Annotated in this window: 57 protein-coding genes (2 of these 57 only partly in view); 28 read left to right on the top strand and 29 right to left on the bottom strand. The window is 64.4% G+C overall.

Going from position 1 to position 55468, the window contains the following annotated elements; genetic code table 11:
* The 6 genes from AC07UX_RS13590 to AC07UX_RS13565 form a co-directional block, all read right to left on the bottom strand.
* Positions 1 to 688: the 5' portion of a sugar-transfer associated ATP-grasp domain-containing protein gene (locus AC07UX_RS13590; RefSeq protein ID WP_495192646.1), read on the bottom strand. It extends 389 nt beyond the left edge of the window; the window shows 688 of its 1077 coding nt (coding positions 1-688); the start codon lies at positions 686 to 688; its stop codon lies off the left edge, out of view.
* A 15-nt stretch (positions 689 to 703) separates the two neighbouring features.
* Positions 704 to 1513, bottom strand: coding sequence for a nucleotidyltransferase family protein (locus tag AC07UX_RS13585; protein ID WP_495192531.1), 810 nt, complete (start codon positions 1511 to 1513; stop codon positions 704 to 706).
* Positions 1510 to 2541 carry a D-alanine--D-alanine ligase family protein gene (locus AC07UX_RS13580; protein WP_495192530.1) on the bottom strand — a complete coding sequence of 344 codons (1032 nt, stop codon included), beginning with the start codon at positions 2539 to 2541 and terminating at the stop codon, positions 1510 to 1512. Before AC07UX_RS13580 ends, AC07UX_RS13585 begins: the two co-directional genes overlap by 4 nt.
* 126 nt (positions 2542 to 2667) lie before the next feature.
* Positions 2668 to 4986, bottom strand: coding sequence for a TonB-dependent receptor (locus tag AC07UX_RS13575; protein ID WP_495192529.1), 2319 nt, complete (start codon positions 4984 to 4986; stop codon positions 2668 to 2670).
* A gap of 156 nt (positions 4987 to 5142) precedes the next feature.
* Positions 5143 to 5775, bottom strand: a complete 633-nt coding sequence (locus AC07UX_RS13570) for a DUF4198 domain-containing protein (protein ID WP_495192528.1) — start codon at positions 5773 to 5775, stop codon at positions 5143 to 5145.
* 23 nt (positions 5776 to 5798) lie between these two features.
* Positions 5799 to 7865 (bottom strand): TonB-dependent siderophore receptor, encoded by a 2067-nt coding sequence (locus tag AC07UX_RS13565; RefSeq protein WP_495192527.1) that lies wholly within the window; start codon positions 7863 to 7865, stop codon positions 5799 to 5801.
* 197 nt (positions 7866 to 8062) lie between these two features.
* Here AC07UX_RS13565 and AC07UX_RS13560 point away from each other — a divergent pair, with 197 nt between their 5' ends.
* Positions 8063 to 8362 (top strand): hypothetical protein, encoded by a 300-nt coding sequence (locus tag AC07UX_RS13560; protein WP_495192526.1) that lies wholly within the window; start codon positions 8063 to 8065, stop codon positions 8360 to 8362.
* A 13-nt stretch (positions 8363 to 8375) separates the two neighbouring features.
* Here the strand turns inward: AC07UX_RS13560 and AC07UX_RS13555 are convergent, their stop codons facing one another.
* The 4 genes from AC07UX_RS13555 to prfB form a co-directional block, all read right to left on the bottom strand.
* On the bottom strand, positions 8376 to 9425 hold the full coding sequence (locus AC07UX_RS13555; protein ID WP_495192525.1) for an NADP(H)-dependent aldo-keto reductase: 1050 nt from the start codon (positions 9423 to 9425) through the stop codon (positions 8376 to 8378).
* A gap of 102 nt (positions 9426 to 9527) precedes the next feature.
* Positions 9528 to 9779: a hypothetical protein gene (locus AC07UX_RS13550; RefSeq protein ID WP_495192645.1), complete on the bottom strand. Its 252-nt coding sequence runs from the start codon at positions 9777 to 9779 to the stop codon at positions 9528 to 9530.
* A 37-nt stretch (positions 9780 to 9816) separates the two neighbouring features.
* A complete protein-coding gene (locus tag AC07UX_RS13545; RefSeq protein ID WP_495192524.1) occupies positions 9817 to 10548 on the bottom strand; it encodes a class I SAM-dependent methyltransferase in 732 nt (243 codons plus the stop codon).
* The gene (prfB, locus tag AC07UX_RS13540; RefSeq protein WP_495192523.1) at positions 10548 to 11675 is read right to left on the bottom strand and encodes a peptide chain release factor 2; all 1128 of its coding nucleotides are present in this window, start codon (positions 11673 to 11675) and stop codon (positions 10548 to 10550) included. The genes AC07UX_RS13545 and prfB overlap by 1 nt, the downstream gene beginning before the upstream one ends.
* On the opposite strand from prfB, the gene AC07UX_RS13535 reads away from it, so the two are divergent.
* The gene (locus tag AC07UX_RS13535) at positions 11655 to 12038 is read left to right on the top strand and encodes a BrnA antitoxin family protein (RefSeq protein WP_495192522.1); all 384 of its coding nucleotides are present in this window, start codon (positions 11655 to 11657) and stop codon (positions 12036 to 12038) included. The genes prfB and AC07UX_RS13535 overlap by 21 nt on opposite strands.
* A gap of 12 nt (positions 12039 to 12050) precedes the next feature.
* On the opposite strand, the gene AC07UX_RS13530 is transcribed toward AC07UX_RS13535, so the two are convergent.
* Together AC07UX_RS13530 and AC07UX_RS13525 are read right to left on the bottom strand one after the other, a co-directional pair.
* Positions 12051 to 14594 carry a penicillin-binding protein 1A gene (locus AC07UX_RS13530; RefSeq protein ID WP_495192521.1) on the bottom strand — a complete coding sequence of 848 codons (2544 nt, stop codon included), beginning with the start codon at positions 14592 to 14594 and terminating at the stop codon, positions 12051 to 12053.
* Between the two features lie 205 nt (positions 14595 to 14799).
* Positions 14800 to 16080, bottom strand: coding sequence for an N-acetylmuramoyl-L-alanine amidase (locus AC07UX_RS13525; protein WP_495192520.1), 1281 nt, complete (start codon positions 16078 to 16080; stop codon positions 14800 to 14802).
* 548 nt (positions 16081 to 16628) lie between these two features.
* Here AC07UX_RS13525 and AC07UX_RS13520 point away from each other — a divergent pair.
* From AC07UX_RS13520 to AC07UX_RS13480, 9 genes are all read left to right on the top strand, one after another.
* On the top strand, positions 16629 to 19337 hold the full coding sequence (locus tag AC07UX_RS13520; RefSeq protein WP_495192644.1) for an Rne/Rng family ribonuclease: 2709 nt from the start codon (positions 16629 to 16631) through the stop codon (positions 19335 to 19337).
* A 126-nt stretch (positions 19338 to 19463) separates the two neighbouring features.
* On the top strand, positions 19464 to 20813 hold the full coding sequence (locus tag AC07UX_RS13515; protein ID WP_495192519.1) for a M48 family metalloprotease: 1350 nt from the start codon (positions 19464 to 19466) through the stop codon (positions 20811 to 20813).
* A gap of 2 nt (positions 20814 to 20815) precedes the next feature.
* Positions 20816 to 21580 carry a DsbA family protein gene (locus AC07UX_RS13510; protein ID WP_495192518.1) on the top strand — a complete coding sequence of 255 codons (765 nt, stop codon included), beginning with the start codon at positions 20816 to 20818 and terminating at the stop codon, positions 21578 to 21580.
* 210 nt (positions 21581 to 21790) lie between these two features.
* A complete protein-coding gene (gene rpmH / locus AC07UX_RS13505; RefSeq protein WP_021317369.1) occupies positions 21791 to 21925 on the top strand; it encodes a 50S ribosomal protein L34 in 135 nt (44 codons plus the stop codon).
* Positions 21926 to 21960: 35 nt separating this feature from the next.
* The gene (rnpA, locus tag AC07UX_RS13500; RefSeq protein ID WP_495192643.1) at positions 21961 to 22389 is read left to right on the top strand and encodes a ribonuclease P protein component; all 429 of its coding nucleotides are present in this window, start codon (positions 21961 to 21963) and stop codon (positions 22387 to 22389) included.
* Positions 22386 to 22598 carry a membrane protein insertion efficiency factor YidD gene (gene yidD, locus AC07UX_RS13495; protein WP_120251642.1) on the top strand — a complete coding sequence of 71 codons (213 nt, stop codon included), beginning with the start codon at positions 22386 to 22388 and terminating at the stop codon, positions 22596 to 22598. Before rnpA ends, yidD begins: the two co-directional genes overlap by 4 nt.
* A gap of 33 nt (positions 22599 to 22631) precedes the next feature.
* A complete protein-coding gene (gene yidC, locus AC07UX_RS13490) occupies positions 22632 to 24332 on the top strand; it encodes a membrane protein insertase YidC (RefSeq protein WP_495192517.1) in 1701 nt (566 codons plus the stop codon).
* A gap of 87 nt (positions 24333 to 24419) precedes the next feature.
* On the top strand, positions 24420 to 25067 hold the full coding sequence (gene yihA / locus AC07UX_RS13485) for a ribosome biogenesis GTP-binding protein YihA/YsxC (protein WP_495192516.1): 648 nt from the start codon (positions 24420 to 24422) through the stop codon (positions 25065 to 25067).
* Positions 25068 to 25073: 6 nt separating this feature from the next.
* Positions 25074 to 25376, top strand: coding sequence for an alkylphosphonate utilization protein (locus AC07UX_RS13480; protein WP_495192515.1), 303 nt, complete (start codon positions 25074 to 25076; stop codon positions 25374 to 25376).
* Positions 25377 to 25564: 188 nt separating this feature from the next.
* On the opposite strand, the gene AC07UX_RS13475 is transcribed toward AC07UX_RS13480, so the two are convergent.
* Positions 25565 to 26116 carry a 2'-5' RNA ligase family protein gene (locus AC07UX_RS13475; RefSeq protein ID WP_495192514.1) on the bottom strand — a complete coding sequence of 184 codons (552 nt, stop codon included), beginning with the start codon at positions 26114 to 26116 and terminating at the stop codon, positions 25565 to 25567.
* A 127-nt stretch (positions 26117 to 26243) separates the two neighbouring features.
* Between AC07UX_RS13475 and AC07UX_RS13470 the strand changes: the two genes are divergently transcribed.
* A complete protein-coding gene (locus AC07UX_RS13470) occupies positions 26244 to 26687 on the top strand; it encodes a pyridoxamine 5'-phosphate oxidase family protein (RefSeq protein ID WP_495192513.1) in 444 nt (147 codons plus the stop codon).
* On the top strand, positions 26687 to 27088 hold the full coding sequence (locus AC07UX_RS13465; RefSeq protein WP_495192512.1) for a DoxX family protein: 402 nt from the start codon (positions 26687 to 26689) through the stop codon (positions 27086 to 27088). Before AC07UX_RS13470 ends, AC07UX_RS13465 begins: the two co-directional genes overlap by 1 nt.
* Here AC07UX_RS13465 and AC07UX_RS13460 read toward each other — a convergent pair.
* Together AC07UX_RS13460 and AC07UX_RS13455 are read right to left on the bottom strand one after the other, a co-directional pair.
* A complete protein-coding gene (locus tag AC07UX_RS13460; protein WP_495192511.1) occupies positions 27085 to 27816 on the bottom strand; it encodes a metallophosphoesterase family protein in 732 nt (243 codons plus the stop codon). The two genes, AC07UX_RS13465 and AC07UX_RS13460, sit on opposite strands and share 4 nt — an antisense overlap.
* Positions 27800 to 28573 (bottom strand): nucleotidyltransferase family protein, encoded by a 774-nt coding sequence (locus AC07UX_RS13455; protein ID WP_495192510.1) that lies wholly within the window; start codon positions 28571 to 28573, stop codon positions 27800 to 27802. Before AC07UX_RS13455 ends, AC07UX_RS13460 begins: the two co-directional genes overlap by 17 nt.
* A gap of 160 nt (positions 28574 to 28733) precedes the next feature.
* Between AC07UX_RS13455 and AC07UX_RS13450 the strand changes: the two genes are divergently transcribed.
* Together AC07UX_RS13450 and AC07UX_RS13445 are read left to right on the top strand one after the other, a co-directional pair.
* Positions 28734 to 30782, top strand: coding sequence for a carbon starvation CstA family protein (locus AC07UX_RS13450; protein WP_495192509.1), 2049 nt, complete (start codon positions 28734 to 28736; stop codon positions 30780 to 30782).
* Positions 30779 to 30964, top strand: coding sequence for a YbdD/YjiX family protein (locus tag AC07UX_RS13445; protein ID WP_495192508.1), 186 nt, complete (start codon positions 30779 to 30781; stop codon positions 30962 to 30964). Before AC07UX_RS13450 ends, AC07UX_RS13445 begins: the two co-directional genes overlap by 4 nt.
* A 237-nt stretch (positions 30965 to 31201) precedes the next feature.
* Here AC07UX_RS13445 and AC07UX_RS13440 read toward each other — a convergent pair whose 3' ends face one another.
* Both AC07UX_RS13440 and AC07UX_RS13435 read right to left on the bottom strand, forming a co-directional pair.
* A complete protein-coding gene (locus AC07UX_RS13440; RefSeq protein ID WP_495192507.1) occupies positions 31202 to 32119 on the bottom strand; it encodes an XdhC family protein in 918 nt (305 codons plus the stop codon).
* Positions 32120 to 32200: 81 nt separating this feature from the next.
* Positions 32201 to 32881, bottom strand: coding sequence for a S24 family peptidase (locus AC07UX_RS13435; RefSeq protein ID WP_495192506.1), 681 nt, complete (start codon positions 32879 to 32881; stop codon positions 32201 to 32203).
* A gap of 115 nt (positions 32882 to 32996) precedes the next feature.
* Here AC07UX_RS13435 and AC07UX_RS13430 point away from each other — a divergent pair, with 115 nt between their 5' ends.
* The gene (locus tag AC07UX_RS13430) at positions 32997 to 33182 is read left to right on the top strand and encodes a hypothetical protein (protein WP_495192505.1); all 186 of its coding nucleotides are present in this window, start codon (positions 32997 to 32999) and stop codon (positions 33180 to 33182) included.
* 74 nt (positions 33183 to 33256) lie between these two features.
* Positions 33257 to 33550 (top strand): hypothetical protein, encoded by a 294-nt coding sequence (locus tag AC07UX_RS13425; protein ID WP_495192504.1) that lies wholly within the window; start codon positions 33257 to 33259, stop codon positions 33548 to 33550.
* Between the two features lie 4 nt (positions 33551 to 33554).
* Here the strand turns inward: AC07UX_RS13425 and AC07UX_RS13420 are convergent, their stop codons facing one another.
* Positions 33555 to 34499, bottom strand: a complete 945-nt coding sequence (locus tag AC07UX_RS13420) for a hypothetical protein (RefSeq protein WP_495192642.1) — start codon at positions 34497 to 34499, stop codon at positions 33555 to 33557.
* A gap of 100 nt (positions 34500 to 34599) precedes the next feature.
* Positions 34600 to 35826: a TIGR04063 family PEP-CTERM/XrtA system glycosyltransferase gene (locus AC07UX_RS13415; RefSeq protein WP_495192503.1), complete on the bottom strand. Its 1227-nt coding sequence runs from the start codon at positions 35824 to 35826 to the stop codon at positions 34600 to 34602.
* Between the two features lie 91 nt (positions 35827 to 35917).
* On the opposite strand from AC07UX_RS13415, the gene AC07UX_RS13410 reads away from it, so the two are divergent.
* From AC07UX_RS13410 to AC07UX_RS13400, 3 genes are read left to right on the top strand one after another with little or no spacing between them, the layout of a single operon-like run.
* Positions 35918 to 36055, top strand: a complete 138-nt coding sequence (locus AC07UX_RS13410) for a hypothetical protein (protein ID WP_495192502.1) — start codon at positions 35918 to 35920, stop codon at positions 36053 to 36055.
* Entirely contained in the window at positions 36048 to 37427 is a 1380-nt protein-coding gene (locus AC07UX_RS13405; RefSeq protein WP_495192501.1) for a DUF5935 domain-containing protein, read from the top strand. Before AC07UX_RS13410 ends, AC07UX_RS13405 begins: the two co-directional genes overlap by 8 nt.
* Positions 37424 to 38131 (top strand): hypothetical protein, encoded by a 708-nt coding sequence (locus AC07UX_RS13400; protein ID WP_495192500.1) that lies wholly within the window; start codon positions 37424 to 37426, stop codon positions 38129 to 38131. Before AC07UX_RS13405 ends, AC07UX_RS13400 begins: the two co-directional genes overlap by 4 nt.
* Here the strand turns inward: AC07UX_RS13400 and AC07UX_RS13395 are convergent.
* Positions 38091 to 38645 (bottom strand): type 1 glutamine amidotransferase domain-containing protein, encoded by a 555-nt coding sequence (locus tag AC07UX_RS13395; protein ID WP_495192499.1) that lies wholly within the window; start codon positions 38643 to 38645, stop codon positions 38091 to 38093. The two genes, AC07UX_RS13400 and AC07UX_RS13395, sit on opposite strands and share 41 nt — an antisense overlap.
* 91 nt (positions 38646 to 38736) lie before the next feature.
* Here AC07UX_RS13395 and AC07UX_RS13390 point away from each other — a divergent pair, with 91 nt between their 5' ends.
* From AC07UX_RS13390 to AC07UX_RS13370, 5 genes are all read left to right on the top strand, one after another.
* Complete coding sequence (locus AC07UX_RS13390; protein WP_495192498.1) at positions 38737 to 39738, top strand: DNA topoisomerase IB; 1002 nt, start codon at positions 38737 to 38739, stop codon at positions 39736 to 39738.
* Between the two features lie 30 nt (positions 39739 to 39768).
* Entirely contained in the window at positions 39769 to 40926 is a 1158-nt protein-coding gene (locus AC07UX_RS13385) for a mechanosensitive ion channel family protein (RefSeq protein ID WP_495192497.1), read from the top strand.
* 397 nt (positions 40927 to 41323) lie between these two features.
* A complete protein-coding gene (locus AC07UX_RS13380; RefSeq protein ID WP_495192496.1) occupies positions 41324 to 41719 on the top strand; it encodes a hypothetical protein in 396 nt (131 codons plus the stop codon).
* A gap of 200 nt (positions 41720 to 41919) precedes the next feature.
* Complete coding sequence (locus AC07UX_RS13375; RefSeq protein WP_495192495.1) at positions 41920 to 43212, top strand: class I SAM-dependent methyltransferase; 1293 nt, start codon at positions 41920 to 41922, stop codon at positions 43210 to 43212.
* A 118-nt stretch (positions 43213 to 43330) separates the two neighbouring features.
* Entirely contained in the window at positions 43331 to 45118 is a 1788-nt protein-coding gene (locus AC07UX_RS13370) for an ABC transporter transmembrane domain-containing protein (protein WP_495192494.1), read from the top strand.
* Positions 45119 to 45342: 224 nt separating this feature from the next.
* Here AC07UX_RS13370 and AC07UX_RS13365 read toward each other — a convergent pair whose 3' ends face one another.
* The 5 genes from AC07UX_RS13365 to AC07UX_RS13345 all read right to left on the bottom strand — a co-directional run bounded on the left by AC07UX_RS13365 (position 45343) and on the right by AC07UX_RS13345 (position 48439).
* A complete protein-coding gene (locus tag AC07UX_RS13365; RefSeq protein WP_495192493.1) occupies positions 45343 to 45672 on the bottom strand; it encodes a PilZ domain-containing protein in 330 nt (109 codons plus the stop codon).
* 229 nt (positions 45673 to 45901) lie between these two features.
* A complete protein-coding gene (locus AC07UX_RS13360) occupies positions 45902 to 46324 on the bottom strand; it encodes an ExbD/TolR family protein (protein WP_495192492.1) in 423 nt (140 codons plus the stop codon).
* 24 nt (positions 46325 to 46348) lie between these two features.
* Complete coding sequence (locus AC07UX_RS13355; RefSeq protein WP_495192491.1) at positions 46349 to 46837, bottom strand: ExbD/TolR family protein; 489 nt, start codon at positions 46835 to 46837, stop codon at positions 46349 to 46351.
* Between the two features lie 114 nt (positions 46838 to 46951).
* Positions 46952 to 47704, bottom strand: a complete 753-nt coding sequence (locus tag AC07UX_RS13350; protein ID WP_495192490.1) for a MotA/TolQ/ExbB proton channel family protein — start codon at positions 47702 to 47704, stop codon at positions 46952 to 46954.
* Positions 47705 to 47776: 72 nt separating this feature from the next.
* Positions 47777 to 48439 (bottom strand): energy transducer TonB, encoded by a 663-nt coding sequence (locus AC07UX_RS13345; protein ID WP_495192489.1) that lies wholly within the window; start codon positions 48437 to 48439, stop codon positions 47777 to 47779.
* A 248-nt stretch (positions 48440 to 48687) separates the two neighbouring features.
* Between AC07UX_RS13345 and AC07UX_RS13340 the strand changes: the two genes are divergently transcribed.
* Both AC07UX_RS13340 and AC07UX_RS13335 read left to right on the top strand, forming a co-directional pair.
* A complete protein-coding gene (locus AC07UX_RS13340; protein WP_495192488.1) occupies positions 48688 to 49566 on the top strand; it encodes a hypothetical protein in 879 nt (292 codons plus the stop codon).
* Between the two features lie 108 nt (positions 49567 to 49674).
* Positions 49675 to 50979 (top strand): homoserine dehydrogenase, encoded by a 1305-nt coding sequence (locus AC07UX_RS13335; RefSeq protein ID WP_495192487.1) that lies wholly within the window; start codon positions 49675 to 49677, stop codon positions 50977 to 50979.
* A gap of 6 nt (positions 50980 to 50985) precedes the next feature.
* On the opposite strand, the gene AC07UX_RS13330 is transcribed toward AC07UX_RS13335, so the two are convergent.
* Complete coding sequence (locus AC07UX_RS13330; RefSeq protein WP_495192486.1) at positions 50986 to 51420, bottom strand: hypothetical protein; 435 nt, start codon at positions 51418 to 51420, stop codon at positions 50986 to 50988.
* A gap of 143 nt (positions 51421 to 51563) precedes the next feature.
* On the opposite strand from AC07UX_RS13330, the gene glpX reads away from it, so the two are divergent.
* Positions 51564 to 52550, top strand: a complete 987-nt coding sequence (glpX, locus tag AC07UX_RS13325) for a class II fructose-bisphosphatase (protein ID WP_495192485.1) — start codon at positions 51564 to 51566, stop codon at positions 52548 to 52550.
* Between the two features lie 38 nt (positions 52551 to 52588).
* Here the strand turns inward: glpX and AC07UX_RS13320 are convergent, their stop codons facing one another.
* The 3 genes from AC07UX_RS13320 to AC07UX_RS13310 all read right to left on the bottom strand — a co-directional run.
* Positions 52589 to 52966 carry a MerC domain-containing protein gene (locus tag AC07UX_RS13320; RefSeq protein ID WP_495192484.1) on the bottom strand — a complete coding sequence of 126 codons (378 nt, stop codon included), beginning with the start codon at positions 52964 to 52966 and terminating at the stop codon, positions 52589 to 52591.
* 89 nt (positions 52967 to 53055) lie between these two features.
* Positions 53056 to 54837: a sensor domain-containing diguanylate cyclase gene (locus tag AC07UX_RS13315; protein ID WP_495192483.1), complete on the bottom strand. Its 1782-nt coding sequence runs from the start codon at positions 54835 to 54837 to the stop codon at positions 53056 to 53058.
* Between the two features lie 69 nt (positions 54838 to 54906).
* On the bottom strand, positions 54907 to 55468 hold the final stretch of the coding sequence (locus AC07UX_RS13310) for a glycerol kinase (protein WP_495192482.1). Its footprint extends 905 nt past the window's final position; the window shows 562 of its 1467 coding nt (coding positions 906-1467); the start codon falls outside the window, past its right edge; it ends in the stop codon at positions 54907 to 54909.

Below are 55468 nucleotides of genomic sequence, written 5' to 3'. Positions count from 1 at the left end.
CCAGGTTCCCGGCGTTGAAATTATCCACAGGGCGCGGACCGCCGGCCGACAGCCGTAGCGCCATGTCGCAAATCTCCGGTTCGCCCTGTTCATCGAGGCAGGTGACGACGCGCAATGTCGGCAGCGCGCCGGGCGACAGGTCGGCCAGCGCCTGATGGGTAGGCAGGCGTTGCTGGATCACCCCGCCCTGCCGCCACACGCGGCGGAGATGGGTGGCAAGCTGGGCAGCGTCCGTCGCCCGATCGCCACCGCGCCAGCCAGTGCCTTCGCGAACGAAACGCTCGACCCCCTGCCCCTTCGACCGGTAGCTGGGCTTGGCTATGACATCGTCCTGCCCGGTGAGCCATGCGTCCAAATCCTGCCGATCGGGATCGCAGGCGCCCGGCAACGGCAGGCCCGATGCGGCCTGCGCGAACAATTGCTTGTTCTTGAGCGGATTGGCCGCCAGCGGGAAGGCGTCGGGATTGAGCAGCCGGTGCAGCCCCTTGCGGTCGCGCATGCTCAGCCCCTGCCCGCGCACCGCCTCGCCCAGATAGAGACGCTCGGCTGGCGTCCAGCCGCCCCGCCCCGCTATGGCGAGCAGATGGCCGGCAAGGCGCTGTGCCGGCGACCAGTGCCGGACCAGCCCGTCATGATAGGCGCGCAGCAGGGCATTGCCGCCCCGGTCCCGCAGCGACAGCGCACGCACGGTCAGCAAGGCGCGCTACTCCGCCGCCTGCGCCAGGGACATGCGCTGGTCGAGCAAAGTCGTGGCGACGCCGTGCGACCGGGCGTTATCGACGTCGATCGCCACCGCGCCGTCGGTCAGGATCACGGGGCTGATGGTCATGCGGAAGCGGCGCGAGAAGCGGGCGAAAGCCTGGTCCAGCGTACCGATGCCGAAGCGGAAGCGGATGAGGTTGATGAGGCCAAAGGCACCGATGATGCGGCCGGGATGCTTGACGAACTGGCCGCCCGAACGGAAGGTTTCTGCGGCCTTGAGCGCCTTGCGATCGCGCAACCAATAGGTGTTGCAGTTGGAATAGCCATCATCGGCAAAGCTGTAGAATTTGCGCTGCCCTTCCGGATGGGCGGCCAGCACCGATGCACGGCGGGTAAAGGCGACGGCTGCGTCCGCACCCTGCGTGGCGCAGCCGTCGAGCATCTCGTCGATCGCATCCGGGGTCAGCATCACATTGTCGGCAGTAGTAATGAGCAGCGGGAATTCCGCGCCATCCGCCCCCGCCAGCACGCTATCGACCAGATTGGGCTGCGCCGCCACGCCGACCAGCCGCCCATTGTGCAACAGGCCGCGCAGCGCCGGGATGGTCGCGAGCAGCGCGGGGTCTTCGATCACCACGCGCACCGTGCCGATCCGGCGATTGGCGACCAGCGCGTCGACGACATGGAGCAGCATCGGCTGGCCGGCGACCGGCACCAGACATTTATGGCTGACGCCATGGGCGAGCGCCAGCGGATCGGTCGCGCCGTCGCGGCGGCCGGCGAGCAGGATCGCGGTAGTCCGGCCACTCATGCCGCCACCTGCACGATCGCTTCGTCCAGCAGGCCCTGCCGCGCCAGGCTATGACCGACGATGGTTTCGACCAAAGCGGCATGGTCGATGCCGATCGACGCGGCGGAGCGCGAGATCGTCTTCTTCGACCAGAGGTTGCAGGACAGGTTCACCTCCATGAACAGCAATTGCCCGCTGGCCGGATCATAGCGAAATTCGAAGCGACCATAGTCGAACGGCCAGAATTCGGGCAGCAGAGCCGCGGTCATCGCCTCCAGCCGGCCGCGCAGCTCGGCATCCTCGACCAGGATCAGCGGATCGTCGCCCGCGTCGATCAAACCGCGCTTCTCCTCATAGCTGCGCTCGCGATGCGGGTCGGCCGGCACATACATCATCGGCGGCAGGATCCAGGGCTGGCCGGCGGCGCCGCCGATCACCGGCACCGCGACGTCCAGCAGTGGCGCCCATTGTTCCACCAGCACATCATGGCCGAGCGCGAACAGGCTGTCGGCATGGTCCCGCGCCTGCGCCCATGTATCGACCATCTTTACGCCCCAGGAGGCGGAGGATGCGTTGGGCTTTACCACCAGCCGCTCCGCGTCGAAGGCCGGCGCCTCGAACAGGCCGCCCCGGCGGAAAAGCTGCGCCGCCATGGTCGGCACACCGCGCGCGCGGGCGATCATCTTGCTCAGATATTTGTCGTCGGACAGGCCACGCACGATCGGGCTGGCACCCAGATAGGGCATATCGCGCCGGCCGAGCAGCAAGGGGGCCAGCATCTCGCTATTCTGGAAACCGCCCCGGTTGAGCAGGGTGACGACGAAGTCGGCATCGGGCCGCTGGTAAAGCGCGTCATAGCTGTCGGCGACATCCACATTGAGGCCGATCGCCTCCAGCGTGGTGCGCATTTCATGATGATAGACGGCGTGATTGCCATCCTGCGCGTCCGGCCGGCCGTCGGCGCACGCATGCTTGGCAAGGAAGAGAAGGCGCAGCCGCGCCTTGTCGGCGGCGGGGATGCGGATCTGGCGGGGATGTGTCGCGATCATGTCGCCGGATTACAGGCGGCGCGTGACAGGGTGCCTACATTGGCGTTGCAGCGCGATAACTGCACCCGGTCAAAATGATGACGGTTCGGTCACGCATTTGTGACCGAACCGTCCGTCGTTACGCGGTTAGAAACCGGCCTTCAGCGTCGCGAAGAATTGCTGCGGCGCGCCGACCAGCAGGGTCTGCGCGTCGCCGCTGTTGCCAAAGCCGCCCGACCCGATCGTGCTGACATATTTCTTGTCGAACAGGTTGCTGGCGTTCAGTTGCACTTCGATCTTGTCGGTCAGGCGATAGCCGATCGAGGCGTCCACGATCACGCGGCTGGGGACCGACGCATCGTTGGTGTAGCTGTAGAAGCGCTTGGACATATAGTTGGCGCCGATGCGGGCGAAGAGCGGACCCTGATCATAATTCAGTTCGCCACGCAGCATATGCTTGGGGCTGTCCACGACCGTCTTGCCCTTGATCGCGGCGACCAGCGAGCCGTCCGAGCTGTTGAGCACATCGTCGCGATAGGTGGCGTCGGTATAGCTGTAGCTGGCATAGACGCCAAAGCCCTGGCCCAGTTTCAGGTCGCCGGCCGCTTCGAAGCCGAGCGCGCGGACGCCGCCGACATTCTGCAAGGCGGAGGCAAGACCCTGGATCGGGCTGCCCACCTGCACCGCCAGCAAGCGGTTGCGGAAGTTGACCAGATAGGCGCCCAACGTGCCGTTGAAGACGGGGTTATGGTAGCGCAGGCCCAGTTCATAGGTGTCCGACGATTCCGGCTTCAGATCGTCCTTGATCTGGTCGAAGCCGGCCTGGTTGGTCGAGAACGGGCCGGTGGTGGTCGCCGACGCGAAAGCGCGCGTCACTTGCGTGAAGCCGCCAAAGACTTCCATTTCCGGGTTCAGTTCCACCGCGAAGCCGGCATGGGGCTGGAACCAGTCCTGCGCCTTGATCTTGCCTTCGGGGAAGGTGGAGGCGACGATCGCGTCCGCCTTGTTGGTGACGCTGAAGCCCTTCCAGCCCAGGTTGATCGTCACCGTGCCGAGGTCGATCTTGTCCTGCACATGGTACTGGAAGGTGTCGGTGGTGAAATCGAACTCCCATTGGGTGGCGAAGGGGTTCTTGGGATAGTCGCGGAAGCTCAGGCCCGGATCGGTGCGGCTGGCAAAGGCATAGAAGCGGCGGGCCTGATGGAATTTGTTGTTTTCGTACCAGGCGCCGGCGCTGAGCGTCTGGATGCCGATCGTGTAATCGACGCTGCCGAACGCGCCGATGCGGTCCATGTCATATTCGGTGGTGCGGATCGACATGGGCACGCCGTTAGGGCTGGGCGTATAGGGCGTGGCCCACAGGCCCATGCCGCTATTATTATGATAATAGCCCTTGATCTTGAAATTGGCGTTTTCGCCCAGCGGCGTCGTCAGGCCGATCGACCCCAGCCAGTCCTTGCGCAGGCCGGCGGCGTCATAATAGGCGTCGTCGGCGCTGGTGACGTTGCCCGGATAGACCTGGCCGCCGGCGACCGGCGCGCCGCTATAGTCGTAGCGGCCATCGGGGAAGGGCGAACCGCCGCTGTTGCTGACGCGGTCGACATCGTTCAGGCGATCGGCATAGTCGATCGCGCGGGCGTAATCGGGATAGGTGTTGTCCCATTTCCAGCCGAGGCGGCGGATCATGCCCATCGACATGTCCTGATAATCCTGCTCGCGGCGGTCCGAATAGCTGAGCCAGCCGTCGATCTTCGCGTCGCCCACGGGGATCACGACCTTGGCATTGCCCATATGCTGGTCCTGCGTGCCCTGCCCCTTCCACTTGTCGGTGGAGCCATAGCCATAGGAGATATAGCCGCGAATGCCCTCGCGCGTGCCGAGCGCGATGCGGCCGAAGGCGCGCCAGGTTTCGTCGCTGCCATAGGTCAGGTTGCCCTGCGCACCCAAAGAACTGCCGCTCAGATAATCGGCCGGGTCGGCAGAGAAGGTTTCGACCGTTCCGCCAAGGTTGCCGGTCGCCTGCGTGCCGAGCGAACCGGCGCCCTGCGACACGCGCACGCTACCGATATTCTCGCTGCTGATCGCGCGGGTGATGTGCAGGCCATTATGGTTGCCATAGCTCATGTCGCCCAGCGGAATGCCGTCGAAGGTGAAGCCGAGCTGGTTCTGGTTGAAGCTGCGGATGGTGACGCGCTGCGACCATTCATAATTGCCGAACGGGTCGGAAGACTGGAAATTCACGCTGGGCAGCTTTTCGATGGCTTTCAGCGCATTGGTGCCGGGCGTCAGCGTGATGATGTCTTTGCTGGTGATTTCCTGCACCTGGCGGGTTTCGCCGCGGCCGAAAACGATGATGTCCGCGCCGGCATCGGCAGCGGCGGCATCGACGGGCGCCACATCCTGGGCGTAGGCAGGCATGGCGACGATGGCGGTCGACGCCATCAGCAGAGCGGTGGTGATACGCATGGACTTATAATCCCCCTTTGGACCCTTGGTCGGGGGCGGCCTAGCGGCGCGATATTGCAGAGCAATGTGCTATGGTTGACGGCACGAAGTCACTCGCGTGACAGGCCTGTCACAAACAAGGCGGGGAGAGCCAGCGCCCTCCCCGCTCTTTAGCCGTCAGTCGTTCACGAAGGTCAGCGTCGCGATATGATAAAGGGTCGCGACCTTCTGGTTGGCAAGGGCGAGGTCGCCTTTTTCCTCCTGCGTGGCCGTGACGATGAAGCGGCCCTTGGCCTTAATTGGCAGCGTGACCCGGCCGTGCGCGTCGGTGACCATTGCCTTGGTCCATTTGTCCGGCGAAATGACGGTCAGCTTGGCGGCGGGTACCGGCTTGCCGTCGCGCAGCAGCGTGAAGCTGTCGGCATTGGCGGCCGTCGGCACGATTTCCAGTGGCAGGCCCGCCTTGGCTTCGGTGCGACCGGCGCGGGCATAATAGATGACGCCCTCTTTCTTGCCGTCCTCCCCCCAGGGCGCGAACACGCCGTCGTCGATCAGGCGGACGTCGCCGGCAGGCACCGCCACCTCGATATAGCCGGCCTTGCGAATCTGGGCTGCCTTGGACGCGGGCACGAGCTTGGGTGCTTTCAGCTTCTCAAACTCCGGATCGCCGCCCTGCGGCAAGACGTCCGCTGGTTCGCCCAGATAGATGCGCGCGGGACCGGTCCCGTCCCGCTCCACCCACACTTCATGCGCCTGCGCCACGGAGGTCAGGCCGGCCAGCGCCAGCAAGGCCATGGATATCGTCTTCATCGTCTCTCTCCCTTCACCGTCTTTTAGAAGCGGAAACCGACCGTGCCCATCACGTTGCGCGGCGCGCCCATGAAACAGTCGCCGCGTGCCAGGCAGGATGCGTAGAATTTGTTGTTGAGCAGGTTGGTCGCGTTGACCGCGAAGCGCCAGTTGTTCCAGTTGACCTCCGCAAGGCCATCGACAGTGGTGCGCGATGGCGTGACGATCGACCAGATCGAACTGGTCGAGACGCTCTTGCCGCTATAGACGACGCCGCCGCCCAGACGCAGTTGCGCCTCGCCGGGCAGGCCGAACGTCTTGGTCGACCAGATCGACGCCGTGTGGCGCGGCATATAGTCCAGGTTCGTGTTGCTCTCCGACTTCAGCTTCGAATAGCCGTAATTGGCCAGCAGCTCGAAATTGCCGGGCAGCGTGTGGCTCGCCTCGATCTCGAACCCCTTGGTGTTGAGTTCGCCCGACTGGGTGGTGCCGCCGGCGGCAAGATAGAGGACGCGATTGCGCTCCTTGATCTTGAACGCCGTGGCCGTGACCAGCGTGTTGACGGTGGGCTGCCATTTCACGCCCGCTTCATATTGCGTGCCGGTCTGCGGCCTGTAGGGATCGCCATAGGTGCCGTCGCCATTGTCGATGCGCCCTGCGACCGGGAGGAAGCTTTCGGTATAGCTGAAGAAGGGCGAGATGCCGGCGCCGATTTCGCCGATGATGCCGGCGCGGAAGGTGGTGGCGTTATCCTTCTGGCCCGACGATCCGGTCACGCGGTCGCGACGGGCGCCCAGCACGACCGAGACGCGGTCGTAGAAGCGGATCTGGTCCTGCACATAGACGCCCAGTTGCTTCTGCGATTCCGTGGTGAAGGCACCGGTCGGGTCATAGGTCTTGAGCGAGCCATAATCGATGTCGTAGAGATCGACCAGTTCGTTGCCGCCATCATAGCGCTTGCCGACCTTGTTCCAGCTATAGTCGATGCCGACCAGCAGCTTGTGCTCGATGTTGGCGCCGGTGTTGAAATTGAACTGCGCATTATTGTCGGTCGAAAAGACGTTCATCCGCGCATCGCTGGCATCGGCCGTCAGCGCGATGGTCCGACCATCGGTGCCATAGACCGAGAAGGGATCCTGCGGGTTGGTATAGCTGTCGGCATAATGGGTGTTATAGGAAAGGTCGCTGTCGATATAGCGGGCCTTCAGGCTGATCTTGACCGCGTCGGAGAAGCGGTGAGTGATGGAGCCGCCCCCCTGTAGCGATCGGCCGTCATACCGGTCCCAGCCCGCCTTGCCGACGAAGGTGTAGCGATCGAGCTGCTCGCCCGCGACGGTGTTGGGGCGGAAGGTGCCGACGATCGGCAGGAATTGCGACGTCGAGCCGGTGTCGTCTTCCTGGTAGAGGCCGTTCAGCACGATGTCGGTGTCGGGCGTGGGCTGCCAGCGGATCGAGGGCGCGAACATCACGCGGTCGTCGGGCACATGATCGACATAGGTGTCGGCATCGCGCACGCGGGCCACGACGCGCACCGCCAGATTGTCGGCCAGCGCGACATTGACGTCGCCCATCGCTTCCTTGCGATCATAGCTGCCATAGACGAGGTTCAGCTCGCCACCGGTCTTGAACTCCGGCGTCTTGCTGACGAGGTTGACGAGGCCGCCGATCGAACCCTGGCCGAACAGCACGGATGCCGGGCCGCGCACGATTTCCACGCGCGAGAAATTATAGGGGTCCGACGTGATGCTGGCATAGTAGCTGAAGATGTCGCGCATGCCGTCGCGGAACTGGAGCGCGTCCAGGCCACGCACGTTGAAGCCGTCCACGCGGGTATCGCGACCATAGGGATTGGCCAGCACGCCGGCGGCATATTTTACCGTGTCGCTGATGCTGATCGCCCCTTGCGACAAATATTGTTCGGCGCTGATGACCTTGATCGGCTGCGGCAGTTCGACCAGCGCGGTGTCCGTCTTGGTACCGGTCGTCGCAGCGGTGACGATGATGCTGTCCTGCGACTGATCGGCATCGGCGGCCTCATCCGCGGCATAGGCCGCCGTGTGGCACAATGCCATGACTGCTGCGCTGCCCAGCGCGATCCATTTCACATTCATTCTAACGCCCCTCTTTATCTTAGGATTGGGAGGCGTCCTACATATATTGCGATAGATTCGCAATTGCGTTGTGAAATTAATAATGATCCGCTTTCGCGATGACCACCGCGAAGCCTTGCGCAACAATCCTGCGATAAGAGCGTAAGCCGTAATGAACTCAAAGGCTTGTGAAGCGTTGGGGACGTATGGAGGATGCGATGGCGATTGATGTGCGATATCCCGATGGCAGCTGGCGATCGGTTCCCAGCGAATTACGCCCCATCGACCCTGTGCATAACGGGGTACAGGCGCGCTTTCATCATCGCCCGGTCAACAGCGATCCGCTGTGGCGCTTCTACCATGACGGCAAGGCCTGGAATGCCAGGCCTCGCCATGGTGCCCTGTCCATCCTAGTCCCGCCCGTCGATGACTGGTGGCAAGGGATCGGCGCCATGGCGGACAGCCCGGCTCTTGCCGATATGCCCGATCATAAGTCCCGATCGCACCGGGCCGCCTGACCAGCCTTCCGCTTCAGGGACAGGGATCGGGAATGACGCGATGGATATCCTCGATCGCGGCCAGTTGCTCCGGCGTCAGATGGATGTCCACGCTGGCGATGTTGGTCCGCAACTGCTCCAGGCTGGTGGCGCCGATGATATTCGCGGTGACGAATGGCTGTGCATTGACGAAGGCCAGCGCCATCTGTGCCGGATCCAGTCCGAAGGCATGGGCGATCGCGACATAGCGGGCGCTGGCGACCGCCTGATTGGGCAGGTCATAGCGCACAAACTGGCGTGACACGTCCCGGCGCGATCCGGCGGGAATGACGCCGCCCAGATATTTGCCGGTCAGGTTGCCGCCCGCCAAAGGCGAATAAGCGAGCAGCCCGACATCCTCGCGCAGCGCAAATTCGGACAGGCCAACCTCGAACAGGCGATTGAGAAGATTATAGGCATTCTGGATCGATGCCGGGCGCGGCAGGCCCTTGTCGCGCGACAGGCGCAGATATTCGCTGACACCCCAGGGCGTTTCGTTGGACAGGCCGAAATGCCGGATCTTGCCGGCCTGCACCAATTCGGCCAGCGCACCCAGCGTTTCTTCGATCGACACGGTTTCATCCCCATCCTCGATCGCCGCGATCCCGCGCCGGCCAAAGGATGGCACCGGACGGTCGGGCCAATGGACCTGGTACAGATCGATATAGTCGGTCTTCAGCCGGGCCAGGCTGTCGTCCACCGCCGCCAATATATTGCGCCGATCAAGCCGATTATCGCCGCCGCGAAATGTGCGGATCGGATCGCGCGTCGGCCCGGCTACCTTGGTCGCCAGCACGATATCGTCGCGCCGGCCGCGCTGCGCGATCCAGTTGCCGATATAGGTTTCGGTCAGGAACTGCGTATCGGCGCTGACCGGCGTGACGGGATAGGCCTCGGCCGTGTCGATGAAATTGACGCCCTGCCCGATCGCATAGTCGAGCTGTTCATGCGCCTGCGCTTCACTATTCTGCGAGCCCCAGGTCATGGTGCCAAGGCAGATCTGGCTGACCTTGACGTCCGTGCGGCCGAGCGTGCGATAATCCATCCGATCCTCCGGAAATGTTGCGATGGCGTCTTACCCGTCGTTGGACGGAAGGAAAGAGGAGGACGGAGCCTTCATCAAAACTCATCGATCGATGCGCAGCGATCAAGCCTCGTCTGTCATGTCCATGAAATTGCGCGCAGCCTCCCGGTCCGCTTCCTCTTCAAAGGCGACGTCCAGATCGGGTGCGCCGCCCAGCAGATGGAGCAGCGACCAGAGCGCAAACCGTCGCCCGCGATCCTGCTCCAGGCCCAGATCGACGCGCATGCGGTCGATCCCGGCCTCGATCGTCGCGGACGGCAATGTATCGATGTCGGCCGTGCCGAAATACCGCTGAAGCTGATCGTCGAAGTGCATCGCCATGCCCTACAGCAAGGGCCGCAGCCTGGGCAAGTTAGCCCTGCAACGCGCAAGGCACGATGCTGGCGGGATCGGGCCGCGCGGCAATGCGGCGAAAGCGGGCGAGGTAACCGCCGGCGGTCGGCTTGGCGATCACCTGCTCCATGCGAAAGCCCATGGCGGCCATTTCGCAAGCCAGCAGCCGCGGCGGCGTGCCATGCTGGTCGGTCGGCCGGTCGGCATCGACCACGATCAGCTCGCCATCCCTCTTGAGCGCGGGGCTGAGATGCCAGAGGAAGGCATAAGGCTCTGCAATCTCATGATACATATGGACCATCAGGATTCGGTCGAAACTGTTTTGCGGCAGGCGGGGATCTTCCGGAGCGCCCAGCTTCACGCTGACATTGTCCCATTTTTCCCGCGTGATGCGGCGCGAAAGTGCCTCGATCACTTCGGGCATGATATCTTCGGCCAGGACGCGGCCCCTGGCGCCCACCCGCCTGGCGAGGCGCACCGTATAATAGCCCTCCCCAGCGCCGATATCGGCCACGGTCATCCCCGGACGGATGCCCGCCCGGTTCATGATATCCTCCGCCTCATTCACCCGGTCGCGCGCTTCCTCGCTCGACCAGCGGGTCGACACGATCGGCGCGACCGGCCGGTCGGCCCGCGGGAAAGGTTCGGCAGCGGCGGAACGCTGCGTGCCCTTGCCGCCGCCCATCCGGTCGCAGGCAGCCAGCGGGGCGGCCAGCAGGACAAGTGCGCCCGCCAAAACCGCCCGGTTCATCAGTCGACATCCTCCACATCGACCGATTCGCCCGTCACCTTCTGCGACAAAGCGGCGGCCATGAAGGGATCGAGCGCCCCGTCCAGTACATCGTCCGGCGCGCTAGAGGTGACGCCGGTGCGCAGGTCCTTCACCAGCTGATAGGGCTGGAGCACATAGGAGCGGATCTGGTGGCCCCAGCCGATTTCGGTCTTGGCCTGATAATCGGTGTTGGCCGCTTCCTCCCGCTTGCGCAGCTCGGCTTCGTACAAACGGGCCTTGAGCATGTTCATCGCGGTAGCGCGGTTCTTGTGCTGCGACCGGTCATTCTGCGACGCGACGATGATGCCCGAAGGAACGTGGGTGATGCGGACGGCGGAGTCGGTGGTGTTGACGTGCTGCCCGCCCGCGCCCGATGCGCGATAGGTGTCGATCTTGAGGTCGCTTTCCTTGACCTCGATATCGATATTATCGTCGATCACCGGATAGACCCACACCGACGAGAAGCTGGTGTGGCGGCGCGCCGCGCTGTCATAGGGGCTGATGCGGACCAGGCGGTGAACGCCGCTTTCGGTCTTGGCATAGCCATAGGCGTTTTCGCCCTTGATCAGGAAGGTCGCGGACTTGATGCCGGCGGTTTCACCCGCCTGATAATCGACCAGCTCCACCTTGTAGCCGCGCCGTTCCGCCCAGCGGCGATACATGCGCGACAGGATTTCGGCCCAGTCCTGGCTTTCGGTGCCGCCCGCCCCGGCATGGATTTCCAGATAGGTGTCGCTGCCGTCGGCCTCGCCGGACAACAACGCCTTGATCTTGTCCTCATCCGCGCGGTCGGCCAGCGCCTTCAGGGACGCGATGGCTTCGCTCACCATATCCTCGTCACCCTCGGCCTCGGCCATCTCGATGAGTTCGGCAGTATCGCTCTTGTCCGTCCCGATCGCGCGGGTTGCGCCGATCGCGCTGTCGAGGCGCGTGCGCTCGCGCATCACCTCCTGCGCCAGCTTGGCGTTGTCCCACAGGGTCGGGTCTTCCACGCGCGCATTCAGTTCGTCCAGGCGGCGCAGGGCGCGATCCCAGTCCAGCGATTGGCGCAGCAGGGCCAGCGCGGCGTCGATACGATCGATATATTGCTGCGCTTCGGCGCGCATGGGGAGTCTCCAAAACTGTCGTGGCGCTTCAACGCATCAAGCGTCCGCCCCTATCCGAGGGCAGCGGATTTGGGAAGGGCGAGGATTTATCTGCTACATTTGCAGATGATGAAGAACGCGAAATCTACTGGCGCGAACTGGAGCGATCCGGATGATGCTCCTGGGCTGACGCAGGCATGGGCCGATGGCGCGGATGCGTATCACGGGAATAGGCTGGTACGGCGCGGTCGCCCGAAGCTGGAGCAGACGAAGCAGCATGTTTCACTGCGCCTGGACCCGGAGGTGATAGAAAGTTTCAAGGCTGGCGGCCCAGGCTGGCAGGCCCGTATCAATGAAGCGCTCAGAAAGGCGGCAGGCCTGTAACGGCCCGCCCCCTCAATAAATTCCGCCCTGCCCTTCCAGGAAGTCGGCGTCGGTGCGGCGACGGCCGCCCGACACGGCACGGTCGGCGCGGGCTGCGGCGACCTTGGCCTGTTCCTCGGCCTCCTCCTTGCGGATGGTGCGGCGCGGTTCGGATTCGGGCTTGAACGCTTCCCAGATGATGGCGGGCTTGGCGTCGGTGCCGGGCCATGCGCCATAGACGCGCTTGCCCGAACGGCGGTCGATCGCGACCATGCGGATGCCGGCCGGCGCGACGAAGGGCGTCTTGGGCATGGTTTCCAGCAAAGGCGTCATCGCCGCCTTCCAGATCGGGGCGGCGATGCGGCCGCCCTGCGCCCAGCCGCCCAGACTGCGCGGCTGGTCATAGCCGATATAGACGCCCGCGACGATATCGGGCGATCCGCCCACGAACCAGACGTTGGTCGGGCCGTTGGTCGTGCCGGTCTTGCCGAACAGGGGGCGCTTCAGGTCCGCCAGCGCCGTGGCGGTGCCGCGCTGGATCACGCCTTCGGTGATATGGACGACCTGATAGGCGGTCATCGGGTTCATGACCTGCTTACCCTCCATGCCGAAACGCGGCATGGGCTTGCCGTCCCAATTGGCCATGTTGCAGCCATCGCACGGGCGCCAGCGTTCCGGCCAGATCACCTTGCCGCGACGATCCTGGACATAGTCCATCACCTTGGACGGGAATTGCTTGCCCTGATTGGCGAGCGTCGCATAGGCGTTGACCATCCGCTCCACCGTCGTCTCACCCGCGCCCAGCGCGAAGGAGAGATAGGGCTGATAGTCGCCGATCCCCATATTCTTGATGGTGCGCACGACGCGATCCATGCCGGTCTGGCTGGCGGCGCGCACGGTCATCAGGTTGCGCGACTGCTCCACGCCCCAGCGCATCGTCTGCGGCCCGGCGCTGCCGCCGGAGAAGTTGCGGAAGCATTTCTGCCCCAAGCCCGCACCCTGATAGACGCAAAGCGGCCCATCGACGATGATCGAGGCGGGCGTCATGCCATTGTCTAGCGCGGCGGCATAGACGAAGGGCTTGATGGTCGATCCCGGCTGGCGCAGCGCCTGCGTCGCACGGTTGTAGCTGGACAGGCGCGAATCGAAGCCGCCCTGCATCGCGCGGATACGGCCCGAATGGACCTCCTGCGCGACCATGCCGCCCGATACTTCGGGAATGTTGCGCAACGCCCAGCTGGCGCCGTTGCGCGCCACGACGATCAGGTCGCCCGGCTTCATCGCGGAGAAGGCCGGGCCACCGGTCTTGCGATAGGGCGTATTGGCGGCGCCCGCCGGCAGCGTGCCGGTCGATCCGTCGGCAAAGCCGATCTGCGCATCGCTCGACGAACGGCTGATGACGACGGCAACGCGCCATTGCGCATAATCGACGTCGATATAGCTGGCGGCCAGCTCCCTCTCCCAGCCATTATCGACATTGATATGGCCGATCGGGCCTGACCAGCCGCGCCCCGCATCAAAGCGCAGCAGGCCGTTGCGCAATGCGGTCGCCACATGATCCTGCAATACCGGGTCATAGGGGCTGCGCACCCACAGGCCGCCGGCATAGACGCTGTTGGGGCCGTCCTCCGCCTTTTCGCCGAAACGCTGGATCAGGCGACGGCGCACCTCTTCCATATAATAGCCGCCGGCGCGCGCGTCGAAGCTGGAACCGTGCGCGGCGACGGTGCCAAGGGGCTGGGCACGGGCGGCATCGCGCTGGGCGGCGGTGATCCAGCCATTTTTCTCCATTTCGCCCAGCGACCAGTTACGGCGGTCGAGCGCGCGGGCATGGCCAGTTTCGCTTTCGGGGCGATAATTGGCCGGCCCCTTGGGCAGGATCGACAGATAGGCCATCTCGTGCAGTTGCAGGTCGGCGACGTCCTTGTCGAAATAGGCGCGCGCGGCAGCCTGCACGCCATAGGCGTTGCGACCGAGGAATATCTGGTTGAGGTAGAGTTCGAGTATCTGCTGCTTGCTCAGCACATTTTCCATACGGTAGGCGAGGATCATCTCCTTCACCTTGCGCGTGGGCGAATATTCATCGCCGATCAGCAGATTCTTGGCCACCTGCTGCGTGATGGTGGAGCCACCGCGGGCGCGCTGGCCCGACCCGAGCTTGCTAACATAGTCGAACACCGCGCCGGCGAAACCGGGGATATCGACGCCATGATGTTCGAAGAAGGTCTTGTCCTCCGCCGCCAGATAGGCGTGGATCAACTGCGGCGGATAATCGCTAAATTGCAGCTGCACGCGCCGTTCGCGGGCATAGCTGTGGACCGGCTGGCCATTGATGTCGCGCACGATGGTCGGCAGCGGCGGCTCATATTCCAGCAGCGTCGCCGCGTCCGGCAGGCCGCGCGCAAAGATCAGCCAGAACAGGCCCATACCCAGCAGCAGTCCGCCCAGCGCGATGATCGCCCAGCGGAACAGGCGCCGCGACCATAGCGGCGCCAGGCGACTGAAAAAGCCCCCGGCGTCACGGCGCAAGCGATAGGCGAAAGACGATGGGGCGGTATCGGAACGGGCCTCTTCCATGGGAAAGAGGCTCTAGGGTCAAATTGCGGTCAAGGCCAGTGGGGATGATGCGATCCGCCGCATCATCCGGTCACCCCTGCCCCGGCACCAGGCACCCCTGTCCTTAACTTCGCACATTTCCCGCACATTCGGACATTTTATTGCGCGCGCACGATCCTATCGAAAAGTGGCGCCATGATAGCGCACGACCCGCCGATAGGACAGTTTATCCGCCTGCCGTGCCGTCCCGCATGGCAAGCTTGCGGGCGAAATGCACCTCGATCGCGCGAGCGACGCCACGAGCGATCTTGCCCTGCCCCTCGCGCGAGGCGAGGAAGGCGCTGTCGGCTTCATTGCTGATATAGCCGGTTTCGAACAGGATCGACGGCGTGTCGGGCGCCTTCAACACCATCAGCGACGCGAAGCGGTGATAGGCGCTGCGGAAGGGCACATAGGGCGCGGCTTCCCGCTGGAGCAGGCGCGCGAAACTGGCCGATATATTCATCGATTCGCGCTGCGTCAGGTCGATCAGGATCGAGGACACGTCGCCCGACTGGCCACCAAGGTTCACGCCGTTGATGATGTCGGCCTTGTTCTCCCGCGCCGCCAGCCGCGCCGCCTCGCGGTCGGACGCGGTTTCGGACAGGGTATAGACGGTGGCGCCATGCGCCTCTGTATTCTCCGCCGCGTCGGCATGGATCGAAATGAACAGGTCCGCGCCCATCTTGCGCGCAATGCCATAGCGTTCCTGCAACACCAGAAACTTGTCGTCGTCGCGCGTCAGCGCCACGCGCACCCGGCCGGATTTGACCAGCTGGTCGCGAATCGCCTGGGCGATCGCCAGCGTGACGTCCTTTTCGCGCCTGCCATTTTCCCTGTTGATGGCGCCCGGATCATGGCCACCATGACCCGCGTCGATGACCACCAGCGGGCGGGCGCCGTCATGCGCGCCCTCGACCGCCGGCAAGGCCACGCCACGCGCGGCGGCCGGGATCGGCACGGTGATGGAATGGATGCGCTTTTGCGGACGGGCGGCCATATCGACTGGCGCGTCGAACCGGGTGCGCCCCTTGCCCAATTCGCTGCGAAAGCGCGTGTCGCTGACGCCCTGGAGCGAGAAGCTGAGCGATTTGCCATCCTGCGCCAGCCTGGGATTGCCAAGCGTCGCGGGTGCCGACAGGTCCAGCACCACGCGCGCCGTGCCGTCGCTCAGCTGCCCCTGACGTACCGAGGCGATATGGCCCCTGCCCGGCGCGAATTGAAAACGGCCCATCTGCGCGCCGTCGATATCGAGCGCGATGCGGCGCGGCGCATCCAGCAGGAACGCCGACGCGCCATCCACCCGGCCATCGAATCGCACGACGACATCGTCGTCCCGCACTTCGACGCCGGCGATGCCGCCCGCGCTTCCGGGTGCAGCCGCAATAATCATGCCTGCCAGGGCAAGGCTCTGGAACATGCGCTGCTTGTGCAACGCACGGCCTTTGGCCGTCCAGCCAATTTTCATGACGATGTTCCGTCTTGAGCGTCCCCACGCTGAATTCCGGATTAAGCATCAGCGGTGTGAGTCGCGTAAAATGAGACGGTTAACGACCGCTTCAGCATGAAAAGTCGGGCCCGCGACAATGGCTGCGCAAAATGTGGCAAGAGCGTCACAATATTTCAGGCAGGCGTTGCTCCATGGATGTTTGACTGCTACCCATCCATATTCCTGACAGGTCCGCCCTTAACAGAGGGCCTTTTGGGGCAATGAGATAAGCATCGGCGGTCGCGGGATCGCACCCCCGTCGATGATATGAACAGGTTGACGCTGCATGAGGCAAGATTTCCATTCCACGCTCACCCCGGCAACGGGCGTAGCGGCGTGGATGGTCCGGCCCGGCACATTGTCCGGCCCTGCCGACGCAGCAGACGCGCACTTTTCCTTTGAAACCTGGACGACACCGACATCCGCGCCCTCAACGGAGCGCGCCCGGCCGTCCCTACACTATCGCGTGGCGTCGCGGCCCAGCGTCGCGACCCGCCCACGCCGGAGACTATTACATGACAATGCGTATGCTGATCGATGCGCGCCACCGGGAAGAAACCCGTGTCGCGGTCGTCAAGGGTAACCGGATCGAGGAGTTCGACTTCGAATCCGCTGAGCACAAGCAGCTCAAGGGCAATATCTATCTGGCCAAAGTGACCCGCGTGGAGCCTTCGCTCCAGGCGGCCTTCGTCGATTATGGCGGCAATCGCCACGGCTTCCTGGCCTTCAGCGAAATCCACCCGGATTATTACCAGATCCCGCGTGAGGACCGCGAGGCGCTGTTGCGCGAAGAACGCGCCCATGCGGAAGAAGAAGCCGCGCTGCGCGCCGATTATGACGATGACGACGACGACCATGATCATCCCGATCATGTCGCGCCCGAAGGCGGCGTCGAATATGTCGAGGCCAGCCATCATCATGACGATGAGGAAGAGGGCGAGCCGGCCGAAGGCGGCGAAACCAGCGAAGCGAGCCCCGATCGTGGCGGCCGCCGCGGCGGTGGACGCGGTCGTGGCCGGGGTGGCGACGAAGCCGCAGACGAACTGCGCCGCAAGCGCATGGCGCTGCGTCGCCGCTACAAGATCCAGGACGTCATCAAGCGCCGCCAGGTGCTGCTGGTCCAGGTCGTCAAGGAAGAGCGCGGAAACAAGGGCGCGGCCCTGACCACCTATTTGTCGCTGGCAGGTCGCTATTGCGTACTGATGCCCAACACCAGCCATGGCGGCGGCATTTCGCGCAAGATTTCGAACGCGGCGGACCGCAAGCGGTTGAAGACCATCATCGCCGAAATGGCGCTGCCATCGTCGATGGGCTGCATCGTGCGCACCGCCGGCCTCCAGCGCACCAAGCCAGAGATCAAGCGCGACTTCGACTATCTCGCCCGCCTGTGGGACGAGATTCGCGAAAAGACGCTGAGCGCCGCCGCGCCTGAGCTGATCCACAACGACAGCGACCTCATCAAGCGGGCGATCCGCGATATCTACAACAAGGATATCGAGGAAGTGATCGTCGAGGGCGAGCATGGCTACAAGGCCGCCAAGGACTTCATGCGCCTGCTGATGCCCAGCCATGCCCGGCGGGTGAAGCAATATGCCGATCCGGTGTCGCTGTTCCAGCGCGCCAGCGTCGAGGAGCAGCTGGCGGCGATGTACAATCCCGTCGTACAGCTCAAGTCCGGTGGCTATCTGGTCATCAACCCGACCGAAGCGCTGGTATCGATCGACATCAACTCCGGCCGGTCGACCCGCGAACATGGCATCGAACAGACCGCCGTCGCGACCAACCTGGAAGCCGCGCGCGAAATCGCGCGTCAGCTGCGCCTGCGCGACATGGCTGGACTGGTCGTCATCGACTTTATCGACATGGAGGTGAACTCCAACATCCGTAAGGTCGAGAAGGCGATGAAGGAGGCGCTGAAGGACGATCGCGCCCGTATTCAGGTCGGCCGCATTTCGGGCTTTGGCCTGATGGAAATGAGCCGCCAGCGCCTGCGCACCGGCGTGCTGGAAGCATCGACGCGCCAGTGCCCGCATTGCGAAGGCACCGGCCTGGTCCGCACCGCATCGTCGGCGGGCCTGGGCGCGCTGCGCATGCTGGAGGAAGAAGCGGCCCGTGGTCGCGGCAGCCTCATCACCCTGCGCGCCAGCCAGGAAGCGGCCTTCTACGTCCTCAACAACAAGCGCGCCGAACTGGACGAGATCGAGCAGCGCTATGGCGTGCGGATCGAAGTCCTGCCCGATGGCGAAGTCGAGGGCGCCCGCATGTCGGTGGAGGCCAGCGGCCCCCGCCCCGAGCGCGTCGTGACCTATGCGCCGCTGCCCGAAGAGGATGACGATTTCGACGTCATCGAGGAGGAAGAAGAGGAAGAGGTCGAGGAGGCCGAAGCCGAAGCGGAATCCGAGCGTGAGGACCGCAGTCCGCGTGGCGATCGTGGTGACGAGGATCGCGATGGCGGCCGCCGTCGTCGGCGTCGGCGTCGCCGTCGTGGCGGTCAGCGCGACGATCAGCATGGCGAAGGCGGCGAGGAAGCCGCCGAGCAGGGCGATGGCGAAGCCGATGACGCCGAGCCTGTCGACGAAGCGACCCAAGCCCCCGTCGAGGCCGCTGCCGCCGGTGACGAGGAAGAAGGTGGCGCTCGCCGTCGCGGTCGTCGCGGTCGTCGTGGTGGCCGTCGCCGTCGCGAAGGGGGCGAGGATGCCGTATCGACCGAAGCGGAAGCCGCCGAGGCCGAATCGGTGGAGGCCGAGCCGGTCGCAGAGGTCGCCGAGCCCGTGGTCGAGGTCGCACCCGAAGCCCCGGCCGAGGAAGCGCCCAAGACCCGTCGTCGTCCGCGCGCCCGCAAGAAGGTAGAGGCTGAACCCGCCGTGGCCGAGGCCGAAGCGCCGGCCGCACCGGTCGAGGCCCCTGCCGAAGCCCCGGTCGAAGTCGCCGCCGAGGAAGCGCCGGCCAAGCCCAAGCGGACCCGCCGCAAGAAGGCGGATGTGGCTGCCCAGGCGCCCGCAGTCGAGGCGGCGCCGGTCGTGGAAGAGGCCGCCGCCGACGAGGCACCGGCCAAGCCCAAGCGGACGCGCCGCAAGAAGGTGGTCGCGGCCGAGGTCGAGGCGGAAGCCGCGCCGGCCGTCGTCGACGCCGCGCCGGATGCGCCTGTCGCTGAAACCGCCGCTGCCGGCGAAGAAGGCGAAGGCGATAATGGCGAGCCGCGCCGTGGCTGGTGGCAGCGCACCTTCGGCCAGTAAGCCCGGACACCAAGCGTCATGAACGAGCGCCGCTGCCCTTCCGGTCTCCACCGGTGCGCAGCGGCGCTTTTCATTTCGCCGCGCTTCACGGCAGGTTCAGGGCGCGCTTGGCATCGCCTGCGCCCGATGACCCGTCTTTTTCAGCTCATCGCCGTCCTGCTGGCATCGCTCGCGTTGATGGCGCGCCCGGCGATGGCGCAGCAGATATTGCGCGACGCCGAAACCGAATCCTTCATGGCCGACATGTCGGGCCAGCTGGTGAAGGCGGCCGGCATGGAGCCGAAAAACGTCCAGGTCATGGTCATCAACGACCCGGAGATCAACGCCTTCGTCGCGGGCGGCCAATATGTCTGGGTGCATAGCGGGCTGATCGCCCAGGCCGACAATGTGAACCAGTTGCAGGGCGTCGTGGCGCACGAACTGGGCCATATCGAGGGCGGCCATGTCATCCGGTCGGGCGAAGGCATCAAGGAAGCCACCAGCGTCACCATATTGAGCCTGGTGCTGGGCGCGGCGGCGATCGCGGCAGGCGGGGCGGAAGCGGGCATGGGCCTGATGGGACTGGGCCAGCAGGTCGGCATGGCGAAATATCTGGCCTTTTCGCGCGGGCAGGAAAGCTCCGCCGATCTGGCCGGCGCACGCTATCTGTCGAAGGCGGGGGTGAGCGGCAAGGGCAGCCTGGAATTTTTCAAGAAGCTGCAAAATCAGGAATATCGCCTCGCGATCCCGCAGGACAATAGTTACGGTCGCACCCACCCGCTGTCGGGCGAGCGCATCAATGTGCTGCGTGAAGTCTATACGGTCGATCCCGCCTGGGACCGGCCGCCCGACAAGGCGCTGGAGGCGCGGTTCGAGCGGATCAAGGCTAAGCTGATCGGCTTCGTATCCGAACCGACCCAGACATTGCAGAAATATCCCGAAAGCGACCAGTCGCTGCCCGCCCATTATGCCAGGGCCTATGCCTGGCATAAGAGCGCCTATCCGCAAAAGGCGTTGGAGGAGGCCGATGCGCTGCTCGCCGCCGCGCCGCACGACCCCTATTTTCTGGAGCTGAAGGGCCAGATATTGCTGGAAAGCGGTCGGCCCAGGGATGCCGTCGCGCCACTGCGCGAGGCGGTGAAGATCACCAACCAGCCCCTTATATCCGTGTTGCTTTCCCACGCGCTGATCGCGACGGAGGATGAAAGCAATTTCGCCGAGGCCGAACAGGTATTGCGCCTGGCCGTCCAGCGCGACCGGGAAAATCCCTTTGCCTGGTATCAGCTGGGTGTCGTCTATGAACGGCGCGGCGACACGCCGCGCGCCGCACTGGCGACGGCGGAACGCTATGCGATGATGGGCCAGCATCCCATGGCGTTGCGCAGCGCGGACGCGGCGATGCAGGGATTGCAGGCCGGCACGGTTGACTATCTGCGGGCGCAGGATATCGCGATGACTTCCCGCGCCGCGATCGAACAGCAGCGCAAGAAAAGATAGATATGACAGATCAGACCCGGCCCAGCTTTCGCGCGGCCCTTTCCAACAGGACCATACAGATGACCCTTGGCGCCCTCGCCCTGACCGCCATTGCCGGCGTCGCGCTGGCCGCGCAGGCGCCCGCCAGCGTCAACGCCACCGACAAGGCGGCGATCGAGAAGATCGTGCACGACTATATATTGGAGCATCCCGAAATCATCCCGCAGGCGGTGGAGAAGTTGCAGGCCAAGCGCATGTCGAGCACCATCGACGCCAGCCGCAGCACGCTCGAAACCCCCTATGCGGGCGCGTGGGAAGGTGCGGCCAATGCCGACGTCACCGTGGTCGAATTTTTCGACTATGCCTGCGGCTATTGCCGCGCCTCGCTCCCCGATCTGGCCAGGCTGGTCGGTTCGGACGCGAAGGTGAAGATCGTCTATCGCGAACTGCCGATCCTGTCGGAAGCCAGCAGCGACGCGGCCAAGGTGTCGCTGCTCGCTGCCGAGCGTGGGCAATATATGCCCTATCACCGGGCGCTCTATGGCGCGGGCAAGGTGTCGCGTGAGACGATCCTGGCGGCGGCCGCCAAGGCGGGCCTGACCAAGTCGGAAGCCGAATCGGCGATCGCTTCGACAAAATATGATTCGGAAATCCAGTCCAACATCGCGCTTGCCCAGAAATTGCAGGCCAGCGGCACCCCGACCTTCGTGATCGGTGGCCAGGTGCTGAACGGCGCAGTGGGCTATGACGCGCTCAAGGACGGCGTAGCGAGCGCGCGGGGCAAGTAATCCACGCCCGTTCGCTTCGGGCGCGTCGAGAAGCGGGAAGCGCGGTGCCGGCGTTTCTCGACTTCGATCGAAACGAACGGACTCTTGCCGCCCGGCCCATTGACTTACCCCCCCCTTTTGCCTATCGGACGCCCCCTGAACATGCGGCCGCTGATTTGGCGGCCCTTTTTTGTCACGCCTGATTCTCTATTTGTCTTTGAGGAATGAACGATGAAGCGCACTTTTCAGCCGAGCAATCTGGTTCGGAAGCGCCGTCACGGTTTTCGCGCCCGCATGGCGACCCCCGGTGGCCGCAATGTGATTCGCGCGCGCCGTTCGCGCGGCCGCAAGAGCCTGAGCGCCTGATTTCAACGCCCGAAAATGCTGCTGCGCCGGCCATGATGGTCCGGCGCGCGGATTTTCTGGCGGCGAATCGCGGACGCCGCGCACCGATGCCGGGCTTTGTCCTGCTGGTGCGTGAGCGTGGCGACGGCGATCCGGCGATGCGTTATGGCATCACGGTGACCAAGAAAGTAGGCGGCGCTGTCATTCGCAACAGGATGAAGCGCCGTTTTCGCGTGCTGGCGCGCGAATTGCTGCCGCTGCACGGCATCGCCGGGGCGGATCATGTGCTGATCGGCCGGGATGGCGGCATAGAGCGCGATTTCAGCCTGCTGCATGCCGAACTGGGCAAGGCGCTGGGCAAGATCATGGCCCGCCCGATCGACCCGCCGCGCGATCCGTGGCGCGCGGGCGGCAAGGCCAGGGGCCGGGGCCGGCCGTCCCGCGACAAGCAGACGCAGACCGCCAGGCAGGACAATGGGGCGTGATCGCCCGCCTGCTGATCCTGATCGCGCGCTTCTGGCAGGTCGGCCCTTCCCGCATCCTGCCCCCCACCTGCCGTTACGCCCCATCCTGTTCGGAATATACGATTCAGGCGATCCGCAAATATGGCGCGATCAAGGGTAGCTGGCTGGGGTTCAAGCGGCTAATGCGATGCCACCCATGGGGCGGATCGGGCTACGATCCGGTTCCCTGACATAACAGACATAAGACGGCGGAGCGCAAAAGCGTGGACGACAAGAAGAATATCATTCTGGCGGTGCTGCTGACCGCAGCGATCCTGTTCGGCTGGCCCTATGTCTCGCATTATGTGTTCCCGGCGGCCAATCCGCCCGTAACGAAGATCGAAGGCGGCAAGACGACCCCGGTCGCCGCCCCCGGCACCGACACGGCCGACGGCTCGGCCGTGATTCGCGATCGCGCGATCGTGCTGAAGGAAAGCCCGCGCGTGCCGATCCGCACGCCCAAGCTGACCGGCTCCATCAACCTGAAGGGCGCACGCATCGACGATATCGTGCTGCCGACCTACAGCGAGACGATCGCCAAGGATTCGCCCGCCGTCCGCCTTTACAGCCCCAGCGGCACGGCCGACGCCTATTTCGCCGGCTTCGGCTGGCAGGGCGAAGGCCTCAGGACGCCGACGAAGGACACGGTCTGGACCGCGCAGGGCAGCGTCCTTACGCCGACCAGCCCCGTTACCCTGACCTGGAACAACGGCGCTGGCCAGACCTTCGAAATCCGCCTGTCGGTGGATGAAAACTACATGATCTCCGCCGCGCAGAAGGTGTCGAACACCGGCGCGGGCGCGGTCGGCGTGAAGCCCTACAGCTATATCAGCCGCAACGGCATCCCCAAGGACCCCGACACCTGGACCATCCATGTCGGCCCCATGGGCGTGTTCAACGGCGCCGCCAATTATGACGTGAATTACAAGGATCTGGACAAGGGGCCGTCGACCCAGAGCTTCCAGTCCAAGGGCGGCTGGATCGGCTTCACCGACAAATATTGGCTGTCCGCGCTGGTCCCGGCCACCGACGCCGACTTCGCCGGTCAGTTCCGCAAGGGCGCTGGCACGCAATATCAGGCCGACGCCGCGCTGGGCTCCACCATGCTCGCGCCCGGCAAGGCCGCGACCCAGTCCATCCGCCTGTTCGTGGGCGCCAAGGAAGTCAAGACGCTGCAAGCCTATGAGCGTGCCGGCGTGCCTTTGTTCGACCGGGCGATCGACTGGGGCTGGTTCTACTGGTTCGAACAGCCGATCTTCGCGCTACTCCACTGGCTGTTCGAAACGCTCGGCAATTTCGGCGTCGCGATCATCTGCCTGACCTTCTGCGTGCGCGCACTCATGTTCCCGGTCGCCCAGCGCCAGTTCGCCAGCATGGCGGCGATGCGCGCGGTGCAACCCAAGATGAAGCTGCTCCAGGAAAAATATAAGGACGACAAGCAGCAGCTTCAGATGAAGATGATGGAGCTGTACAAGCAGGAGAAGGTGAACCCGCTCGCCGGCTGCCTGCCCATCTTCATCCAGATTCCGATCTTCTTCGCACTGTACAAGGTGTTGCAGCTGACGATCGAAATGCGTCACCAGCCCTTCGTGCTGTGGATCAAGGATCTGTCCGCGCCCGACCCGCTGCATATCCTCAACCTGTTCGGCCTGCTGCCCTTCACTCCGCCCTCCTTCCTGGCGATCGGTGTGCTGGCGCTGCTGCTGGGCATCAGCATGTACTTCCAGTTCAAGCTGAACCCGGCCCAGATGGACCCGATGCAGCAGCAGATCTTCTCGATCATGCCGTGGATGATGATGTTCATCATGGCACCGTTCGCGGCCGGCCTGCTGGTGTACTGGATTACCAACAACTGCCTGTCGATGGCGCAGCAATGGTGGCTTTATCGCAAGCACCCGGTCCCTGCCCCCGCGACGGCGAAGTAAATCGCGGCACCACGCCCGTTCGTTTCGAGCTTGTCGAGAAACGGGTGCCAACGGTTCTCGACAAGCTCGAACCGAACGGAGTGTGGAATGACAGAAGAAGAAAACACCGCCCTGATCGAGGAAGCCCGCAAGGTCTTTTCCGGCCCCATCGCCTTCCTCAAATCCGCCCCGACGCTGGATTTCCTGCCGGACATGGCGGTGAATGAAGTCGCCTTTGCCGGCCGGTCCAATGTGGGCAAATCGTCGCTGCTGAACGCACTGACCAACCGCAATGGCCTGGCCCGCACATCCAACACGCCGGGCCGCACGCAGGAACTGAACTTCTTCGACGTGGGCGAACCGCTGCGCTGCCGCCTGGTCGACATGCCCGGCTACGGCTATGCCAAGGCACCCAAGGACATCGTGCGCAAATGGAAGTTCCTGGTGAACGACTATCTGCGCGGGCGCGCGGCATTGAAGCGCGCGCTGGTGCTGATCGACAGCCGCCACGGCATCAAGGATGTCGATACCGACATGCTCGACATGCTGGATGGTGCGGCGGTGAGCTATCGCATCATCCTGACCAAGAGCGACAAGATCAAGGCCAGCGAACTGGCCGCCGTGACGCAGCAGACCGCCGACGCGATCCGCAAGCGCCCGGCCGCCCATCCCGACATCATCGCGACGTCGAGCGAAAAGGGCATGGGCATCCCCGAACTGCGCGCTGCGGTTCTGGAAAGCGTGAGCCAGGGATAAGCCGCCATGGCCGACGACGATTATATTTATGACGAAGCTAGCGGCGAATGGATCAGCGCCGCCGACGCCGCCGCGCGGCCGGATGCGTCAGAGGCCGTGGAGGTGCGCGATTCGGTCGGCAACCTGCTGGCTGACGGCGATCAGGTGGCGCTGATCAAGGATCTGACCGTCAAGGGCGCGGGCCAGACATTGAAGCGCGGCACGCTCATCAAATCCATTCGCCTGACCGGCGACTCGCAGGAGATCGACTGCCGCTATGACGGGATCAAGGGCCTCGTCCTGCGCGCGGAGTTCGTGCGCAAGCGGTGAGTGTGGGTTGGGTCGGGCAAAAGCGGGCATCCAACATCCTTTTAGGCTGAGCCTGTCGAAGCCCCGGTTGAGCATAGCCTGGTCCAGTGCTTCGCCTCCGCTCAGCACTGCCTATAGACGTCGCTCAGGGCGAACGGACGTTGGGAATGTGGGAGATACCGGCGGAGGCCCTTTCTCGCTCCCGCCCTTCAAAACAACCTATATTGCGCGTCGCCATGTAGCTTCCATGTGCCGACCGTCTCATGCCGGGTGCGGCCGACATGGCTGCACACCAGCACCAGTTCCTCCACGCGCCAGCCAAAACCGTCGATGCGGCGCTGACCGGGCGGACCGTCGCGATAGAAAAGCGTCTGATGCGGACTGAACGTCCAGCCGTCCCGCGCGGGGGTCGCCGATCGTTTCAGCGCATCGGCCACCTGCCGCTGCAACCGCGCCAAGCCTAAATTGCTGCGTGACGGTCGCAGCGCCGCCGACTGCTGACCATAGCTCAACCGGTCGAGCAGCAGGTCGAACGGATCGGCCATGATCCGCGATGCCACGCTGCCCAGCCTGTCGATCAATCCCTGGGGATAAGCCGGCACATCGGCGGATATGCCCAGCGTCACATGCTGATGGTCGGGCAATATGCGCGCCTGCCCGCCCGCCAATATCTCCGCATAATGGTCGATCTGGCGCGCGACCACCGGCGGCGGTTTTACCGCGAAGAACAGGCGATAGGCAGGTGCGACCCGGCGTCCCATGATGATGCTTCCCGAATCATGTCGATTTTGTTCCTTATATGTTCCTATCCTGCCCGTGTCGATCCATCCGGGAACCTAAATCGCCCCATGCTGCGTTGGGACTCCATCGAGGAAAGGAGTGAGGCCCATGCAGCACACCATAGCCAGTCTGGCCGAGAAGATGCAGCATATCGATTTCGCGATGCTGTCGACCCATACGGAGGACGGCCATATCGGCGCCCGGCCGATGAGCAATAACCAGGATGTCGCCCATGGCGGCGACAGTTTCTACTTCACCACCGAAGATACGCTGATGGTGCGCGATATCGAGCGCGATCCGCGCGTCAGCCTGTCCTTCCACGGCAAGAGCGGCCTGTTCGGCCAGCGCCCTCTGTTCATCGCGCTGGAGGGTCGCGCGGATCTGGTTCGCGACCGCAATCTGTTTGCCGACCATTGGAGCCCGGATCTGGAACTATGGTTCGCAGATGGCGTCGATACCCCCGGCCTGGTGATGATCCATGTCCATGCCGAGCGCGCCCATTATTGGGACGGGCAGGATGAAGGCGAGCTGGAAATCGACGTGATGCATTGATGGCGTCGCACGGACGGACGATCGCCCGCTGCCTGCTGGCCGCGGCCTATCTGGTGGCGGGCATCGCCCATCTGACGCGACCGGCCGGCTTCCTGGCGATCACGCCGCATTGGGTGCCAGCGCCCGACATGGTCGTGGCGCTGACCGGAGTTGCGGAACTGGCCGGCGCGACCGGGCTGATGATCCCGCGTCTGCGACATGCGGCCGGCATCGGGCTGGCGCTTTACGCGCTGTGCGTGTGGCCGGCGAACATCAACCATGCGCTGAACGACATCCCCTTGGGCGGTACGCATCTGAGCTGGTGGTATCATGGCCCGCGTCTGGCGTTGCAGCCGGTCATCATCTGGTGGGCGCTATGGGCCAGCGGCGTTACCGACTGGCCGTTTCGCCGACGTCCCTAGACAGCGATCAGCGCATAGGGGCGGTCGAACTTTTGCGACACCACGAACTGCGCGCAATTATAGACGGGCACGCCGCGCGGTGTCTTGCCTTCGAACGCGCCGCGATGGGCATGGCCGTGGACGGCGAAGCGCACATTGTCGAACCGATCGATCGCGTCTGCCAGTCGGGATGAACCCAGGAACGGGAAAATCTCGGGCGGTTCGCCCATCACCGTCTCCTGAATCGGTGCATAATGCAGCACCGCGACGACCCGGTCGGTGCGTAGCGATCGCAGGGCATTTTCCAGCTTGCGCGCCTCGTTGATCGATTCCTCGACGAAGCCCTTGATCGCGCTTTCGCCGAACGCGCCCAGTTCGCCCCGGCCAAAGCCACCGACGAAGCCCTTCACGCCCGCAAAGCCGACGCCCTTTATCTCCACCGCCTGTTCGTCCAGCACGGTGACGCCCGCGCCGTGCAGAATACGGGCGACCTCTTCGGGCTGGCCACATTCATGATCGTGATTGCCCAGCACCGCGACGACCGGAATGGTGCAGGCGTGCAGATCCTCGGCCAGTATCTCGGCCTCGCGCGTCTTGCCGAAATTAGTGAGGTCGCCGCACAGCGCCAGCACGTCGGCCTTCTGCGAAATCTCGGCAAACATATCGCGATATTTATGCTCCGACTGGTCGGTCACGTGCAGGTCGCCGATCGCGGCGATCGTCAGGCTGCCTTCATTTGTTGCGGTCATGGCTTTCCTCCAGTCCCTTGCCCACGACATCGGCGAAACCCCATTCGGTGATGTCGACCAGATAGTCGCGCGGCGACAGCAGCCGCCCCCGGCAGACGCGAATCTTGGGCACGGGCAATTCGGCGCGCGTCTGCAAGCGCCCCAATAATTCCTCGAACAGCCAGAGCGGGATGCAGTGGCGTTCGGTCGGATAGATGAAGCGGAAATTGAGCAGCGCGATCAGCAGCAATTCCCAATGCAATTCCATCGCATCCAGCAGCCGCTGCCAATCGATCGCCTCATATTGTTTCAGGATCATGTGCGCGACGTCCGCGCCATCATAGCGATAGCGATCCTGGATGAAGAGTTTCGACAGGATGAATTCTGTCGGCGGGGTGATGCGCACGCGGGTGCCATAGACGTCGGCATGGGCGCTATCGCGAAACCATTCCTCCGTCACCGGCAGGCTGGCCGACGAGATATTGTAGATGACGTCGAAGAAATGGCCGTCTTTCCAGACCTTGCCGATCCAGCGTTCGTCCTCGAACTCCACCTCATGGCCCAGATGCTTGAAATGGGCGAGGATACGGGGTGCGTCGCCCGCCTTGCAGAAGACGTCCAGATCCTTGGTCGGCCTCACGATGCCGGTCAGGCAAGCCAGCGCATAGGTGCCCGACAGCATGAAGGGGATGTCCGAAGCGACCAGCTCGGCCAGGCTGTCGGCGTAGAATTGCTTGGCTTCGGGCGGCGGGTCGAAGGTGGCGGGGTCGAGCGTCATCGGGGCAAGCTTCTCTCCATGGGAGCAGGGGGAACGGGCGGCGACGCGCTTCCGTTCCCGCCCCCTGCCTTCCCCCAAAGGTAGGCGGTTGTCTTTCGGAGCCAGCGGCTTAGGGTGCGCGTCCATCCCGGAACAAACAATCTATCATTGGCGAGGCGGCATGACCCGGCACATTCCTTGGATTTTGACGGCGATCATCGGCGCGGTGGCGCTGACCGTCGTGGCGGTGTCGCGCGGTGAGGCCGTCAATGCGCTATGGATCGTGGTCGCGGCGGTCAGCTGCTTCCTGGTCGCCTACCGCTATTATGCGCTCTACATCGCCCGCCATGTGATGCGGCTCGACCCCGCGCGCCCCACCCCGGCGATCCGCCGCGCCGACGGCCTCGATTATGTCGCAACCGACAAGACGGTCCTGTTCGGCCACCATTTCGCGGCGATCGCAGGCGCAGGCCCGCTGGTGGGGCCAGTGCTGGCAGCGCAGATGGGATATCTCCCCGGTACGCTCTGGATCATCTTTGGCGTGGTGCTGGCGGGCGCGGTGCAGGATTTCATGGTCCTGTTCATTTCCATGCGCCGCGACGGCAAGTCGCTGGGCGAACTCATCCGCATGGAAATGGGGCAAATCGCCGGCACCATCGCCCTGTTCGGCGCCTTCATGATCATGGTCATCATCCTGGCCGTCCTGGCGCTGATCGTGGTGAAGGCATTGGCCGAAAGCCCCTGGGGCATGTTCACCGTCGCCGCCACCGTGCCGCTGGCCATGGCGATGGGCGCCTATACCCGCTGGGTCCGGCCCGGCCGCATCGGCGAAGTGTCGATCCTGGGCCTGATCGGCCTGCTTGCCGCGATCGTCTATGGGCAGGCGGTATCGCTTTCGCCGATCTGGGGTCCGGCCTTCACCTTCACCCCCGTGCAATTGTGCTGGATCCTGATCGGCTATGGCGCGGTCGCCTCCGTCCTGCCGGTCTGGCTGCTGCTGGCGCCGCGCGACTATCTGTCGACCTTCCTCAAGATCGGGGCGATCGCCGCGCTCGCGATCGGCATCGTCATCATGGCCCCGCCGCTCAAGATGCACGCCGTCACGCAATTTGTCGGCGGCAACGGCCCGGTCTGGTCGGGCGGCCTCTTCCCCTTCCTGTTCATCACCATCGCCTGCGGCGCGGTGTCCGGCTTCCACGCCCTCATCGCCAGCGGCACCACGCCCAAGCTGATCGCCAGCGAAGCCCATGCGCCGATGATCGGCTATGGCGCGATGCTGATGGAGGCGTTCGTGGCGATCATGGCGCTGGTCGGCGCGTCGATCCTGGACCCCGGCATCTATTTCACGATGAACAGCCCCGCGGCGCTGATCGGCACCGACGCCGCCAGCGCATCGGCCGCCGTCACCGCCATGGGCTTCCCCATCTCGCCTGACCTCATCGCCCAGACCGCCAGGGATGTCGGCGAACATAGCATCATCAGCCGCGCGGGCGGCGCGCCGACGCTGGCCGTGGCGATGGCGGAAATCTTCAGCCATGTGGTGGGCGGTCCCGCGATGAAGGCCTTCTGGTATCATTTCGCGATCCTGTTCGAGGCGCTGTTCATCCTGACAGCCGTGGACGCGGGCACCCGCGCCGGTCGCTTCATGTTGCAGGATCTGATCGCGCTGGCGGTGCCGTCGTTCAAAGAAACAAAGAGCCATGTCCCCGGCATCGTGGCCACCGGCCTGACCGTCGCGGCCTGGGGCTTTTTCCTCTATCAGGGCGTCACCGATCCGCTGGGCGGGGTGAATACGCTCTGGCCCGTGTTCGGCATTTCCAACCAGATGCTGGCCGCGATCGCGCTGATGCTGGGCACCGCCGTCCTTTTCCGCATGAAGCGCGACCGCTTCGCCTGGGTCACGCTGATCCCCACCGCCTGGCTGCTGATCTGCACTTTGTCGGCGGGCTGGCTGAAACTTTTTTCGGCCGATGCCAAGGTCGGCTTCCTGGCCCATGCCGCCAAGTTCGGCGCGGCGGCGCAGGCGGGTGACGTGCTCAGCCCGGCCAAGTCGATGGCGGAGATGCAGCGGATCATCTTCAACGACCGTATCGACGCGGCGCTGGTCGCGCTGTTCCTGGCGGTCGTGCTGGCGCTGTTGTTCTTCACCGTGAAGACCTGCCTTGCCGCGCGGCGGATCGCCGCGCCCACCGCGCGCGAAATCCCCTCGCAACTGGTGCCGGCGGAATGACCGGCTGGCTGGATATCGCGCGGCGCACGGCGCGACTCATGGTCGGCCTGCCCGACTATGACGCCTATCTGCGCCACATGGCCGCGCACCATCCCGACCGTCCGACGATGAACCGGACGCAATTTTTTCGGGACCGGCAGGAAGCCCGCTATGGCGGCAAAAATGGCGGTCGATGCTGCTGAAGTCGCCGAAAAACAATCCATTAGCGTCAAATGCTTATGACATGGATTGCAAATTTCGTAATATTGCGATTGTAAAATCCAAATCGGCGACAAGAAATTTCAAAAATACGCCTTTGGGGGTATTGATCGCTTCCGTCGCTTTGCTAGGGCGCGCCATCCTTTGTGCCCGACAGCGTAGAGGATGTGCCCCCTGCCCGTCCCTTGCGGCAGGGGGCACGCATGGTGATGGCCAGGCCTTCACCCGCGCGCGTTGAAGCCCGCGACCATGCCTGCGCTGATCGACAGCGCGATCTCCGCCGGGCCGACGGCGCCGATGTCGATGCCGGCCGGGCCGTCGATCCGGGCAAGATCGTCGGCGGCAAAGCCCATCGCCTCCAACCGTTCCAGCCGTGCCGCATGGCTTCGGCGCGACCCCAGCGCAGCGACATAGCCGGTCGGCGCGCGCAACGCCGCCACCAGGGCGGGATCGTCGATCTTGATGTCATGGCTCAACACCACGACTGCCGTCGATTCGCCGGGATGTCGCGCCGCCACCGCCTCATCGGGCCAGCGATCGTCCAGTTCGACGCCGGGAAAGCGCTCCGGCGTCAGGAAGCGGCCACGCGGGTCGATCACCACCGGCATCACCCCGATCGCCTGCGCCAGCGGCACCAGGCTCTGCGCAATCTGCACCGCCCCCACGATCAGCAACCGGCGCGGCGGGTCGTAGCGATTGAGGAAATGCTCCTCGCTCACCTTCGTGCCGGTGACGCCGCTATCCAGATCGGTAGCCAGCGTCAGCGCGCGGCCGGCCTCACTCGCGGTGGCGATCTGTCCGAACAGATCGGGCGCAAAGCCATGGTCGCCCACAGGCTGGACCAATACCGCAATTTCGCCGCCGCAGGGCAGCCCGACCTCCCACGCATCGCCATCGGCCACGCCATAGCGCTCGACATGGGCCGCGCGGCCAGCGATCACCTCGGCCGCGCGTTGCAGGACGGCGCTTTCCACGCAGCCGCCCGATATGCTGCCTTCGAACCGGCCATCGGCATGCACGATCATATGGCTGCCGCGCGGCCGCGGCGCCGATCCCCATGTCGATACCACCGTCGCCAGCGCCATCGGCGCATCGCGCCATTCCATCGCCTTGCGGATCACCGCGCTATTATCGTTCAACTGCAATTCCCCGTGACTGCCCGGTCCATCAGCGCACAACCGCCGATCCGTTTCCCATATGGGACGCCGATGCTCCCTCGCCTAGTGCAGGCGCCTGCCACTCCATACGACCCGTCCGACAATATCCACCAGCGCCGGATCGATATCGGTCCAGTCGGGATAATGGGGATTGTCGCTGACCACGCTGAACCAGCCGCGGCGCGGCCCCATCGCGATGCGCTTGACCATCAATACCCCGTCCAGCCGCAATACATAGACCCCGTCGCGCAACCGGCCGGCATCATCGTCATGATCCACCATGATGTCGTCGCCGTCATTCAGCGTCGGCGCCATCGATTCGCCATCCACACGGATGATCGACACGCGCTGCGGCCGCACGCCCAGATGGCGCAGCCAGCGTGCATCAAACGCCATCACGCCTGTCGCCTGCTCATCCTCGTCCAGCGACCCCTGCCCGGCCGATGCGCCCAAAGCCAGGCGCGGCACCGCAACGACGGCAGGCATGCCACGCATGCGCACCGGCGCGGCCCCGTTGGCGGGCACCGGTGCTTCGACCCCGCCCAGCATCGCTTCGGGCACCCCGAAATAGCGGGCCAGCACGCGCCGGTCCGCTTCATCCAGTTTGCGGGGCGTGCCGCGTTTGATGAACTGCTGGATATAGGCGGGGTTGCGCCCGATCAGCCGGGACAGATCGGCGAAATTTTCACCCCGGTCGGCAATCAGCCGTTCCAGTGCGATCCGGGCCTGATGTGATTCATCCATAAATGATCCATAATGATAGGAATTTTCCTAGACAAGTAGGAAATTGCGTCTGAGATAGGAATACGCCTATCGACTCGCAGCGGGCGAGTCGCACTGACGGGGGAGAAGAAAGCCCATGTTGCTGCAAATGATCGAGCGTTTCCTGCGCGATGAAGACATGACGCCAACCCGGTTCGGGCGCGATTGCGCGCGCGATCCGCGCCTGGTCTTCGACCTGCGCCTGGGCCGGGAACCCGGCGATCGGGTGCGGAGACGTGTAGAACATTTCATGAACACATATCGCAGGAGCATCAGCCAATGACAAGCGTGGATCGTCGTTTCGCAGGTGCGAGACTCATCCGAAATCAAGCGATAGGAAAAAAGCGAGACGACCCGTTGCCGTCATTGCTGGCGCAATTGCTGGTTCTGGCCGGCGAGCCTACGACGGTCGACCGGGCTGTCACCCGTCCCTGGGCCAGCGCCCTGTTCGAAGGGCGTCGCCATCTCATCCGCCTGCATGTGCGCGGTGAGGATTGCCTGAAGCGCAGCCTGACGCTCATGGCCGTTCTGACCGATGCGCAATGGGATATATCCGGGCATTTCGTCGCCGACATCACCGTTGACAACGGCGATGTGGATGATGAGGGCATCTGGCTGGACCTGTCCGCCCTCACCATAGAGGAGCAGTAGGCGGTTAACGCCTGCCGGTCATGGAGCGCAGCGCACCCAGCGCGGCGCGCAGCGCTTCATCCTGATCCTGTTCCACGCTCGGTCGCACCGGCACGGCCGGGGCGACCGGCATGTCGGCGATCGTGCCGGCGGGGGCGCTCATCTTGCGCGATCGCTGGGCCAGGCCACGCTCCAGCCGGTCGGTCAACTCGCCGATCGACAGGCCATGGGTCGGCAGCGGCGCCGGACGGATCGGTTCGGCTGCCGGTTCCGGCGCAAGGAGCGGCGCGGGGGTCGGGGTGCTGACGGACGCTGTGGGCGTGGCTGACGGCGGCGTCCACAGCGGTTCGGGCATGTCGAACGCGACATTCTCAGGGTGAATGTCATCCTCATGCACATCCACCACATCCTCCTCCTGCACCAGCGTGGGCGCGGTAAACGGGCCGGCAGGGCGCAGGAAGGCGGGCTGGGGCAGATCCTCCTGCGCGATCGGCGTCGGCGCGCTGGGCATCGCCAGATTGCCGAGCGGCACGACCGTATCGCGTTCCGGCTCCCGGTTCGCGACCAGCGATCGGCGGCCCGATTCGGTCTTGGGAAAAATATCCAGCCCGTCGAAATCCCGGCTGGCAAAGATGGGCGGGCGCGATGGCGCGTCGGGGTGAGCGTCGGCGCGGCGCAGGACCGGCATATCCGGTTCGGACGCGGCGCGGCCCCGGGCCAGTGCAGTCAGCTTGGAGAATGCGAAACCCATTTTTCTTGCTCCCTGGACGCTCTTGGCACGTCCTGTTTCATCTTCAAGGGCCGGTACGTCCGGACCACGGCGCGTCAGGCCAACGACGCCCACGGCCATCAATCCGGCGAAACCCGCTATCATCACGCGCGCCTTCAAGCCCAGCGGCGGCGCAGCGGCGGGCACCGCTTCGCTCAGGCCACTCGACGCCACCAGCATCTCGACCAGGCCGACCGGCATCCACAGGAACAACAGGGCGACCGCCAGACCGGCAAAAGCCGCCAGCGCCGTTCCCCGCCCCCGATCTACGCCTGTCGACACCCTTTTGTTCAACCTTCGCTCATGCGGCCGCGCGCGTGCCCGTCGGGCGCGCCAGCAGCCGCTGGTAAACGGGTTCATAACGCAAAATGTTTGACGACCAGTTACGCTCTGCCTCCACAAAGGCGCGGGCGACGGCGCGGCGTTCATCCCAGATGGCGCGGTCGGCGAACAGGTCCGCCAATGCCGCGGCGATCGCGGCCGGATCGTCCGGCGCGAACAAGGTACCGGTGACGCCATCCTCGATCAGCTCGCGATGACCGCCCACGCTCGACGCCGCCACCAGTCGGCCCTGCGCCATCGCTTCCAACGGTTTGAGGGGCGTGACCAGATCGGTCAGCCGCATCGCCTTGCGTGGGTAGGCCAGCACATCGACCTGCGCATAATAATGTTCGACCTGATCGTGCGGCACGCGGCCGACGAATATGATATGATCGGCGAAGGGCGACGCCATCGCCTGGTCGCGCAGCGCCTGTTCCATCGGCCCGCCGCCGACCAGCAAAAGTTTTGCCTTCGGCCGCGCGCGCACGAGTCGCGGCACGGCGGCGATCAGGTCGTCCAACCCTTCATAATCATAGAAGCTGCCGATGAAGCCGACGACGTCCGCCCCCTCCAGCCCCAGCTTCGCGGTCAGCGCAGGATCGCGATCGACCGGCGCTCCGAACTGGTCCATGTCCACGCCATTGGGCGACACGACGATCTTGCCCGCATCCACGCCGCGCGCGATCAGGTCGCCGCGCAGCCCTTCGCAGATCACCGCCACCGCATCGGCCGCACGCACCGCCCGGCTTTCCAGCTGGCGCGTCAGCCAATAACGCGGGCTGCCCTCCACCCCTGTGCCATTGCCGACCGCCGCATCTTCCCAGAAAGCGCGGATTTCGTAGATCATCGGCAGGCCATGGCGTTTCGCCACGCGCTGCGCCGCGATCGCGTTCAGCACCGGCGAATGGGCATGGATCACATCCGGCCGCCATTGCCGCACCAGCGCGTCGATAGCCTCGGCATGGGCGGCGATATCGCGCCATTCGCGAATGAGCGGATTGCCGCTGGCCGCGATGCCGGGGGTGCGATGAAAGGTCAGCCCGTCCACCACCTCTTGCGATGGCCCGCCGGCGACATGGCGATGCCCGGTAATGCCGCGCACGTCCCACCCACGCGCCATCTGCGCGCGCAAGATGGCACGGGTGCGGAAAGTATAGCCGCTGTGCAACGGCAGACTGTGGTCCAGGACGTGGAGAATACGAGTCATAGCCCGATCTGTTTGGCGAAAAAGGTTTAACGGCCCGTCAACTCTGTCTGGTTAGTGGAGGGACCGTGCCGAACGGAATCACTCAGAAGCGATGATAGACGCCCTATCCCTGCTGATCAGCCATGGCGTGATCCTGCTCGCCGCCTGGCGCCTGTTGCCGCGCGCCGATCTGGATCGCGACCCGCCGCCTACGCGGCCTTCTGCGTCGGAGCCGCGCGCCGATGCGTGACCTCTTCTTCATCGCTTACCTGGGCCTGTTCGGCCTCATGGGGCTGAAGCGGCCGTTCCTGCTGGTCGCGGTCTATGCCTATATCGACATCGTCTCGCCCCAGCGCCTGTCCTATTTCCTGCTCAACACCATTCCCATTTCCGCCATGGCCTTTGCCGCGATGGTCGGCGCCTGGCTGGTGATGGACGACAAGAAGGATTGCCGATTCTCCGCACGGCAGGGGCTGATGCTCATATTGGTCGCCTGGTGCGGCTACACCACATTGACCGCAGATTTCCCGGTCGAGGCGCTGACCAAATGGAACTGGGTGTGGAAAGCGATCATCGCCGGCATCTTCCTGCCGCTGGTCCTGCGCACGCGCCTGCGGATCGAGGCGCTGACCCTCTTCATGATTCTCTGCGCCAGTACCATCATCATCAATGGCGGCATGAAGACCGCGCTGTCAGGCGGCGGCTATGGCGTGCTGAACCTGATGGTCGAAAACAACAGCGGCCTGTATGAAGGCAGCATCATCAGTTGCGTCGCCATCGCGCTGATGCCGCTCATCCTCTGGCTTTCCAACCATGGCACCATATTCCCGCCCGACTGGCGCGTGAAGACCTTCTGCTATGCGCTCTGCCTTGCCTGCATGCTGATGCCGATCGGCACGGAGGCGCGCACCGGCCTCGTCTGCCTCGTCCTCCTCTTCGGCATGATGCTGATACGCTCGAAGAAAAAATTCCTCTACGGCCCGCTGCTCGCCTTGGCCGGGCTGGCCGCCATCCCCTTCCTCCCCGCCAGTTTCACCCAGCGGATGGAGACGATCGAAAATCACCAGGGGGACGAAAGCGCCTCCACCCGCGTCGCGGTGTGGATGTGGACGCTCGACTATGTGAAGACCCATCCGGGCGGCGGCGGCTTCGACAATTATCTCCAGAACAGCTTCACCTATTACGCCCAGAGCACCATCGTCGACAGCGGCGGCGCGCGAATCGAGCGGCGTACCGTCACCGATCGCGGCCGCGCCTATCACAGCGCCTATTTCGAGATGCTGGGCGAACAGGGCTATTTCGGTTTCTTCATCTGGGCGCTGATCCACGGCATCTGCTTCATCCGGACGGAGGCGATCCGGCGCCTCTATCGCAGGCGCGCCAACGACCCGGACACATATCCGGATGAAGCGTGGATATCCCCCTTCGCCTCAGCCCTGCAACAGGGCCATGTCGTCTATATGATCGGATCGCTTTTCGTGGGTATCGCCTACCAACCCTTCATCTTCATGATGCTCGCGCTTCAGATCGGGCTGGACACCTATCTGACCCGGCTGCGCAAGGATGCGGCCAGGCGCGATCTCGACGCCGCCTTTGCCGCGCGGCATGGCGTTCCGGCATGACCGGTGAACTGCGCGTTCTGGGCGTGGCGCACGGCCTGCTGCTGGGGCTGGCGCTGGCCTGCCCGCTCGTGGCGCCGGGCCTCCTGCCCTGGGGCATCGACGCGCTGATGCTGGTCGGCGGCTTTCAGCTGCGTCTGGCCGATCGCCGCTTTACCCTGCGCCCCGGCGCGAAGGAATGGATCAGCCATATCATCATGGCGCCATCGCGGTTGCTGCGCTGGGGTGCGGCGGCCGTGGTCGCGCTGATCGCCGGCGATCCGGGATTTGCGGGCGCCATCCTGACCGCCGTCCTGGTGTGCGAACTGCTCGCCTATCCGCTCGCGACGCGGATGATGGGCCGACGCAGCCTGCCCCATGCGGCCGGCGCGCTGGGGCTGCTGATCGCGGCGACCGGGGCGACGGGCCAGCCTGTGCTACACCTGATCCTCGCGTTCCTGACGGGCGTGACCGCCTGCATGGTCTGGCTGCGCGGCCCCGATGGCGAGCCGCGTGCGCTGGCGCTGGCGCTGGGCGGCGGCATGGCCGCGATCGCCGCGCCCCTGCTCTTCCCCGGCGCCCTCGCCTTTGCCGCGCCGACCTTTGCCGTCTGCGCGGCCTGGACGCTGGCCCATCTGTCGGTGCTGCGCCGCCCGGTCATGCCCTGGCGGCCCAGCACCGTACCCGTCAGGCTGCGACCGGCTGCTCTGCGATCACCGCAGCCTTAAAGGCTTCGACAAAAGCGGGGATATCGTCCGGCTTGCGGCTGGTGATGATATTCCCGTCCACCACGACTTCCCGATCCACCACCTGCGCGCCGGCATTGGTCAGGTCGGTGCGCACCGATGGCCAGCCGGTCACGGTCTTGCCGCGCACGACATCCGCCTCCACCAGCAGCCAGGGCCCATGGCATATCGCCGCCACCGGCTTGCCCGATTCGACGAAGGCCCGCACGATCGCCACTGCTTTCTCATCGGTGCGCAGCGTGTCGGGGTTGGCGACGCCACCGGGCAGGATCAGCCCGTCATATTCCTCTATCTTCACGGCCTCCAGCGTGATTTCCGGCGTGATGCTGTCGCCCTTCTCGTCATGCTTCATGCCCTGGATGGGCTGGGTGTCGGGCGCGGCCAGCACGACCTCCGCCCCGGCGTCGATCAACGCCTGGCGCGGGTCGAACAGTTCGGACTGTTCGAACCCGTCGGTCGCGACGATCAGGATGCGGCTTTCCTCGATGGCGGGCATGTATCTCTCCTTGATGCGGGAAAGCCATTCAACCGTTCGCCCCGCCACAGGTTGCGGAACGAAGCGACGAACGGCGGGTTTTCTGCTACAAATGCCAGATCTTACACATAGCGACGACAGCGGTCCCGGCATCACTCGCCGCGCGCTGAAGCGTGGCTGGGCCTATTATCGCGACGATGGCGCCCGCATCACCGACCGCGATGAAATCGACCGGCTGAACCGCATCGCCCTGCCGCCCGCCTATCGCGACTGCTGGTTCTGCGCGTCGCCCTACGGCCATATCCAGGCAATCGGCTATGACGACCGGGGCCGCAAACAATATCGCTATCACCCCGATTTCCGCGCGGCGCGAGAGGCGGAGAAATATGCCGGCTGTCCGGATTTCGGCCGCGCCTTGCCCAAGTTGCGCGAACGGCTGGAGGCCGACCTGTCAAAACGCGGCCTGCGCAAGGATCGCACCCTGGCCGCGGTGGTCCGCCTGCTGGACCTCGCCAAGCTGCGGGTGGGTAACGAACATTATGCCACCACCAACAAGAGTTTCGGCGCAACGACGCTGCGCCGCCGGCATGTCGACCTGACCGGCAAGACGCTGACGCTGCGCTACCGCGCCAAATCGGGCAAGCAACAGCAATTGACCGTCACCGACACGCGCCTCCTGCGCTTCGTGCGGCAGGTACAGGATCTGCCGGGCCAGAATCTCTTCCAATATCTGGACGAGGACGGGGAAGCCCGCCCGATCAGTTCCAGCGACGTCAATGCCTATATCGCCGACGCCATGGGCGCGCCGTTCACCGCCAAGCATTTCCGCACCTGGGGCGCCTCCACCATCGCGTTTGCGACGCTGGCCGCCGGTCATGTTTCCTTGAAGCAGATGCTGGAGCCGGTGGCGCAAGCGCTGGGCAATACGCCCGCGATCAGCCGGAAAAGCTACATCCACCCCGCCCTGATCGCGCTCTGCCGCGAAGGGCAGGATGATTGGCGCACGGGCCTTCGCTTGCCCCGTCGGACCCGCTATCTTTCGCGCGAGGAACGCGGCCTGATCGCCTTTCTCGACGAAATCGCGGCTTGCACACCGCTTGCAGCGGCCGCCTGAACCCCATTTTTTCGACCAGACAGGATAGGCATGGCCGACAAGACAGAAACGTCCCTTCCCAACCTTAGCGTCCACGCGCCTAATTTGCGGGAGATGGGGCAAAGCACCATCGCGTGGTTCCAGCTCCATTATGTCCAGATCGCGATCGCGGTCGGCGCCGCCACCCTCATCTATCTCGCGCTGGCGGCGTTGCGCGAACTGGGCAAGCGGCACGAGGGCGGCATCGGCGACCCGCTGGGCTATACCAATGTGCTGGGCCGCGCGGCGGCGCGCACCACCCATTATTTCATGGTGCTGGTCGCGGCCAAGCTGGTCGTGGGCTATGCCGATGCCCCGCCGTCGCTGGCGAAGACCGTCACCTTCCTCTTCACCATCGCGGCCGTGTTGCAGGCAGCACTCTGGGCGCGGGAAATCATCCTGGGCCTGATCGAGCGCAAGACGCTGGCGGAGGATGGCGGGGGAGAGACTCTGGCCAACGCCATGGGCCTTATCCGCATCCTGGTGAGCGTCGCCCTGTTCGCCATCGCCGCTATCGTCGTGCTGGACAATCTGGGCGTCAACGTCACGGGCCTCGTCGCGGGCCTGGGCATCGGCGGCATTGCCATCGGCCTTGCGGCGCAGGGCATCTTTTCCGACCTGTTCGCCGCGCTTTCGATCATCTTCGACAAGCCGTTCCGCCGGGGCGAGATCATCCAGTTCGACCAAACGACCGCGCGCGTCGAACGGATCGGCCTCAAAAGCACCCGCCTGCGCGCGATGAGCGGCGAGAAGAAGGTGATCGGCAACTCGCAACTGCTGCAAAAGGAAATCACCAGTCTCCAGACCCTGACCCAGCGCCGCGTGACCTACGCCATCGGCGTCATCTACCAGACGGACGAGGCGAAGGCGGAGGCGATCCCGGCCATGCTGCGCGACATTGTCGAGGCGGAAGGGTTGATCTTCGTCAATGCCGGCATCGTCGCCTTCGGTGCCAGCAGCCTGGACTATCAGCTGAATTTCGACGTGCCCGACCCCGACCATCATGATTACTTCCAGATGCGCCACCGCATCGGCCTTGCCATCTGGAAGAGGTTCAACGCCGAAGGGATCGAATTCGCCTACCCCACCCAGACCAGTTTCACCGCCGGCCCGGATGGCAAGGCGGTCATGCCTTATCCCGAAGGCCTGATGGGGCATCATCCCGCCTGATCGCCGCCCCGGACTCGATCCGGGGTCAGCTTCCCTGGCAGAGACGCACAGGCTTCCCTTCCAAAATAGGATAATATCTGCTCCATCCCGTCCGATGGAGCGGCCTTTTTCTTCCTTGCCTACCCGCACGTGTCGCATCCTTGGCGCGCACCTGTCGCGTCGATGGCGCGCAATTGTCGCCCTGATGGCGCGCGGATGGCGCGTGGGTGGCGCGCAGGTGGCGCATCGCGAGAGCCTTGCGAGCGCTTCGCCCCCTTTTACCCCTGCAACGGTGTGAACTTCGCCCGTCGTCCAAATGTCGCGTGGGCGGTGGGGGCCACCATCCCGCCGCAGCACCGACTCGCCTCGTCCCGCTGCACCTTGCCGACCATGGTCCGCGGCCCTAGCCGCTTGTTGCATGAAGCATTTCGCCCTCACCCTGTCCGCCGCCGCGCTTGCCGCCGCTCTGCCTGTCACCGCCCATGCCGAAGGGCTGGGTGCGGAAGCCAATTATGGTCGGGCGGACGGCCATTGGGGAACGGAACTGGGTGCGGGCTATGCCATGGGCATCGCAGGCTTCAGCCTGACGCCGGGCGCGGGCGTCTATCTGCGCGATGGCGACACGAAACTATATGGCCGGGTCGAGGCCGCCTACACCATCCCGCTGTCCGCCACGATCGGCGCCGGCGTCCGCTTCAGTGGCGACAATATTCGCCCCTATGCGACGCTGGCCATGCCGGTCATTCCCAAGCTGCGGGCCAAGGCCAATGTCGGTCCCAAATATTACGCCGTCGGCCTGACATTGGGATATTGATCGGGGAACCGTCACATCGCCATGGGATGGCCCCACGGCCAATGACGAAGGGTCCGCCGCTGGCCAGGCCGGGCGGTGGCGGAAATTATACGGGTGGCCTGCGTTGCGTGCGTCAGTCATTGACCATGTGAGGCAGCGTCATATGGGTGAAACACAAGAGGCGCCATAGCCATGGCTTTGCAGAAGAAAGTGCCCTTTCCGTGACATCCCGTGACCTCACCGGCCTCCTGCCCCTGAGCGAGACGCTGCCCGATGGCAGCACTCTTCCGCGCCGCCTGTCCGACATGGCCTGGCGCCTCACCTTCGGCGCAATCGGCTGGCCTTGGTTGCTTGCCAGCCTGTCCGGAGGCCGGCCGGCGGACAAGCGCGCCTTGCTCGACGAACTGGGACTGGCGCACGACGCCCTACCCCATCTGGGCAGTTGGAAGGCGGATGTCGGCTTCCTGCGCCATATCGTGCGCGAAATCGCCCGTCTTCGGCCGACCCATGTGGTGGAATTGGGCGCCGGCGCATCGTCCCTCATCGCCGCGCGCGCGTTGCAAATCCATGGTGGCGGTCGGCTTCACAGTTTCGACCAGCATGGCGGCTTTGTCGATGCGACGCGCCAATGGCTGTCCGATCATGCGCTGGACGTCGATATCCGCCATGCACCGCTGACCCATGAGAGCCCAGACTGGCCCGGCCGCTGGTATGCGCTCGGCCCACTGCCGGAACGGATTGATCTCATCATCATCGACGGTCCGCCCTGGAGCGTCCATCCGCTGGTGCGCGGTGCGGCCGACAGCCTGTTCGCCCGCCTGTCCCCCCATGGCGTGGTACTGCTGGACGATGCCGCACGCCCCGGCGAGCGGCTGGTCGCCCGGCGCTGGCGCAAGCGCTGGCCGCATATCGACTTCCGCCTGATGAAGGATGGGACCAAGGGCACATTGGTGGGCCGCCGCCGCGACACCAGCCTGCCGGTCGCCAACGATAATGAGGCCGGCCGTACCTGGCGCCATATCGGCCGTGCCGCCGCCATCGCCGCCCTGATCGCGACCGGCTGGATCGCGCGCGGCGAACTGGGCGAATTTCCGCAGAGCGCGCAGGCAAACAGCTTCCTGGACGAGGCCGCCGCCTCTCGCCGCGCCGGGCTGTTGCGGCAGGGCATGGCCTCGCAGGTCGAAAGCGCGCACCTCAACCCGCAGGAGATCGAACGATCGACCGGCATCGTCCTGCCCACCCTGCCGACGGGATGGCGCGTCACCGACGTCCAACTCTTCCCGACGGCCGACAGCCCGGCCATCGCCATGTCGATGGTGACGCCGCAGGGGGAACAACTCTCCTTCTTCGCCGACCGCGCCGAAACGCCGGCGGAAGCGACGCCCCTGATGGCCCAGCGGCAGGGCGATACCGTTGCCTATTGGGAAGCGGGCAGCATGGCCTATGCGCTGACGGGGCAGGCCAACGCCCGCCGCGTGATGCAATTGGCCGGTGAGATTGCGCGGGATAGCTGAACCGACCGGTACGGGTCGTAATCCGTCTGCGCCCGGCCATGCTATTTTCCGTGCCTGAAGCGATTTCCCGGCGGTCGGATATTTCCTATCCCGCGAAATCCCTTTAAGCGCGGCATCCATGCAGGATGCGCCGCAAACCATCGCCCGCGCCGACGCGCGACCCGCCCTCGGCAGCCTGGCGATGCTGTGGCGGTTCGCCCGCCGCTATCCCGGCCGCATCGCCGGGGCGCTGCTGGCGTTGATCGTGTCCTCCGCCGCGACGCTCGGCATTCCCAGCGGCTTCCGTCTCGTCATCGATCGCGGGTTCATGGGCGGCGGCGACATCAGTCGCTGGTTCGAATATCTGCTGCTGATCGTGGTCGTGCTGGCGATTGCGACTGCCTTGCGCTTCTACTTCGTGTCCTGGCTGGGCGAACGGGTCATCGCCGACATCCGCAGCGCCACCCAGGCCAACCTGCTGCGGCAGGCGCCGCGCTTTTTCGAAGAAAATCGCCCCTCGGAAATCGCATCGCGCATGACCGCGGACACCGCCATCGTCGAACAGGTGGTTGGCTCAACCGTTTCGGTCGCGCTGCGCAACCTCGTTACCGGCATAGGTGGCCTGGTTTACCTCTTCGCTCTGGCGCCCAAGCTGGCCGCCTTGCTGTTGCTTGGCATCCCGGTGATCCTGCTGGTGCTGATCGGGCTTGGACGCCGGGTGCGTGGCCTGTCCCGCGCCAGCCAGGACAGGCTGGCCGACATCGGCAGCGTGACCAGCGAAGTGCTGGGTGCGATGAAGATCGTCCAGGCTTTCGGTCAGGAAAAGCGCGAAGCCGATCGGTTCGACGCCACGGTGGAAAGCGGCTTTGGCACCGCGCGCAAGCGCATCGCGCTGCGGGCGTTGATGACGGCCGTGGTGATCGGACTGGTGTTCGGGTCGATCACCGCCGTGATGTGGCAGGGCGCGCTCGACGTCGCTGCTGGCCGTTTGTCGGGCGGTAGCATCGCCGCCTTCGTTCTGACAGGCGGTCTGGTCGCTGGGGCGTTCGGATCATTGTCCGAAAGCTGGGGCGACCTGTTGCGCGGCGCCGGTGCGGCCAGCCGCTTGCACGAACTGATGACCGCGCAGCCGGATATCGTGCCACCGGCCCAGCCCGCTACCCTGCTCGCACTTGGTCAGGGCGCGCGGCTGAGTTTCGAGGATGTCCATTTCCATTATCCCACCCGCCCCGATCAGGCTGCGCTTCACGGTGTCTCCTTCGCCGTATCGCCGGGGGAAACGGTAGCGGTGGTCGGTCCGTCGGGCGCCGGCAAATCGACGCTGATCCAGTTGGCGCTGCGCTTCTACGATCCATCGTCCGGCACGGTGCGGCTGAACGGGGTTTCCCTGCCCGATGCCGATCCGGCGGCTTTGCGTGCGATGATGGCGATGGTGCCGCAGGACAGTGTGATCTTTGCGGCATCCGCCCGCGATAATCTGCGCTATGGCCGGTGGGACGCGACGGACGACCAGATTTGGGATGCCGCCCGCGCCGCCAATGCCGAAGCCTTTTTGCGCGCCCTGCCCCAGGGGCTGGACAGTCAGATGGGGGAAAGCGGTGCGCGTTTGTCGGGTGGTCAGCGCCAGCGCCTGTCGATCGCCCGCGCGCTGCTGCGCGATGCACCGATCCTGTTGCTGGATGAAGCCACGTCGGCTCTCGATGCGGAGTCGGAAAGGCTGGTCCAGGATGCGTTGGGCAGGTTGATGCAGGGGCGCACGACCATTGTCATCGCACATCGTCTCGCCACGGTCCGCGCCGCCGATCGCATATTGGTGATGGATGAAGGTCGCATCGTCGAGCAGGGCGACCATGCCACATTGGTGGCACAGGACGGCCTCTATGCCCGCCTCGCCAGCCTTCAGTTTCAGGACATGGCCTCAACCTGACGGCGCCGCGTTGCGCCTTTTTTGAAGCGTCCTTCGATCGCATCGGGCGGATGATCATCCGAGTATCGTTCCAGCACCCTATTTCGCAGACTGCCCATCGTCTCGGCCGATGTCGAAAAGGTTCAAGCAGGGGGCGATCGGGCGGCACCGGCTAGGCTGCTCCACCCCGTCGGCTTGTTGCATGGCCGTGCCTGGGCACACGATCCATCTGCCGGGGGCAGGTTCTAACGTGCAGCGGCAGTCAGGTTCAGGCCGACAATATGATCGAGGATTGCAGGATGCAGCGGACGCTCGAAGGCGCAGCCTGACTCCGGACCGCGGGTCCATAACACGCGGGCGCGCCGACCTTCGAAGCCGGGCAGCATGATCCACAGGTCACTGCCGATCGTCAACTTCATGAAGCTTTGCAGGCGAAAGCCGGTAATGGACACATCCGTAATGCGGCTGGTGAACCAGGTCTCTCCTGGCCGCCGCACCTTCACCCCGATCTGAACGTGGCGACGCTCTGCCGCGCGTCCTTTCCGGTCATAGTCTGTCTGTCGTTCCGCGCCCATATCAACACCGCTCTGTCGTCGCGACATTGTCCGCGAACGGAGTAAGCAAAGGGTTAATTTGCGGCTATAGCGCTGCCGCTTATCGCTTTTCCCGCATGGTGCGCGACATAAAAAAGGGGCCGCCCGAAGGCGACCCCTGAATATTTGCAATCGTCCGATGCCTGATCCGGCCCGCCATCCCGAAAACCGGGAAGTCTTGCGCGGGAAAAGCGCTGCCGGCTGTCAGCGATCAGAAACTGCTATATTGTTCGTTGCCGACAAAGCCCAGCTTCGTCACGCCCGCACGCTTGATCTCCGCCAGCACTTCGTCAACCGTGACGTAACGGGTGGCAGCGTTCGGCTGGAACTGAAGTTCCGGCTCGACCGGCAGGCGCAGCGACTGCTGCAGATACTGACGCAGGGTCAGCAGGTCGATCGGCGAACCGTTCCAGGTGATGATACCAGCCGGATCGATCGCGACCTTGTTCTTGACCGGGTCGATCACGCTGTCCGTAGGCGGCGCGTTCTGCGGCAGGTCGATCTTTACCGCGTGGGTCTGGATCGGAATGGTGATGATGAACATGATGAGGAGAACGAGCATGACGTCGATCAACGGCGTCGTGTTCATTTCCATCATCGGCTCACCATCATCGGAGCCCATGCTCATAGCCATAGCGAAATCTCCTTAATCAGCCGGTCAGAGGCGGGTCGTCGACGTGCCGGGTTCCGGCTCGGAGATGAAGCCCACCTTCGGGAAACCGGCGCGCTGCATCGTATAGATGGTGCCGCCGATGCAACGATAGGGGGTATTGATGTCGCCGCGGATATGCACTTCGGGCAGATCCTCTGGCGTCAAATTCTCAACGCCGCCCGCCTTCTTGATGTCTGCTTCCAGCTTGGCGACAGCACGATCCAGCAGTTCGCTGGAGGTGACGGGCGCCAGGCCCCAGAACACCGCACACTTGCCATCAGAGGCCTGCGTGACGGAAAGCGACACATTTTCCGGCTTCGTCGTGGTCGGCTCGAAAGCCACCTTGGGAAGCTGGAGATCGACCGTCTGGACGACGACCGGGACCGCGATGAGAAAGATGATGAGCAACACCAGCATGACGTCGACGAGCGGCGTCGTGTTGATGTCGGACAAGGGCTTGTCGTCACCGCCGCCGGGGCCAACACTCATTGCCATTGATACTATCCTAACCTTGGTGTCGATGGTGCCTCGTCAACCGAGGCCCACGTCCGGGGAGGAGCCGGGCGGTCGCAGCCGCCACCCGGTCCCCGATCCGGAGTATTAAGGCAATCAGGCCTTGGTCGGAGCAGCAGCCGGCTTGGCAGCAACGGCCGGAGCGGCAGTAACCGAAGGCTTCACGGCGCCGTCCGAAACCAGATAGGCGAGCAGGTCGACGGTGAAACCGTTCAGCTGTTCGGCGATCGACTTGTTGCGACGCTGCAGGAAGTTGTAGGCAAGCACGGCCGGAACGGCCACGGCCAGACCCAGCGCGGTCATGATCAGAGCTTCACCGACCGGGCCGGCAACGGCGTCGATCGAGGCCTGACCGGCAGCGCCGATCTTGATCAGGGCGCGGTAGATACCGATAACGGTACCGAACAGACCGATGAACGGCGAGGTCGAACCGACGGTTGCAAGGAAGGCCAGGCCACCGTTCAGCGACGAGTTGATCGCAGCTTCCGAGCGAGCCAGCGAGCCGTGCAGCCAGTCATGGGCTTCGACCGGATCCTTCAGCTTGCCATGCTCGTCCTGAGCCTTGATGCCGTCATCGACGATCTGCTTGTAGGCCGAGTTCTTTTCGAGCTTGGCCGACGCTTCCTTCAGCGAAGCGGCGCGCCAGAAGGTCGCACGGATCTTCTTGCCCTGGTTGATCACCTTCTGCTGTTCGATCAGCTTGGTGAACAGAATGTAGAAAGTACCGACCGACATGGCGCACAGGATGAGGAACACGGTCCAGGCGATGGTACCGCCCTGTTCCAGAGCTTCCATCAGACCATAGGGGTTTTCCGGCTTGGGAGCCGCAGCTGCGAGATACATCAACATGTTCAAGACTTCCCTCTCAATGAGATCAAGCTAGGGCAAGGCGGCGCCGCGCGCACGCCTTCCCGATCAGGATTATTCCGGCAGACGCCAGGTGATACGCCCGTTGTAGGTGTCGGGCATGTCCGCGCCATCAGAACCCTTGGCCGGCTTGAAGCGCGCACGCCTCGGCAGCAGACGGCAGGTTGCTTCGTCGAGGTCGGCATGGCCGGTCGACTGCGTGATGGTGCAGTTGGTCACACGACCATCTGCGCCGATTTCCAGACGGAACCCGGCCGTACCCGAACGTTCTTCGCGCTGCGCGCGGCTCGGATAGTCGGCATCGCTGAGCCAGCTGCCCGGCGAGCTACGCGGCGAAGCGCGCGAAGCAGCCTGAGGCGGTGGCGGCGGTGCGGCCGGGGGTGGTGGCGGTGCAGCAACCGGGACCGGATTGAACACCGGAGGGGGCGTCCGAACGGTCTGAATCGGTGGCGCAGGCGCCGGAGTCTGCACAATCGGCGGAGGCGCAACAACCGGCGGCGGCTCGACCGGCTGGTCTGGCGGCGGCGGTGGCGGCTCCTCGTCCGGTGGTGGCGGTTCCTCCTTCACGTCGATCACGTTCAGCTGTTCTGCCGCCTTTTTGACATATTTCATGCCAAGACCGGTGACGAAGGCATAGCCAAGAACAGCGTGAATCAGGGCGACGATGACGATCGAGACAGTCCGACTCGATCCTTGCGAGTGGTCAGCATAGGCCATTCGGCAACGACACTCCTTAACTCATCTTACCAGTGGTTTACACAAAATCAGCCAAAAACGACCCAAGCCGACCGGGCTATCCCAATCGCCTTTGGCCCCTGTCCGTTCATTTGCTACCGCGCAAACTCCTATCGCGGCGCATCGTAGCACGCAAACGCTTTATCGTTTTGTTCATTTGCGGTTACCATTTCATATCGGAATGACTTGCCTGTGACATCCTTGCCACTGGCCAAAAACATAGGACGAAGATGACGAAGAAATCCGCCACCCGCCTGACCAGATTGGGTTTGGCCTGCCTCATTTCCGCCGCATCTCCCGCGGTTTTCCCGGCCTTTGCCCAAGATCAGCAATTGGTAACGCAACCATCGGCGGGTATGTTCGCCCTGTCCTATGCCGACATTGTCGACCTGGCGGACAATGCCCCTCTAGTGGCCAATGTGCGCATTCGCAACATCATCCCTTTGAAGCCGGAACAGGCCGGACCTGTCCCGGCGGGGCACAAGAGGCTGTTCATCGAGGCCGATGTAACGGGGCTGATTCGCGGTGAAGCGGGAATCAGCCCCCTTGTAACCTACCTCTACGATGCCCCGACCGACGCGCGGGGGAAGGTGGCGAAACTCAAGAAGGCGCAGATGATCCTCTTTGCCCGGTCGGGCGGTCGCCCTGGCGAGATTCAACTGATCGCACCCGACGCGCAGATTCCGGCGTCGGGTGCTGAAGTAGAACGGGTCAAAGGCATATTGTCCGCCTTGGTCGCGCCCAATGCGCCGCCGCGCATCATCGGGCTGGGCGATGCCTTCCACGTTGCCGGCACGATTGCAGGCGAAGGCGAGACACAGATTTTCCTGCGGACTGAAAATGGCGATCCTGTATCGCTCTCGATCCTTCGCCGTCCAGGACAGGCACCGCATTGGGCGGTGGCACTGGGCGAGATCATGGACGAAGCGGCTCGCCCGCCGGAACCGGGCAGCCTGCTCTGGTATCGAATGGCTTGCAGCCTGCCGGCGACCCTGCCGGCCCGGTCGGTCCGCAGCCTTTCCGTGCAGGATGCAGAGGCGGCCCGCGCCGACTATGCCGTCGTGATCGGCGCGCTTGGCAAATGTGGACGAACCCGCACGCCTTCCTGACGCCGCCTGCTTCCGGCGTGGGCGTCCGGCCGCCCGCTTTTTCTTGGACAGATACGCTGGGGCGGCTATCAGCGCGACGTTCATCAGCCGGAAGGAAGACATAGCGCCATGACCAATCTGCACCGCCATGCCCCGCTGCGCGTCGCGCTTGTCGGCCTCGGCACGGTGGGCGGCGGGGTGATTCGGCTGCTGGAGACTAATGGCGACCTGATCGCGCGCCGCGCCGGCTGTCCGATCCAGATCGTCGCCATCTCCGCGCGCGATCGGAACAAGGATCGCGGCGTCGACCTGTCCCCCTATGAATGGGTGGACGACATGACGACGCTCGCCATGCGCGAGGACGTCGATGTCGTGGTCGAACTGATCGGCGGTGCCGATGGTCCCGCGCTCACCCTGGCGCGTCAGTGCCTGACATTGGGCAAGCCGTTCGTCACCGCGAACAAGGCGATGCTGGCCCATCACGGCCTTGATCTGGCGCGCCTCGCCGAACAGGGCGGCATTGCGCTCAAATATGAAGCGGCGGTCGCGGGCGGCATCCCGGTCATCAAGGGGATGCGCGAAGGGGCCGCCGCCAATGAGATCAGCCGCGTGTATGGGATATTGAACGGCACCTGCAATTACATCCTGACCACCATGGAGAAGGAAGGCCGGGGCTTTGACGAAGTGCTGAAGGAGGCCCAGGAACTGGGCTATGCCGAGGCCGATCCCAGCTTCGACATTGACGGCGTGGACGCCGCGCACAAGCTGACCATCCTCGCCAGCCTGGCGTTCGGCACCGAACTGGATTTCGACGCGGTCGCCATCACCGGCATCCGCGACGTGATCGCCGCCGACATCGCAGAGGCCGCCGCGCTTGGTTTCCGCATCCGTCTGGTCGGCATGGCGCAGAATGGACCTGAAGGCCTGTTCCAGCGTGTCCATCCGATGCTGGTGCCGCTCGACCATCCGCTTGCCCATGTCGATGGATCGCTGAACGCCGTGGTGGCGGAAGGTAATTTCGTTGGCCGCCTCTTCTTCCAGGGGCGTGGCGCAGGCGACGGCCCGACCGCGTCGGCGGTGGTCGCCGACCTGATCGATGTGGCGCGCGACGAATATGGCGATGCCTTCGCCATGCCGGTCGCCGCGCTTACGCCGCAGAACACGGCCGATGCCGGCAAGCGCATCGGTCGGGCCTATCTGCGGTTCAAGGTGCAGGATCGCCCCGGCGTGTTGGCGGAGATCGCCGCGGCCACCCGCGACGCTGGCGTGTCGATCGAAAGCATGATCCAGCGCGGGGCAAATCAGGCCGACGGTGTGCTGGTCGCGATCGTCACCCACGCCGGCGAAGAGCGTTGCGTGCGCGAGACGCTGGAACGGCTGGCCGGATCGGACAGCCTGCTCGACACGCCGATGGTCATGCACATTCTGGACTGACCTGGCCTAATGCTGCCCGGCGCCCTTGAGGCGATCGGGCGGTGGTGGTGATAGGTCAGCGTCGGGATCGACGATAGCGGTCACGACCTTCACCAGCGCACCCACCGCCTGGAACACAGGCAAGCCACCGGTACATCCAGTCCCCTGCCCGCCCACGACACCGCAACTCCCTTGCCTGGGCGCGGTTGCGGAGGCGCGCGGTGCCTCGCCACGGACTTGTACCGACCCAGCCTCTTGCGCGCGCGGCAGCGGCAGGCGCTCCTTCGCATTGCGCTCCGCCCGCGTGCCGCACACCACGATCGCATCGCCGCTGCGGTTGCAAGGGCGGACCGCTTGCGTCTTTTCCCGATAGGCCGCCATCAAAGCATCTCCGTCCGCTTCCTGTGCAGCCAGCGGCCATGCGGCAAACAGAGCGACGAGAGGAAGAAAGCGCTTCATCATGTGGAAGAAAAGCAGCCAATCATGGCCGCATCGTGGCTGCATCATTCTTCGCGGAAGAGTGCGTCGGCCCCGCCCGTCGTTGCTCGACAAGCAGGGGCCAAACGCCTATCTCGGCGATCGATAAGACAAGGCAGAGGAAGTTTATGGTGCAGGGAAGCTCGACGCTCGATCGTGTCCTGGTGCTCGAAATGGTGCGCGTAACCGAAGCGGCGGCGATCGCCGCGTCGAAGCTGATCGGCCGGGGCGACGAGAAGGCGGCGGATGCAGCCGCCGTGGAGGCGATGCGCCTCGCCTTCAACGATCTCTATATGGATGGCACGGTCGTCATCGGCGAAGGCGAGCGCGACAAGGCGCCGATGCTCTATACAGGCGAGAAAGTCGGCAACGCGATCGGCACCGGTCCCAGGATCGACATCGCGCTCGACCCGCTGGAAGGCACCACCATCACCGCCAAGGCAGGGCCGAACGCGCTCGCCGTGCTGGCGATTTCCGAAGAGGGCGGCCTGCTCAACGCGCCAGACGTCTATATGGAGAAGCTGGCGATCGGCCCTGGTTATCCGGACGGCACGATCGACTTGGCGAAGTCGGTACGTGAAAATGTCGAGTCCGTGGCAAAGGCCAAGGGAGTCGATCCCCATGAAATCATCGTGTGCGTGCTCGACCGCCCCCGGCATGAGCGGCTAATTAGCGAATTGCGCACCATTGGTTGTGGCATCATGCTGATTCCCGACGGCGACGTCGCCGGCGTGATCGCGACAACCGATCCGGAAACCACGATCGACATTTACATGGGATCGGGCGGCGCACCCGAAGGCGTGCTGGCCTGCGCCGCACTGCGCTGCGTCGGTGGTCAGTTCAAGGGCAGGCTGCTGTTCCGGAATGACGATGAGAAGGCACGCGCCCGCAAATGGGGCATCACGGACTACGACAAGATTTACGACCTCAACGAGCTTGCGAAGGGGGACTGCATCTTCGCCGCGACCGGGGTAACCGACGGATCGTTACTCGGCGGGGTCAAGCGCCTGCCGGGCGGAAAGCTGACCACGGACAGCGTCGTGATGCGGGCGAGCACCGGCACGGTGCGCTGGGTGAAGGGCGAACATTGGTTCGATCACAAGAACCACAGTTGAAATAGCGAAAAAGGCGCCCGCCGCGCCCCGGCGGCCTGTTAGCGCCCGGCGCGGTGATTGAGGTCGTGCCCCAGCGCCAATATGCCAACGCCCATCAGCGTATAGACGCTTTCCTGAATCCCATGGTCCATCGTCAAAGCGCCCGCCATGACGCCCAGGCCCAAAGCCCCGATCGCCGCCGGCATCATATAGCCATGGACCAGCGCGCCATGGCCGAGCGCAACCGCGCCGAGCAGGATCGCCAGCACCAAGCCGGCTTCATGGAATAGCGGACTTTCGAAGATGCCGCCCGCAGAGGCAAGCAGGCCCAATATCACCGCCGTGGCGAAACAATGGGCCACGCACAGACCCGACAGCGCAATTGCGATGCGATCGATACGACCGTTCATCAGGGCATGGCGCAAAGTCAGTTTCATGGTCGCCGCTACATAGGTCAAGCGATCATAAGTTACAATATAACATCATGAATTTTCGTACGCATGAAGCGGTAGAACCGGCCGAAAAATCAGGCGGCGAGGCGCAGGCAGTTACGGCCGCTATGCTTGGCGCGATAAAGCGCCTTGTCCGCCGCCTCCAGCATCGCCGACCGATCCGACATCCCGTCCAGCTCGACCAGCCCGGCACTGAACGTGATGGTGATGGCAAGGGACGCTTCGACCAGTATCGGGTCCGCCAACAGGCCGCGGAGCCGTTCGCACATCATGCTCGATCGGTCGATGTCGCTATTTTCCAGCAGGATGGCGAATTCCTCGCCGCCCAGGCGACCGATGCTGTCGCCACTCCGCAGGCCAAGACGGATCCGCTCGACAAAGGCACTCAACACGCGGTCCCCGGCACCATGGCCGAAGCGATCGTTGACGGATTTGAAATGGTCGATGTCGATGAGCAGCAAAGAGGAGCGGGCGCCCTTCGTTGCGCGTATAATCTCGTTGTCGAGCTTGTCGAGGAACGCGCGGCGGCTGTCCGCTCCTGTCAACGAATCGCGCGCGGCCACATGTTGCAGGGCGCGCTGGCGTGCCTTGTGCCGGGACATGTCGCGAATCATGCTCACGACGCCGCTGGGCAGGCCACGCTCGTCGATCATCGCCCGGCTCACCATTTCGCACCATTCCAGTCCGTCGGCCATGACCAGCGGCCGGAACTCGACCTTATGGACCGAACCGGGCCGCGCCAGCGCCCGTCGATAAGCGGCGATCACCACGTCACGATCCTGCGGATCGACCAGATTGGCGGCCGCCTGCCCGACCAGCAGCTCAGGGGCGCAACCGATCTGCTCCGTAGCCGATGGCGAGGCATATTGGATCACGCCGTCCACGCCGATATTGAGCACGACGTCGCCGCTATATTCAGCCATGGCGCGATAGCGTGTCTCGCTTTGCTGTAGCATCTGAAACAGCCGCTTGCGCGCCGCCAGTTCGACCGCGACGGGCATGCACAGGAGAAAGGCGAGCGCGAGATAGAATTGGAAAAACTGGATGCGTTCGCCCATCCCCTCCGTCACCCAGCTGAGTGGGCCGATCCCCATCATGGTGGCCTGACCCCCGATCGCAGCAAGCAGGATGATGGCCAGAGCCGAGCCCATATGGCCGACGCGAAAGGCAATGAGCACCAGCGGCAGCAGCGGCGCGAAGAGCAGCGGGTAGCGAGCCCAATGGAAGACATGGACGGTCGTCAGCGCAAACAGGGCGAGCAGCAATAGCGCCTCCACCCGTGTCTGCATGGACGATTCATCCAGCCAGCGGCGACACTCGCCCTGAAAAGCCATGATGAGGATCGGCGCGCAGATCAGGCCGCCCAATACATGGCCGGTGTACCATTGGGTGAAGGAGTTGATGAAAGACACGCCCGTGAGCGTCGAGGCGACCCACGCCGCGCAAAAGCCCGCAACGATATTGGCCGCGCCGCACAGCGCGATCACGAACACGACCAACGGACGAATCGCCCCGGTGACCAGTTTGTCAGCCACGAACCAGCGACAGATCACTGCCACGATCACCGATTCGAGGATGTTGATCGCCGCCATCGGCAGCGCGGCCACCGGCCCCATGCCGACCCAGGCGGTGGCCGCTGCGCTGGCGATGCCGCACGCGACAATGGCGCGCGGCCAATGCGCGGTGCGCGACGTCAGCAATTCCGCCATCAAAAAGGCGTTCGCCGCCCAGATAAAGGCCAGTCCGCCTTCGAAGCGAGATAAGGACAAGGCCACCGCCGCCGCCACGAAATAGACGCAGCCAGTGGCGACCGGTGCGATCCAGGATGAGGGGTGGCGAAGGGCGGTACGCGGCATGTTGCAGCCGGTGCTAAGCCCTCATTCTTAATATTTGCTCTCAACCCCCGTCGCATCGTAACGGAGCCGTTACGAATGGATCAGCAGGCCATGCCATCGCGCCAGACGGGCCGTCCGGACCTCCGCGCCCATGGCCGGCGCGAATCGGGTCAAAGCCGATGCCATGTCGCTCGCCGCCTCCAGCGAGGCGAACAGGCCGCAACCCAACCCCGCCAGCATCGCCGCACCCAGCGCCGTCGTTTCGACGTCAGCGGGTCGTTCGACGGACATATCCAGCATGTCCGCCATATCCTGCGCGATCCAGTCATTGGCGCTCATCCCGCCGTCGATGCGCAACATGCGCCAGGGCGCTCCGTCCGCCGCAAAGGCTGCGGCCAGATCATGCACCTGATGCGCCATCGATTCGAGCGCCGCGCGAACGATATGGGCGCGGCCGGTACCGTGGGCGAGGCCGCTGATGATCCCGGTCGCCTGAGGCCGCCAATAGGGCGCGCCCAGGCCCGACAATGCGGGCAGCAGAACCACTCCACCATTGTCGGGCACGGACCGGGCGATCGCTTCCGTATCGGCCGCCGCCGCGATCAGGCCGAGACCGTCGCGCAGCCATTGGATCAGGCTGCCCGCAACGAAG

The organism is Sphingobium sp. GW821-FHT02B05 (assembly GCF_059421905.1).
This window is presented reverse-complemented; position numbering and strand designations above follow the sequence as displayed.

Excerpts from the sequence above, each read along its gene's own strand:
- AC07UX_RS13585 (WP_495192531.1), bottom strand. The coding sequence starts at position 1,513 with ATGAGTGGCCGGACTACCGCGATCCTGCTCGCCGGCCGCCGCGACGGC.
- AC07UX_RS13580 (WP_495192530.1), bottom strand. The coding sequence starts at position 2,541 with ATGATCGCGACACATCCCCGCCAGATCCGCATCCCCGCCGCCGACAAG.
- AC07UX_RS13575 (WP_495192529.1), bottom strand. The coding sequence starts at position 4,986 with ATGCGTATCACCACCGCTCTGCTGATGGCGTCGACCGCCATCGTCGCC.
- AC07UX_RS13570 (WP_495192528.1), bottom strand. The coding sequence starts at position 5,775 with ATGAAGACGATATCCATGGCCTTGCTGGCGCTGGCCGGCCTGACCTCC.
- AC07UX_RS13565 (WP_495192527.1), bottom strand. The coding sequence starts at position 7,865 with ATGAATGTGAAATGGATCGCGCTGGGCAGCGCAGCAGTCATGGCATTG.
- AC07UX_RS13560 (WP_495192526.1), top strand. The coding sequence starts at position 8,063 with ATGGCGATTGATGTGCGATATCCCGATGGCAGCTGGCGATCGGTTCCC.
- AC07UX_RS13555 (WP_495192525.1), bottom strand. The coding sequence starts at position 9,425 with ATGGATTATCGCACGCTCGGCCGCACGGACGTCAAGGTCAGCCAGATC.
- AC07UX_RS13550 (WP_495192645.1), bottom strand. The coding sequence starts at position 9,779 with ATGCACTTCGACGATCAGCTTCAGCGGTATTTCGGCACGGCCGACATC.
- AC07UX_RS13545 (WP_495192524.1), bottom strand. The coding sequence starts at position 10,548 with ATGAACCGGGCGGTTTTGGCGGGCGCACTTGTCCTGCTGGCCGCCCCG.
- prfB (WP_495192523.1), bottom strand. The coding sequence starts at position 11,675 with ATGCGCGCCGAAGCGCAGCAATATATCGATCGTATCGACGCCGCGCTG.
- AC07UX_RS13530 (WP_495192521.1), bottom strand. The coding sequence starts at position 14,594 with ATGGAAGAGGCCCGTTCCGATACCGCCCCATCGTCTTTCGCCTATCGC.
- AC07UX_RS13525 (WP_495192520.1), bottom strand. The coding sequence starts at position 16,080 with ATGAAAATTGGCTGGACGGCCAAAGGCCGTGCGTTGCACAAGCAGCGC.
- AC07UX_RS13520 (WP_495192644.1), top strand. The coding sequence starts at position 16,629 with ATGCTGATCGATGCGCGCCACCGGGAAGAAACCCGTGTCGCGGTCGTC.
- AC07UX_RS13515 (WP_495192519.1), top strand. The coding sequence starts at position 19,464 with ATGACCCGTCTTTTTCAGCTCATCGCCGTCCTGCTGGCATCGCTCGCG.
- AC07UX_RS13510 (WP_495192518.1), top strand. The coding sequence starts at position 20,816 with ATGACAGATCAGACCCGGCCCAGCTTTCGCGCGGCCCTTTCCAACAGG.
- rpmH (WP_021317369.1), top strand. The coding sequence starts at position 21,791 with ATGAAGCGCACTTTTCAGCCGAGCAATCTGGTTCGGAAGCGCCGTCAC.
- rnpA (WP_495192643.1), top strand. The coding sequence starts at position 21,961 with ATGGTCCGGCGCGCGGATTTTCTGGCGGCGAATCGCGGACGCCGCGCA.
- yihA (WP_495192516.1), top strand. The coding sequence starts at position 24,420 with ATGACAGAAGAAGAAAACACCGCCCTGATCGAGGAAGCCCGCAAGGTC.
- AC07UX_RS13480 (WP_495192515.1), top strand. The coding sequence starts at position 25,074 with ATGGCCGACGACGATTATATTTATGACGAAGCTAGCGGCGAATGGATC.
- AC07UX_RS13475 (WP_495192514.1), bottom strand. The coding sequence starts at position 26,116 with ATGGGACGCCGGGTCGCACCTGCCTATCGCCTGTTCTTCGCGGTAAAA.
- AC07UX_RS13470 (WP_495192513.1), top strand. The coding sequence starts at position 26,244 with ATGCAGCACACCATAGCCAGTCTGGCCGAGAAGATGCAGCATATCGAT.
- AC07UX_RS13465 (WP_495192512.1), top strand. The coding sequence starts at position 26,687 with ATGGCGTCGCACGGACGGACGATCGCCCGCTGCCTGCTGGCCGCGGCC.
- AC07UX_RS13460 (WP_495192511.1), bottom strand. The coding sequence starts at position 27,816 with ATGACCGCAACAAATGAAGGCAGCCTGACGATCGCCGCGATCGGCGAC.
- AC07UX_RS13455 (WP_495192510.1), bottom strand. The coding sequence starts at position 28,573 with ATGACGCTCGACCCCGCCACCTTCGACCCGCCGCCCGAAGCCAAGCAA.
- AC07UX_RS13450 (WP_495192509.1), top strand. The coding sequence starts at position 28,734 with ATGACCCGGCACATTCCTTGGATTTTGACGGCGATCATCGGCGCGGTG.
- AC07UX_RS13445 (WP_495192508.1), top strand. The coding sequence starts at position 30,779 with ATGACCGGCTGGCTGGATATCGCGCGGCGCACGGCGCGACTCATGGTC.
- AC07UX_RS13435 (WP_495192506.1), bottom strand. The coding sequence starts at position 32,881 with ATGGATGAATCACATCAGGCCCGGATCGCACTGGAACGGCTGATTGCC.
- AC07UX_RS13430 (WP_495192505.1), top strand. The coding sequence starts at position 32,997 with ATGTTGCTGCAAATGATCGAGCGTTTCCTGCGCGATGAAGACATGACG.
- AC07UX_RS13420 (WP_495192642.1), bottom strand. The coding sequence starts at position 34,499 with ATGCCGGTCGGCCTGGTCGAGATGCTGGTGGCGTCGAGTGGCCTGAGC.
- AC07UX_RS13415 (WP_495192503.1), bottom strand. The coding sequence starts at position 35,826 with ATGACTCGTATTCTCCACGTCCTGGACCACAGTCTGCCGTTGCACAGC.
- AC07UX_RS13410 (WP_495192502.1), top strand. The coding sequence starts at position 35,918 with ATGATAGACGCCCTATCCCTGCTGATCAGCCATGGCGTGATCCTGCTC.
- AC07UX_RS13405 (WP_495192501.1), top strand. The coding sequence starts at position 36,048 with ATGCGTGACCTCTTCTTCATCGCTTACCTGGGCCTGTTCGGCCTCATG.
- AC07UX_RS13400 (WP_495192500.1), top strand. The coding sequence starts at position 37,424 with ATGACCGGTGAACTGCGCGTTCTGGGCGTGGCGCACGGCCTGCTGCTG.
- AC07UX_RS13395 (WP_495192499.1), bottom strand. The coding sequence starts at position 38,645 with ATGCCCGCCATCGAGGAAAGCCGCATCCTGATCGTCGCGACCGACGGG.
- AC07UX_RS13390 (WP_495192498.1), top strand. The coding sequence starts at position 38,737 with ATGCCAGATCTTACACATAGCGACGACAGCGGTCCCGGCATCACTCGC.
- AC07UX_RS13385 (WP_495192497.1), top strand. The coding sequence starts at position 39,769 with ATGGCCGACAAGACAGAAACGTCCCTTCCCAACCTTAGCGTCCACGCG.
- AC07UX_RS13380 (WP_495192496.1), top strand. The coding sequence starts at position 41,324 with ATGAAGCATTTCGCCCTCACCCTGTCCGCCGCCGCGCTTGCCGCCGCT.
- AC07UX_RS13370 (WP_495192494.1), top strand. The coding sequence starts at position 43,331 with ATGCAGGATGCGCCGCAAACCATCGCCCGCGCCGACGCGCGACCCGCC.
- AC07UX_RS13365 (WP_495192493.1), bottom strand. The coding sequence starts at position 45,672 with ATGGGCGCGGAACGACAGACAGACTATGACCGGAAAGGACGCGCGGCA.
- AC07UX_RS13360 (WP_495192492.1), bottom strand. The coding sequence starts at position 46,324 with ATGGCTATGAGCATGGGCTCCGATGATGGTGAGCCGATGATGGAAATG.
- AC07UX_RS13355 (WP_495192491.1), bottom strand. The coding sequence starts at position 46,837 with ATGGCAATGAGTGTTGGCCCCGGCGGCGGTGACGACAAGCCCTTGTCC.
- AC07UX_RS13350 (WP_495192490.1), bottom strand. The coding sequence starts at position 47,704 with ATGTTGATGTATCTCGCAGCTGCGGCTCCCAAGCCGGAAAACCCCTAT.
- AC07UX_RS13345 (WP_495192489.1), bottom strand. The coding sequence starts at position 48,439 with ATGGCCTATGCTGACCACTCGCAAGGATCGAGTCGGACTGTCTCGATC.
- AC07UX_RS13340 (WP_495192488.1), top strand. The coding sequence starts at position 48,688 with ATGACGAAGAAATCCGCCACCCGCCTGACCAGATTGGGTTTGGCCTGC.
- AC07UX_RS13335 (WP_495192487.1), top strand. The coding sequence starts at position 49,675 with ATGACCAATCTGCACCGCCATGCCCCGCTGCGCGTCGCGCTTGTCGGC.
- AC07UX_RS13330 (WP_495192486.1), bottom strand. The coding sequence starts at position 51,420 with ATGATGAAGCGCTTTCTTCCTCTCGTCGCTCTGTTTGCCGCATGGCCG.
- glpX (WP_495192485.1), top strand. The coding sequence starts at position 51,564 with ATGGTGCAGGGAAGCTCGACGCTCGATCGTGTCCTGGTGCTCGAAATG.
- AC07UX_RS13320 (WP_495192484.1), bottom strand. The coding sequence starts at position 52,966 with ATGAAACTGACTTTGCGCCATGCCCTGATGAACGGTCGTATCGATCGC.
- AC07UX_RS13315 (WP_495192483.1), bottom strand. The coding sequence starts at position 54,837 with ATGCCGCGTACCGCCCTTCGCCACCCCTCATCCTGGATCGCACCGGTC.